The sequence below is a fragment of the Pseudomonas sp. O230 genome (genome assembly GCF_045447035.1).
Lineage (GTDB): Bacteria > Pseudomonadota > Gammaproteobacteria > Pseudomonadales > Pseudomonadaceae > Aquipseudomonas.
Genome location: NZ_JBJGXN010000014.1, coordinates 53901 through 111571, shown reverse-complemented (window position 1 = coordinate 111571; position 57671 = coordinate 53901). Strand labels below are relative to the sequence as shown.

The following is a 57671-nucleotide window of genomic DNA, read 5'->3' as shown; positions in this document are numbered from 1 at the left end:
CTTGAAAATCACCCATAAAAAAACGGCGCTCACGGGGCGCCGTTTTTCATGTCGCAGCGAACACCTTAGTAGTAGGCGTTTTCTTTCTGCGTGTGGTCAGTCACATCACGAACACCCTTGAGCTCGGGAACACGCTCGAGCAAGGTGCGCTCGATGCCTTCACGCAGGGTGACGTCTGCCTGGCCGCAGCCCTGGCAACCGCCGCCGAACTTCAACACGGCGATACCGTCATCGACCACATCGATCAGGCTGACCTGACCGCCGTGGCTGGCCAGCCCCGGATTGATCTCGGTTTGCAGGTAATAGTTGATGCGCTCGTTGATCGGGCTGTCGGCGTTGACCATCGGGACTTTGGCGTTTGGCGCCTTGATGGTCAGCTGGCCGCCCATGCGGTCGGTGGCGTAGTCGACAACCGCGTCGTCGAGGAAAGCTTCGCTGAACGAGTCGATGTACGCGGTAAAGCTTTTCAGCCCCAGCGCGGTGTCTTCGGATTTTTCTTCGCCCGGCTTGCAATAAGCAATGCAGGTTTCGGCGTACTGGGTGCCAGGCTGGGTGATGAAGACGCGGATGCCGATGCCCGGGGTGTTCTGCTTGGAGAGCAGATCAGCCAGGTAATCGTGGGCGGCGTCGGTAATGGTAATAGCGGTCATGGAAACTCCTCGCAGGCTTGGGCGCAGTTTACGCCAATCATCGCGCCGCACAAAGTCCTAGTATTTTTGTCGGGAAAGGGCCAGCGCTCCTGGATCCGATGATTCGCCGTCAATCCGCGCTTTAAGCCACCGATAGCTGCATTTTTCCACCCATTCGTAACTTGCCCACGACGCCAAACCAATGGTCGCGACGCACACCGTGAACATCACGTAAGCATTGATGCCATACCGTTGCGCGACAAAGCCTCCGGCCGACAGCACCAAAACGTGCATCAGGTACACCGAGTAGGAACAATCGCCGAGCACTTTGAACAATCGGCGGCCCTGGAAAAACCGCTCCAGCGCCATGCAAGCCATGACCAACACCGCGCTCGGCAGGCCCCAGGCGAAAAACCGCGGCTGCGGGGGCAACTGATAAATCGCCAGCAACGCGCCGCCAATCCCCAGCAATGGCAGCCATAGGCCGGGCTTGATCCAGCCGCGACGGTAGATCATGCCGATGGCGATCCCCAGCAGAAACTCATAAACAATGTCCGAACGGTAGAACGCGCTGATCCAGCCGTACCCCGTCCATGCCTGACACACCGCAAACAGCAACGCCGCGACGATCAGCAGCCGAACCTGCAGACGGAACAGCAGCGCCCATGCAAACAGCACGTAGAACAGCATTTCGTAATTCAGGGTCCAGCCGACGTTGAGCGTCGGATAAATCCCGTAACCGCCGGGATTTTCCGTAGGAATAAACAGCAAGGAAAGGAGGAAATGTGACCAGTTGACCGTCTGATCCGGCAACACTGGCTGTGCGAAGACCACCAGCAGCGCCATCAGCACCGTGTACAGCCAATAGGCCGGAACGATGCGGAACAGCCGATACAGCAGAAACCGCCCGGGAGGCAGCGACTTGCCCTCGGTGGACAGGAATATCACCAGCCCACTGATGACAAAGAAGATATCGACGCCCACCGCCCCCTTGTCGATGAACATCTGACCGATCGGCCCGCGAGCCTTGAAGTCGAAGAAAATCTGCATGAAATGGTGGCAAACCACCGTCCACGCCGCCAACGCGCGCAGTGCCTGTACTGAAATCAACATCGACGGCCCTCCGATCGCAATCCACACATCACCGCAGAACCCTGTAGGAGCTGGCTTGCCAGCGATGGCGGCGTCACGTTCAACATCGAGGTGACTGCGAAGACGCCATCGCCGGCAAGCCGGCTCCTCCAGGTGTGCGGTGGTGCCCATGGAGTTGGGACACCGGCGCGCCATCAAAAGTCGATCAAAGATTTTCGTAGCGGTTCATGTCCAACATGCCCTCTTCCACCGGGTCGGTTTCGTGGACGTACTGGCTCAGGTCATGGAAGTAAAACCAGAACTGCGGATGACTACGACGAATCCCCCAGCGTTCGACGATTTTCTCGAAACGATGGGCATCCTTGGCGTTTTCCATCGCCTCCACAAACGCGGGTACTTGCTCCGCGGGAATGTTGAACATGAAGTTCGGATAACTGCTGAGCACGCCGGGAAACAGGGTGAGCGTGTCGAGCCCCGGCTGATAACGCAGCGACTCGCCGAGCAGAAATGCCACGTTGCTGTGCGCGCGGTTGCGCAACAGGCTATAGACCTCACGCTTGCCGCTCGTCGTTTCAATACGCAGCATCGTTGCTTCCGGCAACTGATCGATAACTTTCAGACCGGCAGCGGGACGCGAGGTCAGACGGCTGAGCGCCTGTTCGGCACTCTGCAATGCAGGATCGATGTTTGGTCGCGAGCAATAGGCCCCGTCGCAGCGGTTGATCGGATCAGGCTGGGCGTTGAGCTCACCGTAGCGAGCCAGCAACTGCATGGCAAAGTCGCGCTTCGGGTCTTTCTCGTCGAGTTTCAGCGCCGTCGGTTTGTCGTTGTCGATAGCTTCATAGTCCAGCCACATCTTGAATTTGCCGCCGCTCTGATACCAGTCATCGAGATAGCCATCGCGTGAGTCGGCGGGCATCAGGCGCAGGAAGTTCTGCTCGGCGCCATTGCGGATCAAGTCAAAATACAGGCGCGTCTGCGCTTGATGAGAGACATTGCCGAACACATCGAAGTTGACCGCCAACTGATAATACGTGCGCTCCAGCAAGGGGAAATCGAACAGCCACATCGTTTGCGGCACGTCGCCGATCAGGCCTTTGTTCACCGAGGCGCTGTCGAAATGCCGGAAAATCGTCAGCAGCGCATTGTCGTTGCCGGCCCACAAGGTCGACCAGCTCGGCGCGGGCGCATCGGCGTAGTTGTCGCGGCGCAACGCCTCGTATTCGTTGCGCTTGTCACGGAAGTCATGCCACAGGCTCAGCACGCTGCCGACGTCGTCGTTCTGCCCCGGCATGGCCAGCAATGGCGTAGCCTGGCCGCGATAGTTCGGGTCGATGATGTAGAGGTCGTGTTCCGGCGCCTGAAACAATGCCCAGAAGTTATCGCGAATCACGTCGGTGGCAATCTGCCCGCGACACACGGGCCCGCGGATAAAGGTGCGCACGAAGTATTCGGCGTTATCGAGCATGAACTGATAGCGCGCCTGCGCCGGGATCGCCTCGAACGTGGTGAACGGATTGGCCCGGCGCTCCGGCCCGTAACCCGGCAAAGCGTTGACCTGCCAGTTGCCGTTGTAGAACAGGCTTTTGATCCGCGCCATCTTCGCCGCGCTCAGCGGGTAGGTGATGTGGGTTTTCTGCACGATCACGCCTTGCACCGGCCACAAGCGGTAGTACACCTGCGTGCCCGGATCGTCATTCGGGCGGCGCGTGTTGATCAGGTCAATCGGCTGGCCGGTGGGCGTGCGCGAGCGTACCCACTGGAAGAAATGCCCCGGCTCACCGTCCTTGAAGTAGAGATGCGCGAGAAACCAGTGCTCGAACAACCAGCGTCCTACCAGACTCTGGCGGGCGCCCGGCGAGTTGAGCAGGTTCTCCCACTGCACCACTTGCAAGGCTTCTTTCGCCGACGGCACCAGACCTTGTTCATCAATGGGCGCACCCGAGGCCAGCCAGCGTTGCAGCGTCTGGTACTGCTGATCGGTCAGGCCGGTAACCGCCAGCGGCATGCCTTCCTTCGGATGAGCGCTGGCGTAGCCGTCGAACTCGGCCGGCATCGCGCACCTGTTTTCTCGGTTCAGACCCAGGACGATGTCTTCCGGCAATTTGGCGTTGGGCGTCAGAGGCGTTTTGTGACCCAGCTCCAGCATCCTCGCCATCAACGCGGCCTGGCTGCCCTGGGCGCCGAGCACCGGATAGAAACCCTTTTGTTGCCAGGCGTGCTTGCCGAAGGCGTCATAAAACAACCGGGTCGGTGCGGCAGCCTGGCTGCGTTCACCGTCGTAGACCGGGACTTTCGACGCGCCGCGCGCTGCACCCTCGCCGCTGCCCAGGTTGAGCTGACAAGCGGCGTCATTACAGGCATGGCAGGCCACGCACTTTTCGGTGAAGATCGGTTGGATGTCGCGGCTGTAGGAAATGCCAGCAGAAATCGCCGGCTCCTGCGCTACGGCGCCCCAGCTTAAAATCAGCAATACGCTGCTGATGACGACGCGATACGACATGTCCCTGTTCCCGATCCTTGAAAAAACGCCGCGATTCTACCGGGGCAGCGCCCACACCAACATGAACGATATTCATGCAAAAACCGCACATGCTCTAAAAGCGCACAGGTTTGCTATGATCCCGCCCCTTCGTCATGGTCTTTCCGAGTAGTCCCAATGTCCGATCGCAGTGTTCGCCTTCAAGCCCTCAAGCACGCCCTCAAAGAGCGCATTCTGATTCTCGATGGCGGCATGGGCACGATGATCCAGAGCTACAAGCTCGAGGAACAGGATTACCGTGGCAAACGCTTTGCCGACTGGCCAAGCGATGTCAAAGGCAACAACGACCTGTTGGTGCTGACGCGCCCGGACGTGATTGGCGGCATCGAAAAAGCCTACCTGGATGCCGGCGCTGACATTCTGGAAACCAACACCTTCAACGCCACCCGGATTTCCATGGCCGATTACGGCATGGAAGAACTGGCCTACGAACTGAACGTAGAAGGCGCTCGCCTGGCCCGCAAGATCGCCGATGCGAAAACCCTCGAGAACCCGGACAAGCCACGCTTCGTTGCCGGCGTGCTCGGCCCGACCAGCCGCACCTGCTCGCTATCGCCGGACGTGAACAACCCCGGCTATCGCAACGTGACCTTCGATGAACTGGTGGTGAACTACACCGAGGCCACCAAAGGCCTGATCGAAGGCGGCGCCGACCTGATCCTGATCGAAACCATTTTCGACACCCTCAACGCCAAAGCCGCGATCTTCGCCGTGCAAGGGGTGTTCGAAGAGTTGGGCATCGAACTGCCGATCATGATCTCCGGGACCATCACCGACGCCTCCGGCCGCACCCTGTCAGGCCAGACCACCGAAGCGTTCTGGAACTCCGTAGCCCACGCCAAACCGATCTCGGTCGGCCTGAACTGCGCCCTCGGCGCCAGCGAGTTGCGTCCGTACCTGGAAGAACTGTCGAACAAGGCCGGTACCCACGTCTCGGCGCACCCGAACGCCGGCCTGCCGAACGAATTCGGCGAGTACGACGAACTGCCGTCGGAAACCGCCAAGGTCATCGAAGAATTCGCCCAAAGCGGTTTCCTCAACATCGTCGGCGGCTGCTGCGGCACCACGCCGGGCCACATCGAAGCCATCGCCAAAGCCGTGGCCGGTTACGCACCGCGTGAAATCCCGGACATTCCCAAGGCCTGCCGCCTCTCCGGCCTGGAACCGTTCACCATTGATCGCAGCTCGTTGTTCGTCAACGTCGGCGAGCGCACCAACATCACCGGCTCCGCGAAATTCGCCCGCCTGATCCGTGAAGACAACTACACCGAAGCCCTGGAAGTCGCCCTGCAGCAGGTCGAAGCCGGCGCCCAGGTGATCGACATCAACATGGACGAAGGGATGCTCGATTCGAAGAAGGCCATGGTGACCTTCCTCAATCTGATTGCCGGTGAACCGGACATCTCCCGCGTGCCGATCATGATCGACTCCTCGAAGTGGGAAGTGATCGAAGCCGGCCTCAAGTGCATCCAGGGCAAGGGCATCGTCAACTCGATCAGCATGAAAGAAGGCGTCGAGCAGTTCATCCATCACGCCAAACTGTGCAAGCGCTATGGCGCCGCAGTCGTCGTGATGGCGTTCGACGAAGCTGGCCAGGCCGACACTGAAGCGCGCAAGAAAGAAATCTGCAAACGCTCCTACGACATTCTGGTCAACGAAGTCGGTTTCCCGCCGGAAGACATCATCTTCGACCCGAACATCTTCGCCGTGGCCACCGGTATTGAAGAACACAACAACTACGCCGTGGACTTCATCAACGCCTGCGCCTACATCCGCGACGAACTACCGTATGCGCTGACCTCGGGCGGCGTGTCCAACGTGTCGTTCTCGTTCCGTGGCAACAACCCGGTGCGCGAAGCGATTCACTCGGTGTTCCTGCTGTACGCGATCCGCAACGGCCTGACCATGGGTATCGTCAACGCCGGGCAGCTGGAGATCTACGACCAGATCCCCGCCGAGCTGCGCGACGCCGTCGAAGACGTGGTGCTCAACCGCACCCCGGAAGGCACCGACGCCCTCCTCGCCATCGCCGACAAGTACAAGGGCGACGGCAGCGTCAAGGAAGCCGAGACCGAAGAGTGGCGTGGCTGGCCGGTTAACAAGCGCCTGGAGCATGCGCTGGTCAAGGGCATCACCACGCACATCGTCGAAGACACCGAAGAATCCCGCCAGTCCTTCGCCCGCCCGATCGAAGTGATCGAAGGCCCGCTGATGTCTGGCATGAACATCGTCGGCGACCTGTTCGGTGCCGGCAAAATGTTCCTTCCGCAGGTGGTGAAATCCGCCCGCGTGATGAAGCAGGCCGTCGCGCACTTGATCCCGTTCATCGAACTGGAAAAAGGCGACAAACCGGAAGCCAAGGGCAAGATCCTGATGGCCACGGTAAAAGGCGACGTGCACGACATCGGCAAGAACATCGTCGGTGTGGTGCTGGGCTGTAACGGCTATGACATCGTCGACCTCGGCGTGATGGTGCCGGCGGAGAAAATTTTGCAGGTGGCCAAGGAGCAGAAGTGCGACATCATTGGGCTGTCCGGCCTGATCACCCCGTCGCTGGATGAAATGGTCCACGTCGCCCGCGAAATGCAGCGTCAGGATTTCCACCTGCCGTTGATGATCGGTGGCGCGACCACCTCCAAGGCGCACACGGCGGTGAAGATCGAACCGAAGTACAGCAACGACGCGGTGATCTACGTCACCGACGCCTCCCGCGCCGTGGGCGTGGCGACGCAGTTGCTGTCCAAGGAACTGAAACCGGCGTTCGTCGAGAAAACCCGCCTGGAATACATCGAAGTCCGCGAGCGTACCGCCAACCGCAGCGCCCGCACCGAACGCCTGAGCTACCCGGCGGCCATCGCCAAGAAGCCGCAGTTCGACTGGAGCAGCTACGCGCCGGTCAAACCGACTTTCACCGGCGCCAAAGTGCTGGACAACATCGACCTGAAAGTCCTCGCCGAATACATCGACTGGACGCCGTTCTTCATCTCCTGGGACCTGGCCGGCAAGTTCCCGCGCATCCTCGAAGACGAAGTGGTTGGTGAAGCCGCCACCGCGCTGTACGCCGACGCCAAGGAAATGCTCGCCAAACTGATCGACGAGAAACTGATCAGCGCCCGCGCCGTGTTCGGTTTCTGGCCGGCCAACCAGGTACGTGACGACGACATCGAAGTCTACGGCGATGACGGCAAGCCATTGGCCAAGCTGCATCACCTGCGCCAACAGATCATCAAGACCGACGGCAAGCCGAATTTCTCGCTGGCCGACTTCGTGGCGCCGAAGGACAGTGAAGTCACCGATTACGTGGGAGGGTTCATCACCACCGCCGGCATCGGCGCCGAAGAAGTGGCCAAGGCGTATCAGGACGCCGGCGACGATTACAACTCGATCATGGTCAAGGCACTGGCTGACCGCCTGGCCGAGGCCTGCGCCGAATGGCTGCACCAGCAGGTCCGCAAGGATTACTGGGGTTACGCCAAGGACGAGACGCTGGATAACGAGGCGCTGATCAAAGAGCAATACACCGGCATCCGCCCTGCTCCCGGCTACCCGGCCTGCCCCGATCACACCGAGAAGAGCACCCTGTTCGCCTTGCTCGACCCTGAAGCGAGCGAAATGCAGGCGGGCCGCAGCGGCGTGTTCCTCACCGAGCACTACGCAATGTTCCCGGCGGCAGCGGTCAGCGGTTGGTACTTCGCTCACCCGCAGGCGCAGTATTTCGCGGTGGGCAAGGTCGACAAGGATCAGGTGCAGAGCTACACGTCACGCAAAGGTCAGGAATTGAGCGTGACCGAGCGCTGGCTGGCGCCGAACCTCGGCTACGACAACTAAGATCAATCGCCTGGCCACATTCGCGTGGCCAACTGAGATCCCTGTGGGAGCGGGCTTGCCCGCGATGGGGCCCTGCCAGTCAACATTATGGGTGACTGCCAGTCCGCCATCGCGGGCAAGCCCGCTCCCACAGGATTTGTACCCTCCCGGATTGGATTGTCTATGCTTACGCTTCACACATCCGTGACGAGGGGTTTATGGACGATCCAGTCGACAACAAGCCGCCTAGTTTCTGGCAGATGCTGCACAGTGTCCTGGCGGCGGCGTTCGGGGTACAGAGCGGGAAAAATCGGGCCCGGGACTTCACCCACGGCAAGCCCAGTCATTTCGTGATCCTGGGGATTTTGTTCACCGCGGTGTTTGCATTGACGCTGTTCGGCATCGTGCAACTGGTGGTGCATCTGGCAGGGGTTTAGCGCAACAGGGTTTGCAGGTTGAACGGATAGCGATAGGACGTCGGGCGGCCCTTGGCCGACAGGCGACGGAAGTTCACGCCGTAGTCCGGCGATTCACCCATGGCCAGCATTCGCTTGGCGGTTGCCCTGTCGACCAGTTGCATCAGCGGGATCTGGCGGTCGCGGCCGCCATACCGGCTGATGTCCACGCCCTGGTCGAGGTCATGCAATTCCACCAGAGCCCAGCCGCCCAGGGTGAAATGTCCGCCCAACAGGACGCTCAATCGTCCATCCACTTTCGCCTGCAACGCGGCGGTAGAGGTGTTGACCGCGCTGAACAACGCGTCCTTTCCGGGCACGCCGCCCGTCTCTGAATACGCTTGCATGGCGCCAAACGCCATTTCGTCATTGGCGGACCACACCAGCGAAACCTTCGGGTAGCGCCGGAACAGCAACGTTGCCTGTTCATACGCACGATCGCGGGTCCAACCGCTGTAAACCAGTTGCCGCAAACGCACTTGCGGGTGCTCGGCCAGCGCTCGCATCATCCCTTGCTCACGCAGTTGCGCCGAGGGCGTGATCTTCAGGCCGGAGAACGCCAGCAACTCGATCACCTGACCGGGCGCCACGGGCGGATGCTGACGAATCAACTCTTTTAGCATCAGGTAGCCGCCCTCCTCGTCGTTGGGCACCAGGCTGCCCAGACGATCGGGGCGTTCGCCCATCAGGCTCAACTGATTGGCCGTCAGCGACGCATTGACCATAAACAGCTTCACGCCACTGCCTTGAGCCAGACGCAACACTTGCGGGGCGATGTACTGTTCGTTGACGAAGAGCAGATAGTCGGGACGATCGGGGCCTTGCAGAGCACGGCGCGCTTGCGCCAGCGTGAGTTCGGGCATGCGCCGGGAATAGAGAATCCTCAGGTCGATGCCCAGGTCCGTGGCGGCCGCCTGCATGAATTGCGAATAGCTGATCCAGAAGGCTTCGTCAGTCTTCCCGGGATTCAGGAACAACACCGACTCCGCACGCGCAGCAGGGCCGTAAACCGTGCCAAGCAGCAACAGGAAGGTGTAGAAGAACTTCAACATTGATCGCCCGAGCCCCCGGAAATTCGCCGCGCATTATAGCCAGCGAACGCCCGTAAATCGGCGTTTATTGCAGTTTTTGTCCGACAAGTGTCGGAGCCGGGCCCGGACGGGGTCGGTTATTGATGGCTGACCCAAAATACCGCTGTGCCCACGACCAGAATGATCAGAAACAGAATGGCCCAAGCATCGACCGTACTGTCAGGTTTTGAAGCTTTGGTAGGGTTGCTCATTGCATCGCCTCTTGTCGGTTTTATCGGTGATTGCATAAAGACTCGACCACAGTTAAGACGATGATTGCCCACACCACAAATGCGGGTTTAGTAATAACGATTCTCGATAGTCGATTTGGTTCTTTACATATACTCAAACATCACTTTTGCGCATAACTCCAAACTGGTATCTTGCCCCGGCTCCGTAGGGAGTGCGCGGCCGTGCGCGCAGAATTGCCGAGGCAGTATCGGAGATTTCAGCAAGCGAAAATCGCAACTGGATCCGACCGGCCCAAGCCTGAGAACAGGACTTATATGTACGTATACGACGAGTACGATCAGCGGATCATCGAGGACCGCGTCAAGCAGTTCCGTGATCAGACCCGACGCTATCTGGCAGGCGAGCTGAGCGAAGAAGAATTCCGCCCTCTGCGCTTGCAAAACGGGCTTTATATCCAGCGTTTCGCGCCGATGTTGCGGGTGGCGGTGCCTTACGGCCAGCTGACTTCGCGCCAGACGCGAATGATGGCCAAGATTGCCCGTGACTATGACAAGGGCTATGCCCACATCAGTACCCGCCAGAACGTACAGTTCAACTGGCCGGCACTGGAAGACATCCCGGACATCCTCGCTGAACTGGCGACCGTGCAGATGCACGCGATCCAGACCAGCGGCAACTGCCTGCGCAACGTCACTACCGACCAGTTCGCCGGTGTCGCTGCCGATGAGCTGATCGACCCGCGCCCATGGTGCGAAATTGTCCGCCAGTGGACCACGTTCCACCCGGAATTCGCCTACCTGCCGCGTAAGTTCAAGATCGCGATCAACGGTTCGACCTCCGACCGCGCGGCCATCGAAGTGCACGACATCGGCCTTGAGCCGGTGCACAACGCTGCGGGCGAATTGGGTTTCCGCGTGTTGGTCGGCGGTGGCCTCGGTCGTACGCCGGTGGTTGGCGCGTTCATCAACGAATTCCTGCCGTGGCAAGACCTGTTGAGCTACCTCGACGCCATCCTGCGTGTGTACAACCGCTATGGCCGTCGCGACAACAAGTACAAGGCACGGATCAAGATTCTGGTTAAGGCCCTGACGCCTGAAGTCTTCGCGCAGAAAGTCGATGCGGAAATGGAACACCTTCGCGGTGGCCAGAGCACGCTGACCGACGCCGAAGTGCATCGCGTCGCCAAACACTTCGTCGACCCCGACTACAAGGCGCTGGACAACCAGACCGCCGAACTCGCCGAACTCGACAAGCAGCACCCGGGCTTCGCCCGCTGGCGTACCCGCAATACCCTGGCGCACAAGAAGCCGGGTTATGTCGCCGTGACCCTGTCCCTGAAGCCAACCGGCGTTGCGCCGGGCGACATCACCGACAAGCAGCTCGACGCCGTGGCCGACCTGGCCGATCGTTACAGCTTCGGTCAACTGCGCACCTCCCACGAGCAGAACATCATTCTGGCCGACGTTGAACAGTCCCAACTGTTTGCGATGTGGGGCGAATTGCGCGAGCAAGGCTTCGCCACGCCGAACATCGGGTTGCTGACCGACATCATCTGCTGCCCTGGCGGTGATTTCTGCTCGCTGGCCAACGCCAAGTCGATCCCGATCGCCGAATCGATCCAGCGCCGTTTCGACGACCTGGACTACCTGTTCGACATCGGTGAACTGGACCTGAACATCTCCGGCTGCATGAACGCCTGTGGTCACCACCACGTCGGCCATATCGGCATCCTCGGGGTGGACAAGAAAGGCGAAGAGTTCTATCAGGTGTCCCTCGGCGGCAGCGCCAGCCGCGATGCGAGCCTGGGCAAGATCCTCGGCCCGTCCTTTGCCCAGGACGCCATGCCAGACGTGATCGAAAAGCTGATCGACGTGTACATCGAACAACGTACCGAAGACGAGCGCTTCATCGACACCTATCAGCGTATTGGCATCGACCTCTTCAAGGAACGCGTCTATGCAGCGAATCATTAAGAACAACGAAGTCGTCGACGAAACCTGGCACCTGCTGCCCAAGGATTTCAACATCGACGAGATCAGCAACTGCGATGACCTGATCGTCCCGTTGCGACTGTGGCGCGAACACAGCCGTATGCTCAAAGCCCGCGATGGCGGCCTGGGCGTGTGGCTGGACGCCGATGAAGAAGCCGAAGAAATCGGTGAAGACGTGGCGAATTTCCAGGTCATCGCCTTGAACTTCCCGGCCTTCACCGATGGCCGCAACTACTCCAACGCCCGCCTCCTGCGTGACCGTTACGGTTTCAAAGGCGAACTGCGGGCGATTGGCGATGTGCTGCGTGACCAGTTGTTCTACATGCATCGCTGCGGTTTCGACGCCTTTGCGATTCGTGCAGATAAAGACCCGTACGAAGCCCTTGAAGGTCTCAAGGACTTCTCGGTGACCTATCAAGCCGCCACCGACGAACCGCTGCCACTGTTCCGTCGCCGCTGACCACATAAAGCCCTGACCCAATGGGATCGGGGCTTTATCGGCTCCACCAATCTGCTATCGCTCGATCGGAATCGGTTGCCCCAAAGCCACCCAGTCCCGGTAAAGCTGCGCACGGTGTTCCAATGCGGTGAACACCGCAAACGGGTTATCGAACACGCCCGCTGGCGTCAGTGGATTCAGGCTCAATCGACTCAACAATTCATCCGAAGCATCCGCTTCGCTTAACAGCCGCCACACCCGTGCCTGAAGATCCAGATAATTGATCTGGAAATCCGGGGTGAGGGTCAACGTGTTCATGGCCCCTAAAAACCGCCCGCCACCCGGCTTGAGTGCCAGTTGCTGCCAAATCTGCTGCCTCGCATCGCGCAGCCCTGGTTCAATCCCGTTCAACCAGGTCGCCGGATTCGCATAGTCAGGCCCCGGCGCACTCAACCACAAGTTGATACCCGTTTGTTCTCGATGCACGACCAACCGCTGCAAGGTGTCTTCATCGGTCAACGGGTTGTTCCACAACAGCACTCGATCCCTGGCGATGGCCTGGTTCAGCACCGCCTGGGGGATTCGCGTGATCTGGTTATCGCGCAAATCAAGAGACGTCAGGTACGGCTCATCCATGATCCCGACCGGGCAACGGCTTATCCGGGTATTCCTCAGGTTGAGCCGGCGCAGATTGCTCAAGCCCAGCACCATCGGCGGTACATCCAACGGGTTGTCGCTCAGGTCGAGGCTTTGCAAGCTTGTCAGGTCAGTCAGTTGTGAAGCGGCACGTTCACTGAATACCAGCTGGGTGCCGCGCAGATTGAGTGAGGACAGGTTTCTCAACTGGCACAGCGCAGGCGGCAAGGCACACCCTTCGTGGCCGTCCACGAAGAAAGGACGCAAGTCGACGTTTTCCAGATTCAAAACCTCGAGATTCGGGAAACTCTCGAGAAAGCCGTTCAAACTTTCCTCCTCGGTCAGATGGAATCCTTGCATCGACAATTCGACCACATCGTTAAGGCGGACGCTCAGGGTGGGCAGGCGGTGATAGTCCTCGAAGGCGAGATCAAGCCTGACACGACGGTTCGGCGCGCGTTTTTGCCAAATGGCGACAAGTTCAACGGCGAGCTCCGCCCTGACCGTCTGTTCCTCGTGCAAGGCCAATTGCAGGAAGTGGGCATTGTGCACGGCAATTTGCGCAGGATTCATACCCGCCGCCTCTTCATCGCCCATGGCCAGCATGGGGATGTCCATGTCGGCAATGTCTTGCACTGCTTGCTCGACCCAGCCATTCAACTCGGTGTGGAGTTGTTGTAACTGCAGATTCAGCCGATCGATATACGCCTGCACCGAGCCCCCCTCACGCTGTATGACCTGATCCGCCTCAGCATCGGTGAAGTCCGGATAAACATCCTTGATCTGTAACCGGGTGGCTTGCAATGTCATGGCTTCACCCTGATGCGTCGACGGGTAGCCTCCACCGCGCAGCCCCTGTGGTTCGAAGGTCAGCCCTGAGTCGAGCCTTTGCAAGCCGAGCAGGGTTTCGGCACGGGACAATGGCCGATCACTGAGACTGAGCCGCAACTCGCTGGCCGGATCCGGCGACGTGAGAGGCAACACCGAGCGTTCCTCGTCCGACAGCACGCCGAGGATCGCATCGAAGAAATCCGTTGGCCGGCCTTGGCGCAGGTAACGCTTCCCCACTTTGATCACGTTTCGGTAATGAGGGGAATCCAGGGGTCCGCAACGGTCAAGAACCCTGCCAGTGGACGAGCCGTCGAGGACTTCGACCCGCAGATCTTTTGGCCAGCCGGGCAGGTTTTTCAGGGAGTGCAAGGCCAGCGTGTCCGTCTCGGCGTTCACCACCGAGCGCAGGTAAAAGCCTTCATAGGCGCGATTGAGCCGCACATGCTGTTGGTATTGGCGGGCCTTGCTGTCCAGACGTGCGAACACCTGCCTGGCCTCGGCCGTCTCGGGCGCACGTTGGATGTCCACGCCATAGCGGTCGAGCATTTGCTCGATTGCACTTGTTGGCAGGTCCGGGTATTGCCGCTGGAACAGCCGGACCCATTCAAGCTCCGAGCGTTGAAGTGCCTGGTAACGCAGACTGAATTGCGCAGCATCCCCGGCCGGGCCGAGATCGTGATCGATCCTGAAGCGACTGATGGTGTCCGCCAGCAAAGGCGTGGGCGCGCGGCCAGTCTGGATCAACCGCAGCATGTCGTCGCCAATCGAACTGACCTTGCCGATCTGCGCCAGCACTTCATCGCTGAACGAGGCCACAGAGGGACCAATGGCGCGAATGAGTTCGACGCGGCTCGCCGGCGCCACGTTCACTGGATCGGGCGTTGGGTCAACGGCCACTTCCGACTCAGGCCTGAGCCCTTCCGCTGTCGAGTCGGTGATGGCCGTTTCACCTTTCAGCGCCACCTCCGCGACGATGGGCAACGCATTGAGCAAGCCAAAAACAGTGCGCGTCAAACCCTCTGACCGTACGCGTGGTGTCTTGCCGTTGACCACCTGATCAATCCCGTAGCCCGCGTCGATAAGCCCGGCCAGCGCCAGTATCCCCTCGCCTCCTGGAACGAACAACGCCAACGGCCCGAACCGGTTGATCCATTGCGCAAGCGGTTCAACGACTGCGCTTAGATTGTCACGATTGACCTGGGCATCGTCACGGATGCTTTGGATACTGGCCCGCGCCGCCTGCTTCATCGTCAGCACGCATTGGCCGAACGCATCAGTGGCGGATGCAGGATCGTCGTAGCCGATGTACTCGTCCGGATCCCAGTAGCCGTCGTTGTTGAAAAAACCGGCATTATTCGTCAGCCAGTGTTTTGCCGGATACAACGCCATGCCATCCAGCGCCGTCAGAACACCGGCATGAAACGTACCGTCCTCACGGTCATCTTCGACAAAGTGGGTGGCCAACGCCTGTTTCGTTTCATTCACCCTGCCTTGAGCGGCAATCCACTGATGCAGTTGAGTGGCGTCGGCGAATTCGTGCAGCGGGGAAGAATTGCCGGGAATGTACAACAGCACTCTGGCACTGGCGGTGTCACGAAAGGCCCAGATATCCGTCGAGGTGTAACGGTAGAGCTTCAACCGCCCGGCCCTGACGGATGAAGGAGCGCGAGCCGGTGCGTTCAGTTGCTCGATGGTCAGCGTTTCCCATGGCTGATCCGGCGGTAAACCTGCCGCTTGCATCGCAAGCCTCAGGCCTTTTGGCGACAGGCGTTGTTCATGAAGTTGCAACCAGGCCGCCATGACGAACGCCGCTTTGACCGAGGTTCTCAGCGCGTAAGGTTTGGCTGCGACAAGCACGTCATCGGCCGGCCAGGCCTGACCGATATACGCTTCGTACAAGTCCTTCAGTTCCAGCTCCCAGACCCACTTCTTGAAATCGGCGGGCCTCAGATTGATCTGTGTTGTTGGTCCGTAAACTTGCGGTGTGGTTTGGCGATAGATGCCTTCATACGTCTGGTGATTGCCGCTGCCGTGATCGGCAAACTCATCGGCATTTTGCACAATGCGTACGGCGGGTCCGATATCCGGCGGCGTGTACAAGCCGAACGCGGTTTCAGCGAAACGCCCGTCACCCACAGCCTGGTAATTGGACAGCAGCGTTTGCAGCAGCGAACGGGAACTCGCCACTTGCCCCTGCTCGATACCGTTTTCTGCAGGACGCCCCTTGTAGTTGTAATCGAGCGTGACCAGCAAGGCTGTCTGCGGATCAATCCCCTGCCCCCATTTTTCCTTGATCAGATGTTCGCCAAACTGGTCGGGGGTTTGGGGCAGCGCAATATCCAGCGCGGTTTTCAGTTCGTCGCGCATTCGCGCACAGGGCGTGGGATGAGGGCCGGCAACGTCGTTATGAAGCAACTCTTTCATGGTGCATTCCATTGCAATCATTTCAGGAACACCACCCTACCCAACCTGCACCGCCGAAAAAGCCGGACCGATTGACAGTGACGATAGGAAATTTCGCTGCATGCGCACGGAAAAGCACGACCTTGCGAAGGGCAAAAAAAACCGTGGAGGTTATCCACGGTTTTATTTTTTATGCGATGACGTTTTAAGAGTTACCAGAAACGTTGCTGGGTCAACCGGCTCCACCAGTTCAGCAATACGCGATCGACCGAACCGCTGGCCGCCATGCCGATACGTTCCTGCAGGCTTTTGCGTTCGGCGTAGTGCAGGTGATAAAGCTCCGACTTCTTCGCACGTTCGGCGAGGTATTCATCGCTGGTCTTGAGTTCGTCAACCAACTGTTTGTCCAGCGCGGCAACGCCGAGCCAGATTTCGCCGGTCGCCACTTCGTCGATGGCCAGTTGGGGGCGATAGCGGGCAACGAAGTTCTTGAACAGTTGGTGAGTGATGTCCAGGTCTTCCTGGAACTTCTCACGGCCCTTCTCGGTGTTTTCGCCAAACACGGTGAGGGTGCGCTTGTATTCGCCGGCGGTCAGGACTTCGAAGTCGATGTCGTGCTTTTTCAGCAAGCGGTTGACGTTGGGCAACTGCGCCACCACGCCGATCGAGCCAAGGATCGCGAACGGTGCGCTGATGATCTTCTCGCCGATGCACGCCATCATGTAGCCGCCGCTGGCGGCGACCTTGTCGATGCACACGGTCAACGGCACGCCGGCGTCACGGATGCGCGCCAGTTGCGAGGACGCCAGGCCGTAGCTGTGAACCATGCCGCCGCCGCTTTCCAGACGCAGCACCACTTCATCCTTGGGCGTTGCCAGCGTCAGCAGCGCGGTGATCTCGTGACGCAGGCTTTCGGTGGCCGAAGCCTTGATGTCACCGTCGAAATCCAGCACGAACACCCGTGGTTTGGCTTCGGTTTTTTTCTTTTGCTTTTTCTCGGACTTGGCCTCGACCTTGCGCAAGGCCTTGAGCTGGTCCTTGTCGAGCAAGGTCTGCTCCAGGCGTTCGCGCAGCCCTTTGTAGAAATCATTGAGTTTGCTGACTTGCAATTGGCCGGCCGACTTGCGTCGACCTTTGCTGCGCAATGCCGCGAAACTGGCCAGGACCACCAGAATGGCGATCACCAGTGTCACGGTTTTAGCCAGGAAACTGGCGTATTCGGTGAAAAACTCCACAGTGACTCCTTCAATCAATGCGCTGCATAAGCGCGCGCGGGATAGCACCAGCATACCCATGCACCGGTCCTGCGGCCAGCCGTGAAACCTCTGGCAACAGGCCTGTAACGGACATTTCAAACAAGCGTATGTTTTTTCATTGACAGCTCACCGTCATCCTCATAACCTCGCCGAACCTTCAACGTACCGGGATGACGCGGACGTGGGCAGTATCTATTTGATTCGACATGGCCAGGCCTCCTTTGGTGCAGACGACTATGACGTCCTGTCGCCGACCGGTATTCGCCAGGCAGAAGTCCTCGGACAGCACCTCGCCGGGCTGGGCGTCAGCTTCGATCGCTGCCTCTCGGGCGACTTGCGCCGTCAGCAGCACACGGCCAACAGTGCGCTCGAGCAGTTCGCAGCGTTGGGCCTGCCGGTACCGACCGTGGAAATCGATTCCGCGTTCAACGAATTCGACGCCGACGCGGTCATCCGCGCACTGTTGCCGGCCATGCTCGACGACGAACCGGAAGCGCTGGACATCCTGCGCAACGCTGCGCAAAACCGCGCCGAGTTCCAGCGTATTTTCGCCTTGATCATCGAGCGCTGGCTGGCCGGAACGTATGACACGCCGGGCCTGGAAAGCTGGCTGGGTTTTGTCGAGCGGGTGCAGGCCGGCCTGCACCGAATCCTCGAAAGCGCCGACAACACCCAGAAAATCGCCGTGTTCACCTCCGGCGGCACTATCACGGCCCTGCTCCATCTCATTACGCAAATGCCCGCCAGGCAGGCCTTTGAACTGAACTGGCAAATCGTCAACACCTCGCTCAACCAACTGAAATTCCGTGGTCGCGAGGTGGCACTGGCTTCTTTCAACAGCCATGCGCATCTGCAACTGTTGAAAGCACCGGAACTCATCACGTTTCGCTGAGTCCGGACTATTGTGACCCAGGCTGTAACCACCCAGCTCTAATTACCCAAGAAAGGATCGAACCATGACCTCCGTAGCTGATGCCGTACAAGCAATGAAAGCCAAGTTCAACCCAGCCGCTGCTGCCGGCCTGGACCTGGTCTTCGGTTTCCGCATCGACGATACCAAGAACTTCTCGCTGATCGTCAAAGACAGCACCTGCGAGCTGAAAGAAGGCGAAAACCCGGACGCCCAGGTCACTCTGGTGATGGACGGCGAAACCCTGGAAGGCATCGTTGACGGTTCGACCGACGGCATGCAGGCGTTCATGGGCGGCAAACTGCGCGCTGAAGGCGACATGATGCTGGCCATGAAACTGTCCGAGCTGTTCCCAAGCTAAGATGGCGGCTCCCGCACTCGGGAGCCTCTCTGGCTACACACGAATCCCGCCCCTTGTGGCGGGATTCGTCGTTTTTCACCTTTGGAAAACGGCTGCCTGCGGATTTGCCGTCTATATTCCTTCTGGCCGCATGTGTCAGACATCGGCTGTTCTATCCCCTTTTTCTTCTATGAAAGAACCAAGCGGAGAACACTGCCATGCCCCCACCTGACGACCACGACGGCTTCAACCGTCGACGTGTACTGCAAGGCCTTTCGGCAGGCGCCGTCGGTGCCTGGATCAGCCCTCTTTTCGCAGGGAGTAAAACCATGCCAGATACCCCGGCCGACCTCATTTTGTACAACGGACGCCTGCACACCGTCGATCGCAAGAAACCCCAGGCCAGTGCCGTGGCGATCAAGGACGGACGCTTCGTGGTGGTCGGCAGCGACGCACAGGCCATGGCGCTGCAAGGTCCCGGCACGCAAATCATTGACCTGCACGGTCGCACGGTGATTCCCGGCCTCAACGACTCGCATCTGCACCTGATCCGTGGCGGCTTGAATTACAACCTGGAATTGCGCTGGGAAGGCGTGCCGTCACTGGTCGATGCCTTGCGCATGCTCAAGGATCAGGCCGACCGCACACCCACGCCGCAATGGGTACGGGTGGTCGGCGGCTGGAACGAATTCCAGTTCGCCGAAAAACGCCTGCCAACGATTGATGAACTGAACAAAGCCGCGCCGGATACGCCGGTGTTCGTGCTGCACCTCTACGACCGTGCCCTGCTCAACCGCGCAGCGTTGAAAGTGGTCGGCTACACCCGCGACACGCCGAACCCGCCGGGCGGAGAAATCCAGCGCGATGCCAACGGCGACCCGACCGGCATGCTGATCGCCCGTCCCAATGCGATGATTCTGTATTCGACACTGGCCAAAGGGCCGAAACTGCCGCTGGAGTACCAAGTCAATTCGACCCGGCAGTTTATGCGTGAACTCAATCGCCTCGGTGTCACCAGCGCCATCGATGCCGGCGGCGGTTATCAGAATTACCCGGACGATTATCAGGTGATCCAGCAACTGGCCAAAGACCGACAGCTGACGGTGCGGATCGCCTACAACCTGTTCACGCAGAAACCCAAGGAAGAGCTGACCGACTTCAAAAACTGGACCGGCACGTCACATTACGGTCAGGGCGACGATTTTCTGCGGCACAACGGTGCCGGGGAAATGCTGGTGTTTTCGGCAGCGGATTTCGAAGACTTCCTTGAACCACGCCCGGACCTGCCACTGACCATGGAGCAGGAACTGGAACCGGTGGTCCGGCACCTGGTGGAACAGCGTTGGCCATTCCGCCTGCACGCCACGTACAACGAATCCATCAGCCGCATGCTCGATGTGTTCGAGAAGGTCAATCGCGACATCCCGTTCAACGGTTTGCCATGGTTTTTCGACCACGCCGAAACCATCACCCCGCAGAACATCGAGCGGGTCAAAGCCTTGGGCGGCGGCATTGCGATTCAGGACCGCATGGCATTTCAAGGCGAGTACTTCGTCGACCGCTACGGCGCCAAGGCTGCCGAACACACGCCACCGATCGCGCGCATGCTCGCCGAAGGCATTCCCGTCGGTGCCGGCACCGACGCCACGCGGGTGTCGAGCTACAACCCCTGGACCTCGATGTATTGGCTGGTCAGCGGCCGCACCGTCGGTGGTCTGGAGCTGTACCCGCAAGGCTTGAGCCGCGACACCGCGCTGGAGCTGTTCACCCACGGCAGTGCCTGGTTTTCCTCCGAGCAAGGCAAGAAAGGCCAGATCAAGGTCGGACAATTGGCGGACCTGATTGCGCTGTCGGCGGACTATTTCCACATCGAGGACGAAGCGGTCAAATGGATCGAGTCGGTGCTGACGATTGTCGACGGCAAGATCGTCTATGGCACCGCCGAGTTCGAAAAGCTCGGACCGCCGCCTGTGCCGGTGGTGCCGGAATGGTCTCCGGTGGTCCATGTACCAGGCCATTGGCGACCGCTGGCGCCAATGACGGCGCAGGTTCATCAGTGTGTCGGGGCTTGCGCCGTGCATGCGCATAGCCATGAGCGGGCGCGAATGTCTTCGGCGCCGGTGAGTGACTTTCAGGGATTCTGGGGGGCGTTTGGCTGTTCGTGTTTTGCGTTTTGAATTGAACGGCTAAACGCGCGCAGTCTGCGCAGAGGTCGACCTGATTTGGCGGATGAACCTGAAACCATTCATGTGGGAGCGGCTTGCTCCGGGCGGCGTTCCGACGAAGATCGCCTGGACACCGCGTTCATTCGAACAGCACGCGTTATCGTTGGCGTCCATCGCCGGCAAGCCAGCTCCTACAGGTACCGCGCACACCTGAAATCAGGCTCTCAGAAGGTTGGAGCGAGGGCCTGCCGAGCCACATGACCGAGTCCTACAGTATCCGTTTACAATGCCCGCACCTCCCGCACCGGCCACCCCATGGACATCGACCTCGCCCGTACCTTTCTGGAAATCGTCCGCCACGGCAGCCTCGCCGCAGCGGCGGAAAAACTCCACGTCACCCAGACCGCGATCACCGCGCGCGTGCAGAAACTCGAAAGCCAACTGGGTAGCACGCTGTTCGTGCGCAACCGCGCCGGCGCCCGCCTGACCGCGAACGGCGAGGCCTTTGTGGTGTACGCCAATCAACTGGTCGAAACCTGGGACGCCGCGCGTCGGGACTTGCCCTTGCCCGAGGGTTACCACGACGTATTGCACATCGGAGGCGAAGTCAGCCTGTGCAACCCACTGATGCTCAGATGGGCCGGCGAGCTGCGGGAGAGGATTCCCGGTCACGCACTGCGCATGGAGATCCGGGACGGCGAAAACCTGCTGCGCCAACTGGAGCTGGGGGTGTTGGACGCGGCGCTGGTCTATCAGCCGGAGTATTGGCCGCGCCTGCAAGTCGAGCAGGTGCTGGAGGAAAAACTGGTCCTCGTGCGGCTGCCCGGAACGCCTGATCCCTATGTGTACATCGACTGGGGCCCGGATTTCCGTCGCCAGCACGATGCGGCCTTGCCGGAAAAAGCCAAAGCCGCCCTGAGCTTCAACCTCGGCCCGCTGGGCTTGCAGTACATCCTTGAACACGGCGGCAGTGGCTATTTCCGTACCCGCGTGGTGCAGAGTTATCTGGAAAGCGGCGTATTGGAGCAGGTGCCCAAAGCTCCGGAATTCAGCTACCCAACCTATCTGGTCTACTCCCGCGACCGCGACTCGGCGACCCTGCAACGGGCCTTCGACCTGCTGCGCGAAGTCATCCAGTCCGATGAAGACTGGTCGCAGCGCTGGAACCCGCTGACCTGAGTCCGCTTTACACCGGATCATGGCGTTTGTGTCCTCAAGCTTCGGTCCGCCTTGCACGGCGGGATCGTCTAATCTGCTGGGACAACAATAACCACAGGTGACCGCAGTGAGGCAGACCACCGAGGCATTTCGCAGCCGCTATCGCGCGGACATTCATCCGCTCTACAACCCCTGGCTGCACGGCGTCTTTGTGCTGCTGTTCGGCTTGCTGGCCATCGGTGTGTTCTGGAGCACCGTGCACCAGGTGCAACCGCTGGAATGGCTGGCGGTGCCGCTGACGTTATTGTTCTTCAACTTTGGCGTGTACAGGGTGCATCGACACCTGGGGCATCACAAAAAGAGCTTCGCGCGGATGTTCTATGCCCGTCACGCCGGCGACCATCACAGCTTTTTTGCGCCCGGCCACATGACCTACGACAGCGCCCGTGACTGGCGGGTGATCCTGTTTCCGGCATGGCTGATCGTGGTGCACACGCTCGTCATCACCCTGCCCCTCTGGTGGCTGCTTGAACAGTTCGATGCCAACGTCGCCGGGCTATTCGGCGGCTGTCTGGTCCTCGGTTATCTGGCTTATGAAGTGTTTCATGCCTGCGAACACCTGCCACCAGAGAACCCGGTCACACGCTTGCCGTGGATCCGCCAGATGCGTCGTCTGCATGAGTTGCATCACCGTCGTGAGTTGATGCAGGAACGCAATTTCAACATCGTTTTTCCACTGATGGACTACCTGTTCGGCACGCTCTATTGGGAGCCCGAGCCGACTTACCTGACGAGAGCGCCCATGACCCGCATGCAGCATCAAATCAACATTGCCGGCAACCCGATTGACGTGCTCGCCTACGCCAGCACAGTGGCCCGCTGGCCCGAATGGCACCCCTCGTCGCTCAAGGTCGATGGGCCGAGCGGCGCGCTGCATGCAGGGGCGCGGTTCGAAGAAGACATCCGCGCCGGCGGGCGCGAGGGGCATCTGAGCTGGGCGGTCAACGAGTATCTGCCCGGTCGCCGCTGGAGCGCACGGGCTCAAGGTGACAACGGCCTGTCGCTGGTGGTGACTTACGAATGCACGGCCGAAGGCGATGGCACGCGGTTTGTCCGTACCCTGGAATATCAGTTCAGCGGCCTGGCGATGCGCATCGCCAATCGGCTGCTGCTCAAGCGGCGCATTGACCATGAGTCGGCCGCATCGATGCAGGCCTTGCGCGAGATGGCGCACAAACACCTGGCCGCCGCAGGAGTCAACGCGTGAGTCGAACCGTCAAGTTTCGCCATGTCGTGTTGCTGGTGATCGTGGCCATCGGCGCCTTTCTGTTGCTGATGCCGACCAACGTGCAACCGGTGGCCTGGACTCCGCCGCGGGCACCGTCCCTCACCAGCGGCCCCTATGCCGACAATCAACGCCTCAAGGGTGTGGAGCGTGTCGGCGCGGATGACATCGACGGGCCGGAAGCGTTGCTGTTGGAGGACAACGTACTCATTACGGGCCTGCATGACGGTCGGCTGATTCGCACCAGCCTCGACGGCAAAGTCACCAAGGTGCTGGCCGATACCGGCGGCCGACCGCTGGGCCTGGCGCGTCACCCCAATGGGTTGCTGGTGATCGCCGACGGGGTCAAGGGCTTGCTCTCGCTGGACGCCCAGGGGCGTTTGATTCCATTGACCACAGCGGCCAACGGCGTGCCTTTCGGTTTCACTGACGACGTGACCATCGACAAGTCCGGGCACTACGCCTATTTCAGCGATGCTTCCAGCCGCTTCGGCTACGGCCACGACGGCGAGGCGATCATCGAGCATGGCGGCGACGGTCGCTTGCTGCGTTATGACTTCCAGACCGGTAAAACCGACGTCTTGCTGGATAAACTGGAGTTCGCCAACGGCGTGACGCTGGGCCCGGAGGATGCCTTTGTGCTGGTGAACGAGACCGGTGCCTATCGCATCAGCCGTTACTGGCTGAGCGGCCCCAAGGCCGGCACTCACGATCTGTTTATCGACAACTTGCCGGGCTTGCCGGACAACCTGGCGTTCAATGGCCGAGACCGTTTCTGGGTGGCGTTGTATGCACCGCGCAACGCCCTGCTCGATGCCACGGCGCCGCACCCCTTCGTGCGCAAGATGATCGTGCGGGCGATGACTGTCCTGCCCAAACCGGTGGAGAAACGCGCGTTTGCCTTGGGGCTGGATCTGGAGGGCAAAGTGATTGCCAATCTGCAGGATGGCAGCAGTGGAAATTACTCGCCGATCACCACGGTGCGTGAATATGGGGAGTGGTTGTATTTCGGCTCGTTGAAAGCCAAACACATGGCGCGATTGCCGCTCACCACCGCGTTGTCGCAAACACCCAATTGAACTGTAGGAGCTGGCTTGCCAGCGATGGCGTCGTCACGGCCGCCATCGCTTCGCCAGCAAGCCGGCTCCTACAGGTTCCGTATCGTTCAAAGGTTACCGCGGATCCATCTGGCCATTGCGCACTGCGTTGTCGGTTTCTTCAAGCACGTGCTCCGGGTCCATGGCAGTGAGGTCATCATCGTCCAGGGGAATGGCGCCTTCGTTGTTCGGCAGTTCGTCGATGCCCGGTTCGTCTTCGGGGTTGATGGCGGTGCGGCCGGGGCTCAATGGTTCGGGATGGGTCGGGATCGGATCGTAGCCGCCCTGTTCTTCACTTGGAAATTTGGGGTCATTCATGGGGCACCTCGCATGGAGCCGTAGATTCGGACTCTGATCATTCGAGGTGCCGGGATTTATCGCCGTTCCAATTTTTCAGTCACCGGTCGTCGGTGGCTGGAGCGACACGTCAGGACGGGGCCTGGAGTTGTTTGACGATCTTGTCCTTGACCAGCAAGCGCGTCTCCTTGAGCTTCCTCACTGCGTCATCGCTGGACTTGGCTTGCTCTGCCTTGACCACTTCAGCATCCGCCTGCGAATACTTGTTGATCAGCGAATCCAGTAACGGATCCTTGGTGCGTTTTTGCTGGATCTCTTCCTTTGATATTTTCAGGTCCTGAAAAAGGTCGTGTGACACCGGCATGGAACACCTCCGTTTGTTGATCGGTAGCAAACGCGATCGATTGCGTTCACCAACCATCAGAATGGCCTCGGTTGGTGGGTTCTGTCGACCGCCTATCAGACCAGCGGTGTCCGTTCGTCGTCCTGTCGTAAACACGATAAAACCTTTGTCCACCCGTCGACCTCCACAGATTAACGATCAGCCGATCGCCGATAAAAAACCTGTGTGGAGAATGACCAATGGACGGATTCACCCTGCGCCACCTCGCCCTGGCCGTAGCCTTGAGCACCAGCATGGGCACGGCTTTCGCGGCCACTGACAATGACTTCGTAGACAACGCGGCGGCTGGCGGCATCGCCGAGATCGAAACCAGCAAACTGGCACTGGAAAAAAGTGCATCGGCCGACATCAAAAGCTTCGCCAACATGATGATCACCGATCATTCCAGGGCCAACGATGAACTCGCGGCCATTGCGAAGAAAAACGACATTGAGGTGCCGGACACCACGACGCTGGTGAAGCAGGCCAAGGAAAAGATTCTCGACATGCGCGACGAATCGTTCGACGCGGCCTATGCCAACAATCAGGTCAAGGCGCACGAACAAACCATCGCGCTGTTCAAGAAAGAAGCCAACACCGTGACCGACGACCAAGTCAAAGGCGCCACCGAACTGAAAGGTTTCGCGCAAAAAATGCTGCCAGCACTGGAGAAACATCTGGATATGGCGAAGAAACTGCAAGCTGCGCACCCGAGCAAGTAACGCGCACCACAACAAAAGACCGCCTCCACGGATGCGGTCTTTTTGTTTGCGCCCGTACTAGCCGCCGTCAGTATCGATGTCGGCGTCCGTTTCCTCGCCAGGTTTCGGGCGATCAGGATGCGGCTTGAAGCCCGGGCTGAACTCATTGTCGTTGTCGGTGTGGCGATTCTTCTGATCAACCGCTTGATCGGCACTTTCCGGTTCGGCGGTTTTAGCGTTTTCCTCAAGCTCACGTTGATCGTTCATATGTACCTCGTTCGTCGCTGCCATTACCCGGCTGAAAACATCGGCCTTGTGAATTCGAAGCTTTGCGACAGGCATCGTTCCATTGGACAGAGCACCGATTCTGCAGGCGTTATGGAGGCTGCGATCTTTTGATTCATTCTCACCCCAGCACCCGAGCCAAAAACGGCGCAGTTCGGCTCTTTTTGCTGTTGGCGACTTTCTGCGGTGTGCCTGCCACCACAATCTTGCCACCCTGATCCCCTGCCCCCGGCCCGATGTCGATCACCCAATCACTCTGCGCCACCACGCGCATTTCATGTTCGACGACGATCACCGTGTGCCCCGCCGTGACCAGCGTGTTCAACTGTTCGAGCAAGCGATCGACATCCCGTGGATGCAACCCCGTGGTGGGTTCGTCGAGCACGTAAAGCGTCGCACCGCGCTGGTTGCGTTGCAGCTCGGTGGCCAGTTTGATCCGTTGGGCTTCACCGCCCGACAACTCGGTCGCCGGTTGGCCGAGCCGCAGGTAGCCCAGGCCGATGTCGCGCAGCACTTCCAGAGAGCGACGGATCCCCGGTTGTTCGGCAAACACCTCGACCGCTTCATCCACCGTCAACTGCAACACTTGGGCAATGTTCAAACCCTGCCAGCAAATCGCCAACGTCTCAGGGTTGTAGCGGGCGCCGTGGCAGGTCGGGCATGGTGCGTAGACGCTGGGCATGAACAGCAATTCGACACTGACAAAACCCTCACCTTCGCAGGTCGGGCAGCGGCCCTTGGCGACGTTGAAAGAGAACTGACCGGCGTCGTATCCCTCGGCCTTCGCCTCGGGTGTCGCGGCATAGAGCTTGCGCACGTTGTCGAACAGCCCGGTGTAGGTTGCCAGGTTAGAACGCGGCGTGCGGCCAATGGGTTTCTGATCGACTTGCACCAACCGCTTGATCGACTCCAGCCCCGCACTGACGTGGCCGCCACTGACTTGCGGTACATCGTCCTCAAGGCTCAACTCTTGCGTTTCGCTGTCACCCGTCGCACGCCCCAGATGCGCGCCCACCAGTTCCAGCAACGCCTGACTGACCAGGCTCGATTTACCGGAGCCCGAGACGCCGGTCACCGAGGTGAAGCAGCCCAGCGGAAACTCGACGCAAAGGTTGTCCAGGTTGTTGCGGGTGATGCCTTCCAGCCGTAGCCAATCGCTCGGCTTGCGGCTGGCTCGCGGCAGCCTGACCTGATCGGCGAACAGGTAAGCGCGGGTCTGCGAGTTCGTCACGTCGGCCAGGCCCTGCGGCGGTCCGCTGTACAGAATCCGCCCGCCATGCTCGCCCGCCGCCGGCCCGACATCGATCAGCCAGTCGGCTCGGCGCATGGTTTCCAGGTCATGCTCGACCACGAACAGCGTGTTGCCCGCCGCTTTCAAACGTTGCAGGGCGTCGAACAGTGCTTCGCCATCCGCCGGGTGCAGACCGGCTGACGGTTCATCCAGTACGTAAATCACCCCGAATAACTGCGAACCCAATTGCGTCGCCAGACGCAGTCGCTGCAACTCACCGGACGACAACGTCGGCGTGCTGCGCTCCAGTGCCAGGTAACCGAGCCCCAGATCCGTCAACGTACTGACCCGCTCCAACAAATCCTGGGCGATGCGTTGCGCGGCCAGGCGTTTTTCCACCGACAGGTTGGGCGTGTGGCGCACATCCGGGGCATGGGCGTGACCGCTGGCACCGTGGGCCACTCGCTGCTCCCGGGCCTCGCGGGTCTGCTCATGGCTCATGACTTCGCCCGCCTCTTCGGCGTGCTCGAGGTAACTGTGCACCGCCACCGGTTTCAACACGTCGGCCACTTGCAACAACGGCATTTGTGACAACTCGCCAATGTCATAACCGGCGAATGTCACCGACAACGCCTCGCGTTTCAGGCGCTTGCCGTCGCACAGCGGGCACGGGCTGCCGAGCATGAATTGCGAGACGCGCTTTTTCATCAGCGCACTTTGCGAGTGGGTGAACGTATGCAGGATGTAGCGTCGGGCACCGGTGAAGGTGCCCTGGTAGCTCGGCTCCATGTTGCGCTTGAGCGCGACTTTGGTTTCTTCAGGTGTGAGCCCGGCATACACCGGAACCGTTGGGGTTTCTTCGGTGAAGAGAATCCAGTCGCGTTGCTTTTTCGGCAGGTCGCGCCAGGGTCTATCGACGTCGTAGCCCAGGGTCACGAGGATGTCCCGCAGGTTCTGCCCTTGCCACGCCATAGGCCAGGAAGCGACCGCGCGCTGGCGAATGGTCAGGCTCGGGTCCGGGACCATCAGCGCTTCGGTGACTTCATACACCCGGCCCAACCCATGACAGTCGGGGCAAGCGCCCTGGGGCGTGTTCGGTGAAAAGTCTTCGGCATAGAGCATCGGTTGCCCCGGCGGATAGCTGCCGGCGCGGGAATACAGCATGCGGATCAGGCTCGACAACGTGGTCACGCTGCCCACCGAAGAGCGCGTGCTCGGCGTGCCCCGTTGTTGTTGCAAAGCGACTGCCGGCGGCAGACCTTCGATGGAATCGACATCGGGCACGCCGACCTGGTCGATCAACCGGCGCGCATACGGCGCTACGGATTCGAAATAGCGGCGTTGCGCTTCGGCGTACAGGGTCGAGAACGCCAACGAAGACTTGCCCGAACCGGAGACGCCGGTGAACACCACCAACGCATCACGGGGAATATCGACATCGACATTCTTGAGATTGTGCTCACGGGCCCCACGCACTCTGACCATGCCGGAAGGAGGATTGGAGGTGCGCTTGGAAGTCATCAGGTGGCCTTGATTAGAGGGTTCTTAGAATTGACGCATCGCCAGGAATTTACGCGATCCAATTGTAGGAGCCGGCTTGCTGGCGATAGCGATCTCACGGACGCCATCGCCAGCAAGCCGGCGCCTACATTGGTTGTGTGTTCAGCCGTTGAGGACGCTGCGGACCATTCGGGTCAGCGCCTCGGGGCCATAGGGTTTGCTCAACAAAAATGTGTCGGGGCTGAGTTGGTGATTGCGCGAAATAATGTCACGGGTGTGACCCGAGGTGAACAGCACCGCCACGGGTGGATTCTGCACACGGGCCCAGGCGGCCAGGTCCGAACTTTTGATCAGGCCGGGCATGACCACGTCGGTGAAAATCAGCTCGACCTCCACGCCTTCCAGCAACATTTGCATGGCGGCGTCGGCGTTGGCCGCCGTCAGGACTTGATAACCCTCTTCCCGCAGCAACTCCACCGCCGAACTGCGCACGGCCTCGTTGTCCTCGACCACCAGAATGGTTTCGTGGCCGCCGCGATGCTGCGCGTGAGTGGTCACCGTTTCACTCAGCAACGGTCGCAGGCTGCGCGGGAAATACAACTGCACCCGTGTGCCCTGCCCCTCGACGCTGGCCATTTCGATATGCCCGCCGCTCTGTTTGACGAAACCGAACACCATGCTCAGCCCCAATCCGGTCCCCTGACCGTCGGCCTTGGTGGTGAAAAACGGTTCGAACGCTTGTGCGAGCACCTGGGCTGACATGCCGGCGCCGGTATCCGCCACGCCGACACGCACGTAATCGCCAGGCGAAATACCTTTGCCCGCGCAAAACTTGCGGTCGAGGCTCACGTTCTCGGCGCTCAGTTCTATGGTGCCTTCGCCCGCCATGGCGTCACGGGCATTGATCGCAAGATTGAGAATGGCGTTTTCCAGTTGGTTGCGATCAACATTGATGTGCCAGGACGCCTGAGACAGCCGCACATCGATCAGGATGGTTTCGCCCAACGCCCGTTGCAGCAACTCGCCCAAGCCTTCGAAGATCTGCCGAGGGTCGCAGACCGCTGGCGACAACGGCTGACGGCGGGCGAAGGCGAGCAGTTGCGAAGACAGTTTCGCGCCGCGCTCCACCGCCGCAATCGAGGCCGTAACCCGACGCTGCACGTTGGCATTGTCCGGTTCGTGCCGCGCCAGCAGGTGCAGGTTGCCGGCGATCACTTGCAGCAGGTTATTGAAGTCATGGGCCACGCCCCCCGTGAGACCGCCGATGGCTTCGAGCTTTTGCGACTGGCGCAGTTGCTCTTCCGCCGCCAGCCGCGCTTCGACTTCGTCGGCGACGCGCTGCTCCAGGTTTCGGGTGAACTTGAGCAGGGATTCTTCGGCGGTCTTGCGTTCGTGGATGTCGATCAACACACCGGGAAAACGGAACGGTTCGCCCTGTTCATCGAATTCGCAGCAACCGCTGGCCTGCACCCACAGGTAATTGCCATCGGGGCGCAGGACACGATATTCGGCGTTGAAGGGCTCACCGGTGGTGACGGACTGATCGACCTGCTCTTTGACCCAACTACGGTCGTCGGGATGAATCCGCGCTTCGGCGAAGTCCGTCGGCAAGTCGCCGAGGTTACGCCCGGTCGGGAAAGAAAAGGTCCGGGCGAAGCGTTCATCGCCGGAGAGCAGATTGCCCTTGATGTCCCAGACGAACGAGCCAAGCAAGGCCCCGGCGTTCAGCGCCAGGCGCACCCGTTCATTGTCGGCGCGGTAGGCGTCTTCGGCTTCCTGACGCCGGCGTTCGGAATTCACACGTTCCGTGGTTTCAACCACCATCGCCATGACCCCGGCCGGCCGCCCCTCGTCATTGGCCACCGGGCTGTAATAGAGGTCCAGCCAGACGTTTTCGGGGACGCCGTCGCGCAACAGCACCAGTTCTTTGTTGCGAAAGGACAAGGTGCCGCCAGCCAGGCAGGTGTCGACCACGTGCCGATTGAATTCGGCGACCTCTGGCCAACCCAGTTCCACCGGAGAGCCCAGCAGATAAGGATGTCGGCCACCGGCGAACGACGAATACGCATCGTTATAGATCATGTAACCGGGGCGGCCCCAGAGCATCACCATCGGCAGCGGCGACGCGAGCAGCAACTGCACCGCGCTGCACAGGCTGGCGGGCCAGGTTTGCAGGCTTCCCAGTTCGGTGCAGCTCCAGTCGAACGCACGGATGCGCCCGGCCATTTCGCCGTTCCATCCGTCACACCCGTGGCTATCGTCTAGAAACTGCATCGACTGGCTCTGAGTCCTGTGATTGGCGCCCGTTTGTTTCGAGCATCACGGATGCCAATGGTTTCATAGAGGTTAGCTGAATCTCTGGGCAATTTACGGCAGCTACAGAACCCTGTGGGAGCGAGCCGGTTCGCGATGAAGGCCTGACATTCGACAACTTCATCGAGTGTTGCACAGCTGTCGCCGACAGATACCCAGTCAGGTTTGGGGTTTGTGATCAAACCTCAATCAGATGCTTGAGCGGATGGTAGCCAGTTTTCAACGTGGCAGCGACGTCCAGGATCGCCTTCTCGATGCCATTCAAATGCATGCAGGTCAGTTCGATGGCGGCACTCTGATTGCCGGCCTCGATGTACTCGATCAAGCGCAGATGCTCATCGTCGCGACACGCTTCGTGGCTGTCGTCGTCCAGCGCGGCGGCGTACAGCGAGGCGCGGGAAATCAGTTTGCGGAACCAGTCCAGCAACACCGGATTGTTCAGGCTTTGGGCGAGTTTTATGTGGAACTCGCCGAGCAGATGAATCAGCCGTTCATGGTCGCCGCTGCGGTGCGCTTCATCCTCGAGCAACAGGTGATCGCGCAGGTCCTGGGTCACGGCGGTATCACGACGCCGACAGAGCTCGGTGACGATGCCGATCTCGATCAGGCGCCGCGTTTCAAACAGCGAGCGGATCTCTTCATCACTGGGCAACGACACCGATGCCCCCTTATTGGGCTCGGTCGTCACCAATCCATCGGCCTCCAATTGCTTGAGCGCGGCACGAACCGACGTTCGGCTGACATTGAAAAGTTCGGCCAACGAAGCCTCGCCCAGCTTCATGCCGGGACGCAACGAGCGCTTGCTGATGGCCTCGTAAACCCCTTGGTAGACGCGGTCGACCGTGGTTTCGAGTTTCTTCTCGGTCATTTCAACACTCCTTTAGCGCTAATCAACCGGCCCCAGGCGATGAGCAGCCTTTGAAAAAGGGGGTTGCACGAGCAGATTAATCCGGTTATTTGTAGATTGCATCCAGATATTGCATACAATAATTAGAGGAAATGCACCATTATGGGTCAAGAATATGCAATCCCGCCCTTCGCAATACAGGCGCGTAACGTTTCCAAGCGCTATTGCGACGATCCAGGGCAAGCTCCAGCCCTCGACAACGTGTCAGTCGACATTGCCGACAACGAGTTTTTCACCCTGCTCGGCCCGTCCGGCTGCGGCAAAACCACCTTGCTGCGAACCATTGCCGGTTTCGAGCACGTCAGCGACGGCGAGATCCGTCTCGCTGGCGAACCGGTCAACCACCTGCCGCCGTTCAAGCGCCGGGTCAATACCGTCTTTCAGAGCTATGCGCTGTTTCCGCACATGAGTGTCGCGCAGAATATCGCCTTCGGCCTCGAGATGCAGGGCCTTGATCACAAGGTTATTCCTCGGCGCGTCGATGAGATGCTGGCGCTGGTGCAAATGCAACACCTGGCCAAGCGCAAACCCGCCGAGTTGTCCGGTGGCCAGCAACAACGCGTGGCTCTGGCCCGGGCCCTGGCGCCGAAACCAAAAGTGCTGTTGCTGGACGAACCGCTGTCGGCGCTGGACCTCAAGCTGCGTAAAGAAATGCAGGTCGAACTCAAGCGCGTGCAGAAGGAAGCCGGGATCACCTTCATTTTCGTCACCCACGATCAGGAAGAAGCGCTGACGCTGTCCGATCGCATCGCGGTGATGTCTGCCGGCAAGATCCTGCAGATCGGCACGCCGAACGATATCTACGAACGGCCGCAGCACCAGTTCGTCGCCCAGTTCATCGGTGACATCAATTTCCTGCCCGGCCACCTCAAGCGCGGCCAGCACAACGAAAATCTCTTCGTGCCCAACGGCATGCCAGTGGAAATCCCCTGCCCGGCCCAGGGCTTCGACGGCAGCAAGGTGCAATTGGCGTTTCGCCCGGAGCGCTCGCAACTGGTCGACCTTGAGCAACCGCACCATCTGCGTGGTGTGATCGAAGCCGTGTTGTATGTCGGCACCGCGACCCTCTACCAATGCCGCTTGAACAACGACATCAAGGTCATGCTGCGCGAAAACAACGAAGGCTTGAATCGCGGCCGGGTGGTCGGTGATCGCGTGGCGGTCAATCTGCCGCCCCACGCCTGCCTGTTGATGGAGGCCTGAGATGAGCGTCAGCAGCACTTCCCCCGCTCTCAACCGCGCGCTGTTGCTCAGCCCGGTGGTCTTGACTTTGCTGGCACTGATCGCGATTCCGCTGGGCATCATGGGCTACATCAGCCTGTTGCCGCGCAACGTCTATGGCGGCGTCGACTGGCAGGCCGACTGGCAATTGCAAAGCTACGTGCAGCTGTTTTTCCAGGAAGGATTCGACGGTGAACTGGAGCTGAACTGGGTCTACGCCCAAGCCTTGTTGCGCTCGGTGTTCCAGGCGGGCGGCACGACGGTGTTGTGTTTCCTGTTCGGTTTCCCGGTGGCGTTGTGGATGTCGAGCCTCACGCCGCGCCGGCGCAACCTCATGGTCTTGCTGATCACCATTCCGTTCTGGACCAACCTGCTGATCCGCAACTACGCGTGGCTGATCATCCTGCGCGAACACGGTTGGGTCGCCCAGAGCCTCAACGCGCTGTTCCCCCAGGCCGGTGGCATCACCCTGCTCTACAACGACTTCGCCGTCAGCGTCGGGCTGGTCTACAGCTTTCTGCCGTTCATGATTCTGCCGATCTACTCGACCCTGGAAAAACTCGACTGGCGCCTGGTGGAAGCGGCCTACGACCTCGGTGCCAATCGCTGGCACGCGTTGAAACGGATCATCCTGCCGCTGTCGATGCCCGGCGTGATTGCCGGCGCGTTGCTGGTGTTTGTGCCGAGCCTCGGCGCCTTCATCACCCCGGCGATTCTCGGCGGTGGCAAGACGCTGATGATCGGCAACCTGATCCAGCAACAATTCGGCACCGCACGCAACTGGCCGCTGGGCAGTTCGCTGTCGTTCCTGTTGTTGGGGATTCTGCTGCTGTCGCTGGTGCTGTACGCCCTCTATAGCCGCAGCGCCGCCAAAACTCTACGTCGGGGAGCCACCGCATGATCGCCCTGCACCTGAAAAAACTGCCGCTAACCCGCGAAGTCAGCCTGCTGATCCTGGCCTATCTGTACGTGCCGATCCTGGTGTTGATTGCTTACAGCTTCAACGCCAACCGCTCGGCGACGGTGTGGACCGAGTTTTCGTTCGCCTGGTACGGACGGATTCTGGCCAACCCGTCGATCCAGACCGCAGCGCTGAACTCGATCATCGTCGCCAGCATCGCCACAGTCTGCGCCACGGCCATTGCGTTGCTTGCGGCACTGGCGACTTATCGGCCGTTCTATGGCCAGAAAATGGTCGAGGGCGGGATCAACCTGCCGCTGATCCTGCCGGAGATCGTCACCGCCGTGGCCACCTTGCTGCTGTTCATGGCGCTGGGGATCAAGCTCGGTTTGCTGACGGTGATCGTCGCGCACATCGGCTTCTGCATTCCCTTCGCGTACTTGCCGATCCGCGCACGGCTCAACGACCTCGACAAAAGCCTGCTGGAAGCGGCGAACGATTTGTACGCCAACCCGTGGCAGGTGTTTCGCCGGGTGACGTTGCCGTTGTTGTGGCCGGCGGTGTTGTCCGGTTCGGTGCTGGCGTTCGTGGTCAGCCTCGACGATTTCATCATGACCTTCTTTGTGGCCGGCCCCGGTTCGACGACCTTGCCGGTTTACATCTTCTCGGCGATCAAGGCCGGCGTGACGCCGGAGATCAATGCGATCTCGACCCTGATGCTGGTGATTTCCATCGTGCTGGTGGTGCTGGCCTTCTGGCTGGGACAGCGCGGCAAAAACCAATAATCCTGGAGCGTTCTTTTATGAAATTGAAAAGCATGCGTTACGGCGTCGCCGGTCTGGCCCTCAGTTGCTTCACCGTTTTCACCGCACAGGCCGCCGAGCCCAAGGAACTGTTCTTCTACAACTGGACCGATTACTACCCGGTGGACCTGCTGGCCAAGTTCGAAAAGGAGACCGGGATCAAGGTCACCATGGACGGCTACGACAGCAATGAAACCCTGCTCGCCAAGTTGCAGGCCGGCGGCGCGGCGTATGACGTGATCGTGCCGTCGCAATCGATCATGCGCACCCTGATCAACCAGGACCTGCTGCTGGAAATCGACACCCCGACCCTGCCCAACTTCCAGTACGTCAAAGCGGCGTTCCGCGACCCGAGCTTCGACCCTGGTCGCAAATTCTCCGCGCCGTACCTGTGGGGCACCACCGGGTTTTCCTATGACAGCGCGCGGGTGCCGGGCGGCAAACTGGACGATTCGTGGAAAGAATTCTTCGAACCGCGCAAGGAACTGCAAGGCCAACTCGCCGCGCTCGACACTTCCAGCAGCGTGATCAACGCCGCCAGTCATTACTTGAATGTCGACGAGTGCAGCGAAAACCCGCAGGACGCCAAGCGCATTCTGGAACTGCTGCAAAAGCAGAAACCGTTCCTGAAGATGTACAGCTCGGACAACACCGTCGACCGCATGGCTTCCGGTGAAGTGATCATGATGCAGAACTGGAACGGCTCCACCGCCCGGGCCACGTTGCAGAAGAGCACGATCAAATACGTGTATCCGAAGGAAGGCCTGGCAATGTTCCAGGACAACTTCGCGGTGCCCAAAAGTGCGCCGCATCCGGGTAACGCGAAGATCTTCATCGACTGGATGATGAAGCCGGAAAACGCCGCGGCGGTATCCAATGCGATCGCCTATGACAACGGCATTCAGAGCGACAAATTGATCGACGCCAAATGGCGGGTGATGGACGCGATCAACATGCCCGACGAGTTCGCCTCGCGTTTGCGCCCGGAAAAAGAGTGCAGCAACAAGGCGCGGGAGCTGCAAGACCGGATCTGGTCGAAGCTCAAGGGCTGACAGCAAGACCGCGTCGCGGCCATCGCCAGCAAGCTGGCTCCTACAGTGATTTGTGTTGATCACAACGTTTGTGAACACCCCTAACCCTGTAGGAGCTGGCTTGCCAGCGATGAGGCCCGCCCAAACACCACAAAATTCGAGGTTTGCAATGACCCACCCCCGCTGGCTGCGCAATGTGCGGCCCTACGGTTCCACTGCCGAAGACCTGCTGATCGAAAACGGCCTGTTCAAACAACGCCGCCCGGCATCGTCCGCGCCGCTGACCACCACCGACATCGACGGCCAGAACCAACTGCTCACCCCGGCCCTGGTGGAAAGCCACGTCCACCTCGACAAAACGCTCTGGGGCCAACCCTGGCACCCGAACAGCGCCGGGCCGACCCTCAAGGATTACATCGCCAATGAGCGCCGCGTACTGCGTGAAGTGCAGAGCCCCATCGCCGAACGCGCCGGCGCCCTGCTGGAAAACTGCATCGCCCGCGGCTCGCTGACCCTGCGCTGCCACGTCGACATTGACCCGGACTTCGGCCTGCGCCATATCGAAGCCATGCAACAGCTGCGCGAACGCTACCGCGATCTGATCGACCTGCAACTGGTGGTATTCCCGCAAACCGGCCTGATCAGCCGCCCCGGCACCGCCGAACTGATGCGCGAAGCCATGGCCCTGGGCGTGGAAAACGTCGGTGGCCTCGACCCGTGCGGCATCGACAACGACCCCGTCGCCCAACTCGATTTCGTGTTCAAGCTGGCCAGCGAATTCGACCGTGGTGTCGACATTCACCTGCACGACAAAGGCGAATTGGGCCTGTGGCAAATCGCGCTGATCGCCGATTACACCAAGCATTTCGGGCGTCAGGGTCGGGTGATGATCAGCCACGCCTATTGCCTAGGCATGTTGCCGTGGAGCCAGGTCAAGCCGGTGGCCGAACGCTTGGCGGCCTTGGGTATTTCGTTGATGAGTTCGGCGCCGGCCGATTGCGCGGTGCCGCCGTTTTTGGCGTTGCGCGAGGCCGGGGTGAACGTGTGCCTGGGTTCGGACGGCATCCGTGACGCCTGGTCGCCCATGGGCAACGGCGACATGCTGGAACGGGCGATGCTGCTGGCGTTGCGCTTCGATTTGAACAAGGACGAGGAACTGGCCGCAGCGTTTGCAGCGGCGACGGTGAATGGCGCCTTGGCGTTGGGCTGTGAAGATTACGGCGTGGAGCTCGGTCAACCGGCGGACTTCCTGTTGATGCCGGTACAGACGCTCGGTGAGGCCGTGGTCTCGCGGCCCCTGCGTCAGGTTTATCGACGCGGCGAGCTGATTGCCGCCGGCGGCCTACTGCTGGACAGCCGTTTGTGAAGCGCATGGGATTGCGGGCCAGCTGCGTGGTCGGGTTCGACGGCACGCAGCATGTGCTGTGGCGCGACGGCGAGGTGGTGTTCGAAGGCTCGCGCATTGTGTTTGTCGGGCGTGGCTATCCGGGGCCGGTGGATCAGTGGGTCGATTACGGTAACGCGCTGATCGGTCCCGGTTTCATCGATCTGGACGCGCTCGGCGACCTCGATTCCACGGTGCTGACCCTGGACAACGGCGATGAACGCCACATGGGGCGGATGTGGTCCGAAGACTATCTGGCAGCCGGTTCGCGGGAGAGTTACACCGCGCAGGAAGAAATCTTCAAGTACCGCTACGCCTTCACGCAGCTGATCCGCAATGGCATTACCACCGCCATGCCGATCACCTCGATGTACTACCGCGAGTGGGCCGAGACCTACGACGAGTTTGCTGCGGTGGCCGGCGTGGCGGCCGAGCTGGGGCTGCGGACTTACCTCGGCCCCTGCTACATGAGTGGCATGAGTTACTGGCGCACCGATGGCAGCCTCGGGCATCACTGGGATGAAGCGCGGGGCCTGGCCGGGCTCGACGCGGCGGTGCGTTTTTTCGAGGATTTCGACGGTTCACATGACGGGCTGATTCGCGGCGCGTTGCTGCCGGATCGCATCCAGACCTGCACCCCGGAGCTGTTGCAACGCACCGCCGCGCTGAGCCGTGAGCTGAACGCGCCGATGCGTTTGCATTGCTGTCAGGGCCTCGGCGAAGTGGCGATGGTCGAGCAGTTGCGCGGTGTTTCACCACTGGAATGGCTGGCGCAACTGGACTTGCTGACCCCGCGCAGCCTGCTGCCCCACGGCATTTACACCCGCGGTGATGCCGACCTGCAACGGGTGGTGGATGGCGGCGCGAGCCTGGTGCATTGCCCGGTGGTGTTCGCCCGGGACGGCGAGGCGTTGAACTCGTTCGGACGCTATCGGGCCAAGGGCATCAACGTTGCGCTGGGCACCGACACCTGGCCGGCGGACCTGTTGGAGAACATGCGTCAGGGGTTGAACATCGCTCGCTTGATGGAGGGCGGTGGTTCGATGACCCGTGCCCTGGACTTTTACAACGCCGCCACACTTGGTGGTGCCAAGGCGTTGGGGCGCGACGACATCGGTCGCCTGGCACCGGGAGCCAAGGCCGACATCACCGTGTTCAGCCTTCGCGGTCTGCATTTGGGGCCGCTGTTCGATCCCTTGAAAAACCTGGTGCTGGCCGGACGTGGTGACGACTGCATCGCCAGCTACATCGATGGCCGCTGCGTGATGCAGGACGGCCAGGTGCAGGGCGTCGACTACCCCGCCCTGCAACGCCAGGCCCAACGACAATTCGAAACACTGATGCGCAGCCACAGCGGTCGCGCGTTTGGCCAACCGGACTGGAAAACCCTGTTCAAACCGGCCATCCCGTTCGCCGATGACTACAGCGCACACGCGCCGCTGAGCGCGATGGATCCCCTTCTTTAGAGATTTCTGCCCATGCAAAGCTTCGACTTCAGCACCCTGAGTGCGCGGGACAAATACAAGATTCTGATCGGCAGCGTGGTGCCTCGGCCCATCGCGCTGGTCACCACGATTGATGGCGAAGGACGGATCAACGCCGCGCCGTTCAGCTTCTTCAACGCGCTGTCCGCCGACCCGCCGATCCTCGCGCTCGGGGTGGAAAACTACGGCGACCAAAGCCCCAAGGACACCACCCGCAATATCCAGCTCAATCAGGAATTCACCGTCAATATCGTCAGTGATGCGCTGGTGGAAGCGATGAACGTCTGCGCCGTGCCTTTCGCTCCCGGTTTCGACGAACTGACCGCCGCCGGGCTCACCGCGATTCCCGGCACCACGGTCAAATGCCCGCGAATCGGTGAAGCCCCGGTAGCCCTGGAATGCCGACGGATGATGGCGCTGTCCATCGGGCAGTCGCGGGAGATTATCTTTGGCGAAGTGCTGATGGCGCATGTGCGGGATGAGCTGATTGATCCGAAAACCTTGTACATCGATCAACTCGGGCTCGATGCGATCGGGCGAATGGGTGGGCATGGGTATGCGCGCACGCGGGATTATTTTGATCTGCCGACCCGGTCGCTGCAGGCGTGGACGGATGCGCCCGGCGGTGGCGAGCGGTTTTGGCCCGACGCTAAATAACAGATGACCACGACCTGTAGGAGCCAGCTTGCTGGCGAAGCGGTGGTGGCCGTGATGACGCCATCGCCGGCAAACGGAACGCCGCCCGGCCGCGCCTACAGGTGTGTGTTTACTTCAGTGGAAATCCCGGCTGCGTATGCTGATGCCGTCGAGCAGGTCGCTCAGGTCGCTCATGCGCCCGGCGATCAGGTGCCGGACCTCGCCCTCCTTCTCCCAGCGTCCGTCGACCTTGAGCAACTGCGAGCCGACCAGTACCTGGCGTTGCCGCTCGGCCAGGTCACGCCAGACCACCACGTTGACGTTGCCAAACTCGTCTTCAAGGGTGACGAAGGTCACGCCACTGGCGGTGCCCGGACGCTGCCGACCGGTCACCAGCCCGGCGACGCTGACCGGTCGACCATGCTCGACCTCCAGCAGCTCCTGCGAACTGCGACAGCGCCGGGCTTTCAATTCCCCCCGCAGCAGCGCCAGCGGATGCGGACCGAGGGTGGTGCCGAGACTGTTGTAATCGGCCAGCAGGTCTTCGCCTACCGTGGGTTTGGGCAATGCCACCGCGTCCTCTTCCTGACTTGGTAAACCGGCGAACAACCCCAACTGTTTCTGCACCCCCGCCACTTCCCAACGTGCTCGATGACGATCACCGGCCAGCCCACGCAACGCGCTGGCATCGGCCAGTTGCTCTTGCGCACGGGCATCGAGTCGCGCCCGCTCGCCAAGGTCGGCGATGTCGATAAACGCCCCCTTCGACCTCGCGGCTTCGATACGCCGCGCATCGTCCTCGCGAAAACCCTTGATCATCCGCAGCCCCATGCGAATCGCCGGTTGCGCGCCGATGACCGGTTCGAGGCTGCAATCCCAGTCGCTGGCGCGCACGTCCACCGGACGGATCTGCAAATGATGCCGGCGCGCGTCCTGCAGAATCTGATCCGGACTGTAGAAACCCATGGGCCAGCTGTTGATCAGCGCACAAGCGAAGGCCGCCGGCTCGTGGCATTTCAACCAGCAACTGGCATAGGTCAGCAAGGCAAAACTGGCGGCGTGGGATTCGGGAAAACCGTAGCTGCCGAAGCCTTTGATCTGCTCGAAAATCTGCGCGGCGAATTCGGGTGTGTAGCCTTTTTTCTTCATGCCCGCAGCGAGGCGATCCTTGTGCGGTTCAAGACCGCCGTGACGTTTCCAGGCGGCCATGGAACGGCGCAACTGATCCGCTTCGCCGGGACTGTAACTGGCGGCGACAATCGCAATCTGCATCACCTGCTCCTGAAACAGCGGCACCCCAAGCGTGCGTTTCAACACCTCCCTCAACTCTTCGGAGGGATAGCTTTCGAGTTCTTCCTTGTTTCGCCGTCGCAGGTACGGATGCACCATCCCACCCTGAATCGGCCCCGGACGAACGATGGCCACCTCAATCACCAAATCATAAAACTTGCGGGGCTTGAGCCTGGGCAGCATCGACATTTGTGCCCGGGATTCGATCTGGAACACGCCGATGGTGTCGGCACGGCTGATCATGTCGTAGGTTTGCGGGTCTTCGGCGGGTATCGTCGCCAGACTCAAGTCCAGGTGGCGATGACGGCGCAGCAAATCGAAACAACGCCGAATCGCGCTGAGCATGCCCAACGCCAGAATATCCACTTTGAGCAACCCGACCGCGTCGAGATCGTCCTTGTCCCACTGAATGATGGTGCGCTCGGCCATGGCGGCGTTTTCCACCGGCACCAGACTGTCCAGCGGCTGTTCGGAGATGACGAAGCCGCCGGGGTGCTGGGACAGGTGTCGGGGAAAACCGATCAACTGTTGCGTCAAACTCAACACCCTGAGCAGCACCGGGCTCTCGGGATCGAAACCGCCTTCACGCAGGCGCTCCACCGGTGGTGTTTCATCGCTCCAGTGGCCGCAGCAATCGGCCAGGGCATTGATCTGGTCCGGCGGCAAACCCAACGCCTTGGCCACATCGCGTACCGCGCCGGCCGCGTGATAGGTGCTGACCACCGCGGTCAGCGCCGCGCGGGTCCGGCCATAGCGCTGGAACACGTACTGCAAGACTTCTTCGCGGCGTTCATGTTCAAAGTCCACATCAATATCCGGCGGCTCGTTGCGTTCCTTGGAGAGAAAACGCTCGAACAGCATATTCATCCGGTCCGGGTCGATCTCGGTGATGCCCAGGGCGAAACACACCGCCGAGTTGGCCGCCGAGCCCCGACCCTGACAGAGAATTTTCTCGCGTCGGGCGTAAGCGACAATGTCCTGAACGGTCAGGAAATAGCTTTCATAACCCAGCTCGGCGATCAGCCCCAGTTCCTTGTCGATCAGCCCGCGCACTTTCTCGCTCGCACCTTCGGGCCAGCGCTCGCGAATGCCACGCTCGGTCAATTCGCGCAGCCAGGACGCGGCGCTGTGGCCTTGCGGCACCAGCTCTCGGGGATACTGATAACGCAACTGGCCAAGATCAAAGGTACAGCGCCGGGCAATGGTCACCGTTTCATCGAGCAACGCTTGCGGGTAGATCGATTGCAACACGTCGAGACTGCGCAGATGCCGCTCGCCATTGGGGTGCAGGCGCAACCCGGCCTCGGCCACTGGCAGGTGATGACGGATCGCGGTCATGGTGTCCTGCAAGGCGCGCCGCCCGCGTGCGTGCATGTGCACATCGCCGCTGGCCACTGGCGGGATTCGCAGCTCCCTTGCCAATGTCATCAATGCACTCAATCGCCGGGTATCGTCCTGACCGCGATGCAGTTGGACCGCCAGCCACAGGCGCTCGGCGAAGGTTTGCTTCAGCCAGTGACCGGTTTGAAAATCATCCAGCGCATCCGGCACCCACAACGCCAACAGCCCCGGCAAAGGCTCGCTGAAATCCTCCCGCAGCACCTGATACTGGCCTTTCTGCGAACGCCGCCGCGCTCGGGTAATCAGCCGACACAGGTTTTGGTAGCCCTCAAGGTTCTCGGCCAGCAGCAACAGTTTCGGACCGTTTTCGATGCGCATTTCGCTGCCGATAATCAGGGGCAGTTCTACGGATTTGGCCGCCTGCCAGGCGCGGACGATGCCCGCCAGCGTGCATTCGTCGGTGATCGCCAACGCCTGATAGCCCAGCTTTTTCGCCCGCTGAAAGAGCTCGAGGGCGCTGGAGGCGCCGCGCTGGAAACTGAAGTTCGACAGGCAATGCAGCTCGGCATAATCGATGCTCATGCGAACCAGCCCTGCAACCACAACGGGCCGCCCTCACCGACCGCACGATAGGCCCAGCCCTGTTGGCCGGAACGGGTTTCGATCAGGTAGTAATCGCGCCGCACGTCGGCGCCGTCCCACCAACCGGACTCGATGCGCTCCGGGCCCATGAGGATGCGCGTAGAACCTTCGTGTACCGCTTGCGGTTCCGTCAGCAACCAGCCCGGACGCTGCACGCCAGGCATCACCGCGCAGCGCTGGCTGTCGGCACTGGCCTGCCAGGCGCACTCTGGCCGGTGATCGGCCTGGAACCGCAAGCCCTGCACCGCGTCATCTCCCAGGCGCGCGCGCAAGCGTTCGCGCAGTTGCTCCCAAGGCAAGGACTGCTGCGGACGGTCGTCGAACAGCTCCTGATATTGCGGAACGAAGGCCGGCAAGTCTTCGGCGCGCAGACGAAAACCGCGCACCGGCGCCTCGACCTGAACCTGTTCCAGCCGCCCTCGGGCCAGTTCGAAGAGCATCGCCGGATCACGCTCGGCGCTGAGCAGGCCGACCTTGATCACGCTGTCCGGCAACCCGGCATGTTCCAGGTGCAGGTCGAAACGCTGCACACCGCTGTCGCGACCGCACAGGAACGCCGACAGATCGCCGGTCAGCCGGCGTAACGGAAACAGCAGCGCCTGATGGGATTGCACGTCGAAATTGAGCTCGATGCGCACATCGAAGCGGTCCGGCGGCAGGTAGAAGGCCAGCGCCAGCCGTCGTTCGCCAAACAGCGCGTCCAGATGCTTGAGCACCTGGGCCTCGAAACGCCGCGCCAGACTCTGTCGCGGTAACGCCTGCACCTGGCTCAAGGTGCGCAGCCCCATGCGCGACAACGCCGTGGCCACCGCCGGCTCCAGAGCGATCCGGTCGACAGGCAATTGCCCCAGATGATGCCGCAAGGCTTGATCGTCGGGCACCACCAGACCGTCATACGCATTGGCCAATACCCGCGCCGCCACCGGATTGGGCGCGGCAACAATCCGATGCCGAAAGCCCAGTTCGCCAAGTTCGGTGCGCAAGCGCGCTTCGAATTGCGGCCAGTCGCCAAACAACCCCAGGCTGGACTCGATTTCAAACACCACCGCACGCGGGTAATGCACGCTGACCTGGGAGCTGAAGCGGTAGGCCCAGGCAGCGAGAAACTGCTGCCAGTGCTCGATCTCGGCCGCGTCGTATTCCGCCGTGACAAAGCCTTTGCTCAAGGCCTGCGCGGCGGTCATCGACTGCCCCGGACGCAAGCCCAGGGCCCGAGCCGAAGCGTTGACCGCCTGCAACACCCGACGCTGCGCCGGGCCGGTCAGCAGCGCCAGCGGCTCATCGGGGTCGGGGCGCTGACGCAGTACCGCGTCCAGCGCCAATTGCGGAAAGAGAATGCACACCCAGCGCATGGCAACCTCAATGCCCCACAGGGAAGGCAATCGGTGCCGAGCGGGCCAACCCGCCCCGACACTTGAGCACGCGCAATTGCGCAGGCCTGGCATCGATGGCGATGCGCAGCGCGGCCGGCGACGGGTTGATTGCTTCATGGATCGAGCGGTAGGCGAATGCCAGGGTCGAGCCGGTTTCCGCCGCCACCTGCAAGCGCCGCAAGGCACGGTCATCAGCCTTGTGCGGCCAGCACAGCACCGCGCCGCAACTGCCCGAGCGCAGGCATTGTTCCGCCGCCCACAGCGCATCGCGCTCGCTGGCCTGGATGATCGACAACTGGCGCAGATCAACCCCGGCGTTCTGCCAGGCTTGCGGATACGGCACGTACGGCGGCGCCACCAGCACGATACGCTCGCCCGCTGCCGACAACCGTGCCAGCGCCGGCCACACCAGTTGCAACTCGCCGACGCCCTGCCCGGCCAGGAGGATTTCAGTCAGCGCCGCTTCCGGCCAGCCGCCGGTGGGCAACGCCGCATCCAGCGCAGCATGCCCGGTAGGTTGCGGGCTGACTGTCGGTGGCGCAGGCCGGCCCTTCCAGACCTGGCCGCCATTGAACAGCGTATCCAGCGCAACGACGGCGCCCATCACCCTTGCCTCACCAGACCGCAGAACACCCCTTCGATGGCCAGGTCCTGATCGGCGTCGACGATGATCGGCTTATAGGCCGGGTTGCGCGGCAACAGGCGAACAGCATCGCCGACCCGTTCGAAACGCTTGATGGTGACTTCGCCGTCAAGCCGCGCCACGACGATCTGGCCATTGAGCGCTTCGGGGTTGCGGTGCACGCCCACCAGATCGCCGTCGAGGATGCCGTCCTCGATCATCGAGTCGCCCTGGACCCGCAGCATGTAATCCGGCACCCGGGAGAAGATCGACGGGTCAAGCAGCAAGCGGCTGTGTACCTCGGCATCGGCACCGATCGGCGCCCCCGCCGCCACCCGACCGAGGACCGGAATGTCCAGCAACTCGGGGCGCGCCGGTTGCCCGAGCAAACGAATGCCTCGGGCCTGATGCGCATTGACCTCGATGAAACCGGCCTCGGTCAGCGCCAACACATGCTTGCGCGCCACGCTGCGGGAGGCAAAACCAAAGGCCTCGCTGATTTCAGCGAGGCTCGGGGACTGACCGTGTTCCGCGATTCGATCACGGATAAACGTCAGGATGGCAGTACGGCGGGGAGTTAAAGTCGTCATGGAGTACATTTGTACTCTTTTGGCTTTTTTCTGGCAAGGACCGCCAGTCAGCTCCCCTTGATCACGGGGCCCGGCGTACCGCACATCCAGAGTCAGGCCCTACAACGTCCGCTGCCGATTGCCGATCGCTTTGGCCTGCTCGATTCCCCACTCCATCGCGGCCTCCATGTCGAGAAAATGCAACGACGGGTGGTCATTCTCCTCAATGGCCGAGCCATCGGGTCGGTATACCCCGATGAACATTCCCAACGAGCCGTCTCGCAGGATCTCGGCCTTGACCTTGATACTGCAACTGTTCGACAGCGTTTCCGTGTGGACCAAATGACGTTCAGTCATTGCTGCATTCCTCTCGTCGTTGAAGGCCGAGTCGTGCCTGTACCCATTGGCCATGTTAGCTCAGCGCCAGGCACCAATAACGCCCATTCACGCGGGGAACGCTCAACCGGTCAGCGGCGCAATGCCACCTATACTACAAGCCACCGTCCCCTCGGGGTCTGCAATCCCAACAATAAAAAGCAGAGGTGGAACATGGTCTGGCAGCAAATCTACGATCCGTTCGGCAACCCGGTCATTTCAACCATCATGGCAGCAGTGCCCGTCGTGGTGATGCTTGCGGCCCTGGCATTTTTCCACATCAAGGCCCACCTGGCGGCCTTGCTCGCCCTCGCCTCGGCGCTGGTCATCGCGATTTTCGCCTTCGGCATGCCGGCGAACATGGCAGGCTCGGCCGCCCTTTACGGCGCCGCCAACGGCTTGCTGCCGATCGGCTGGATTGTGCTGAACATCATTTTCCTGCACCGACTGACCACCGAGAACGGCTCGTTCAAAGTGCTGCAGGACTCGCTGGCGCGCATTACCGACGATCGCCGCCTGCAACTGCTGCTGATTGCCTTCTGCTTCGGCGCCTTCTTCGAAGGGGCTGCCGGCTTCGGCACGCCGGTGGCGGTGACCGGCGCGATTCTGATTGGCCTGGGCTTCTCGCCACTGGCGGCGTCGGGCCTGGCGTTGATCGCCAACACTGCGCCTGTGGCATTCGGCGCCCTCGGTACGCCGATTATCACGCTGGCCAAAGTCACCGGCCTTGATGAAATGGAACTGTCGATGATGGTCGGTCGGCAATTGCCGTTTTTCTCGGTGATCGTGCCGTTCTGGTTGATCTGGGCCTTTGCCGGGTGGCGCAAGATGCTGGAAATCTGGCCGCCCATTCTGGTCGCCGGGGTCAGTTTCGCCGTGCCGCAGTTCCTGGTGTCCAACTACCACGGGCCGATGCTGGTGGACGTGATCGCCGCGCTGATTTCCATGGCCTGCCTGACCGGTTTCCTCAGGGTGTGGAAACCCGCGACCGTGCACACCTCCGCCGCGCTGTCGGGGCGCGTCGACAACTCCAAAATTGCCGACCAGCATGAAGAAAAACCCGTCGCCAACGCGACCTTCGCCAGCGACGCCAAGCCTGCGGTCATGCGCGCCTGGATGCCGTGGATCATCCTCACGGTGTTCGTGTTCGCCTGGGGCACCCAGGGCTTCAAAAACCTGTTCGATACCCGCCCGGCGATTGACCCCGTGACCCATTCGGCCAAGCTCGATCCCCAAGGCAAACCGCTGCGCGAAGCGAACCCGATCTTTGCCCCGGTCGTCACTTTCGGCACGATCCACCAGCAAATCGAAAAGGTCCCGCCAGTGGTGCCTGCGCCTAAAACCGAGGACGCGGTCTACAAATTCACCTGGCTCACCAGCACCGGCAGCGGCATCTTGCTGGCGGCGATCCTGGGCGGGCTGTTGATGGGCTACTCCATTCCGCAACTGATCAAGCAGTACCTGCGCACGATCTGGGTGGTGCGTTACTCGCTGATTACCATCGTCGCGATGCTCGCGCTCGGGTTCCTCACGCGCTACTCGGGGCTCGACGCCACCATGGGCCTGGCGTTCGCCGCGACGGGGATTTTTTACCCCATGTTCGGCACCTTGCTTGGCTGGCTCGGCGTGGCACTGACCGGTTCGGACACGGCGTCCAACGTGCTGTTCGGCGGGCTGCAACGGGTGACCGCCGAACAACTGGGGCTGAGTCCGGTGTTGATGGCCGCTGCCAACAGTTCCGGCGGGGTCATGGGCAAGATGGTCGACGCCCAGTCAATCGTGGTGGCGTCCACTGCCACGCGCTGGTATGGGCATGAAGGGGAAATTCTGCGTTATGTGTTCTTCCACTCGATCATTCTGGCGATTCTGGTGGGTGGGCTGGTGACGTTGCAGGCGTATGTGGCGCCGTTCAGTCATATGGTGGTGGGGGGGCATTGAGCGGAGCAGCCTGGGAGGATGGGATGGTGGGCATATCCGTTTCTTTGGTGATGGCGGCTGGCGGTTTCGCTTTTACAGCGAGCCACTTGGAACAGCCCCAAGTAACCCGCTGTAAGGGCGGAACCCAAAGTAGCCGTTACCGCAGAAATGGATATTCACCCAACACTTGAACAAACACCAAAACCAAGCTCACAGACCGCTGCCCCGGGCACACATGAACGGAGTATCGTAAAACGACTATGAACATTCTCTACGATGAACGCGTTGATGGTGTCCTGCCCGATGTCGACAAGGCCGCACTGCTGCGGGCCCTGCACACTCGCTTGCCGGCGTTGGAAGTCCTGCATCAACAGGAAGAACTCAAGCCGTACGAATGCGACGGACTCTCGGCGTATCGCACCACGCCCCTGCTGGTGGTATTGCCGCGCCATCTCGACGAAGTGCAAGGCGTGCTCAAGCTCTGTCATGAAATGCACGTGCCGGTGGTCGCCCGTGGCGCCGGCACCGGTTTGTCCGGCGGCGCGTTACCGCTGGAAAAAGGCGTGCTGCTGGTGATGGCACGCTTCAACAACATTTTGCACATCGACCCCGCTGCCCGCACGGCACGAGTCCAGCCGGGCGTGCGCAACCTCGCGATCTCCCAGGCAGCCGCGCCGTTCGGCTTGTACTACGCGCCGGACCCTTCCTCGCAGATCGCCTGCTCCATCGGCGGCAACGTCGCCGAAAACGCCGGGGGCGTGCATTGCCTGAAGTACGGTCTGACCGTGCACAACCTGCTCAAGGTCGACATCCTGACCGTCGACGGTGAGCACCTGACGCTGGGCTCCGATGCCCTCGATTCGCCCGGCTTCGACCTGTTGGCGCTGTTTACTGGCTCCGAAGGCATGCTCGGGGTGATCACCGAAGTTACCGTCAAACTGCTGCCCAAACCGCAGACCGCCAAGGTGCTGCTGGCGGCGTTCGATTCCGTCGAAAAAGCAGGGCGAGCGGTGGCTGACATCATCGCTGCCGGCATCATTCCGGGCGGTCTGGAAATGATGGACAACCTGGCGATTCGTGCCGCTGAAGACTTCATCCACGCCGGCTATCCGGTGGACGCCGAAGCCATCCTGCTGTGCGAACTCGATGGCGTCGAAGCCGACGTCCACGATGACTGCAACCGCGTACGCCAAGTGCTGGAACAGGCTGGCGCCACTGAAGTGCGCCAGGCCAGGGATGAAGCCGAGCGCGTGCGTTTCTGGGCCGGACGCAAGAATGCGTTCCCGGCGGTCGGTCGGCTCTCGCCGGATTATTACTGCATGGACGGCACGATCCCGCGCCGCGAATTGCCCGGTGTATTGCACGCGATTGCCGCGTTGTCCGCCGAGTATGACTTGCGCGTCGCCAATGTTTTCCACGCCGGTGACGGCAACATGCACCCGTTGATTCTGTTCGACGCCAATCAACCGGGGGAACTCGATCGCGCCGAGGCCCTGGGCGGCAAGATCCTCGAGTTGTGCGTAAAGGTCGGCGGCAGCATTACCGGCGAACATGGCGTGGGCCGCGAGAAGATCAATCAGATGTGCGCGCAGTTCAACGCCGATGAGCTGACCCTGTTCCATGCCGTCAAAGCCGCGTTCGATCCCGGCGGTTTGCTCAACCCCGGCAAGAACATTCCGACGCTGCACCGCTGCGCCGAATTTGGCGCCCTGCACGTGCACCTGGGTCAGTTGCCCTTCCCTGAGCTGGAGCGATTCTGATGCGCAGTGAATGGGATATCGATGACAGCGACATGCTGCTGGAGCAGGTCAATCGAGCGCTGGAAAACGCCACGCCGCTGCGCATTCAGGGTTCCAACAGCAAGGCGTTCCTGGGGCGCATCGTTGCCGGAGAGGTCCTCGACACACGCTCCCATCGGGGCATCGTCAGCTACGACCCGACCGAACTGGTGATCACCGCCCGCTGCGGCACGCCCTTGTCCGAACTGGCGCACGTGCTGGATGAGGCGCAGCAGATGCTGCCCTGCGAACCGCCGTCCTTCGGCGACGATGCCACGGTCGGCGGGATGATCGCCAGTGGCCTGTCGGGACCGCGCCGGCCGTGGTCAGGCTCGGTGCGCGATTACGTCCTCGGCACGCGGGTCATCACCGGGCACGGCAAGCATTTGCGTTTTGGCGGCGAAGTGATGAAGAACGTCGCGGGCTACGATTTGTCGCGCCTGATGGCCGGGAGTTTGGGTGCCCTTGGGGTGATCACCGAAGTCTCGCTCAAAGTCCTGCCCAAACCCCGGCAATGCTTGAGCATCAGCCTCGAGATGGACAGCGATCGTGCCTTGCTGCGCCTCGCGGAATGGGGTCAGCAGCCGTTGCCGATCAGTGCCGCGTGCCATGACGGACAACGCCTGCACTTGCGGCTTGAGGGTGGCGAAGGCTCGGTCGCGGCGGCCCACGACCGTTTGGGCGGCGAGCGGCTGGACGCCTCGTACTGGGCGGATCTCAACGAGCAGCGGCTGAGTTTTTTCGATGAGGACCAACCGCTTTGGCGCCTGTCCGTCCCGCACAACACACCTCGGTTGTCCCTGCCCGGTCGACAACTGCTCGACTGGGGCGGCGCCCAGCGCTGGCTCAAGTCAGACGCCGAGGCGGGGTTCATTCGCCAAGTCGTGGATGAGGTCGGCGGCCACGTCACTTGCTACAGCCATGGCTTGATCGACAGCCCGTTTCAGCCGTTGCCTGCCGCGTTGATGCGTTACCACCGCAGCCTGAAGCATCAACTCGACCCACGGGGCATCTTCAACCCCGCACGCCTGTACGCGGAGCTTTGAACCATGCAGACGACCCTGAGCGAAACCGCCCGGCACCTGCCCCGCGCCGAAGAAGCCGAAAGCATCTTGCGCACCTGCGTGCACTGCGGTTTCTGCAATGCCACTTGCCCGACTTATCAATTGCTCGGCGATGAACTCGATGGGCCACGAGGCCGCATCTACCTGATCAAACAGGTGCTGGAAGGCAACGAGGTCACGCAGAAAACCCAGCAGCATCTGGACCGCTGCCTGTCGTGCCGCAATTGCGAAACCACCTGTCCTTCCGGGGTCGATTATCACAACTTGCTCGATATTGGCCGGGCGGTGGTCGATGCGGCGGTGCCGCGTTCCATCGATCAACGCCTGTTGCGTGAAGGATTGCGCAGCGTCGTGCCCAACCCGGGACTGTTCAAAGCACTGGTCAGCAGCGGTCGGATTTTTCGGGCGCTGCTGCCCAACGCCTTGCAGGCAAAGTTGCCTCGCCAGGTTTATCTCTCACGGCCACGTCCCGTCACGCGCCATGCCCGCCAAGTGCTGATGCTCGAAGGCTGCGTGCAGCCGAGCCTGTCGCCCAACACCAATGCGGCGGCCGCGCGGGTCCTGGATCGACTGGGTATCAGTGTCACGCCGTCCAGCGAAGCCGGATGCTGCGGTGCCGTGGATTATCACCTCGACGCTCAGGCCGCCGGCCTCGACCGCGCTCGCCGCAACATCGATGCGTGGTGGCCAAGTATCGAGAACGGCGCCGAAGCCATTGTGCAAACGGCCAGTGGTTGCGGCGCTTTTATCAAAGACTATGGCCACTTGCTCGAACGCGATCCGGCCTACGCCGAGAAGGCGAAAAAGGTCAGTGCGCTGGCCCGTGACCTAGTGGAAGTGTTGCGCGACGAACCGCTGGATACACTCGGCGTCCACGGCGAGCAGCGTTTGGCGTTCCATTGCCCGTGCACCTTGCAGCACGCGCAAAAACTCGGTGGCGCGGTGGAAGCGCTCCTTGCTCGCCTCGGCTTCAATCTCACGACCGTTCCCGACAGCCACTTGTGTTGCGGTTCGGCGGGCACCTATTCGATCACTCAACCCGAACTGTCCCGGCAACTGCGCGATAACAAGCTGAACGCACTAGAAAGCGGCCATCCCGACGTCATTGTCACGGCCAATATCGGCTGCCAGTCGCACCTCGACGGTGCCGGCCGAACCCCGGTCCGGCACTGGATCGAACTGGTCGAAGCCGCGCTGCCCTCAACGATCCCCGGAGAAACCCCATGAAGAGCAAAGCCATCCTCAGCCAAGCCGAAGTCAGCCGGATCCTCGCGGCCGCCCGCACCGAGGCGCAGAACAACAAATGGGCCGTGACCATCGTGGTTGTCGACGACGGCGGCCATCCCCTCGCCCTCGAACGCCTCGACGGTTGCGCGCCGATCAGTGCCTACATCGCCACCGAAAAGGCCCGCACCTCGGCCCTCGGTCGGCGTGAGTCGGGGAGTTACGAAGAGATGATCAATGGAGGGCGCCAGGCGTTTTTGTCGGCGCCATTGCTGGTGTCCCTGGAAGGTGGCGTGCCGATCATCGTTGACGAACAGGTGATCGGCGCGGTCGGGGTGTCTGGCGTAAAGGCCGAGCATGATGCACAAGTGGCGAGGGTTGGGGCGCAGTGTTTGCATTGATGGATCGTTCCCACGCTCCGCGTCACTAATGCCCGGTAAAAGTCTACTGCGCAGGTCGGTTGAAAACGATGTAAAGCGGGTCAAGCCCTGACTCGACGGGGAAGACCAGGATGTAGTCGTCATGCGCCTGCTCTGCATTGGCTTCAATTGTCGGCACTCGCGCGGATTGCACAAACCCCACACGACGCTGTTGGGTCGGTGTTGCAACCGGAGCGGCTTCAAGGGAAATCGGCGCAGTCCAGTGGACAGCGACGGTTGAAGAACCCTCCGGAGAAAAACTGAAACTGTTCAGGTGCTGATCCTGCGTCACCGCTCTGACCCTGACGCCGGAGATCGAACGACAGGCGCTGCAAGCCGTGACGTAAATCTGCGACAACGTTTTGATCTCGCGCAAACCCTGGAACATTTTGCCGGGTGTGGCGGGTACTGCCGCAGTGCTCATGCGAAAAGGTGCATCGAGCTCAGCCCGGTTCGCGGCCAGGTGTTGCCAATCCTGGCCTTCGATGGGCAGAAGCTCGGACAACGGGACGCTGACACCGAAAAACCGAGTGTCTGCCCGACTGGAAAAGGCGAAGCTCAAAACGGCAGCCCGCTGGTTTCCAGTGTCCGGCTCGCCTGAGGCGTTCTGCCAGGAAAACTCGGCAACAACCGAGCGTATCGCTTTCAGCAAATCAACCTGCTGGGACGCCAGCAGCACGGGCGAACCGCCAGTCAGCAGAAGGTCGGGGCGTATATCGGCAAAAGCCTGCGAAGCGCTGATCACGTGCATCGTTGGTGTGGAGCTACGCGAATCAATCAAGTGTTGCTGCGCCGCCATCAGCAATGGTTCCGCTTCATCATGCAGAGTGCGATGCCGTTGAGTCATGCTTGCCAATCGGGTGATGTAGCGATCGTGGGTGGCGTTGATCTGCTGCACGATACTCTGCCATTGCGTTTGGTCGGATCGTGCATAGGTCAGGTTGCGCTGAGCGCCGCTTTGAAGGAATTCCATTCTCATTTTCCAGGACTCAAACTTTCTGACGGCTATCAGTGCTTCATGCTGGGCATGTTCCAGCGCACGCATGCCGGTTGCCTGATGGGAGATTTCCAGACGAGTGCTCTTTTGACTTTGAAAGTGCCTGATCTGTAGCTCGAAATGGCCGAAAGCCTCTTCAACGACCTGACCTGAGACAGCCACATCCGCCGCGATTTTTTCGACCTCGGCCAGGCTCCTGACCAAAGGGGTTAGCGGCGCAACGGGTGGTTTGGCAACAGGAATGTCCTCGCCTTTGAATACCGACATTCCTTGTTGGTGATGCCATGTTCTGACGTGGTGGACCACGGCTGCCGGGTTGTTGGTGTTGGACTTGTCTGTAGGGTAGAACAGCAAATCAGCCCCTTGGGGATGACCAACGATCCGGTCGAAATGGTTGATCAGTTGGTCGTGGTCCGGTTTCGGCAGATCAACGGCCCAGATTTTATTGACCAGCGCCTGGAATTCCGACGCGGTGTATTCCTTGAGTGTGTTTTTAAGTTCCATCTTGAATTCTTCCTTGTTGCTATCGAAGTGTGGAATGCGAAGACACCTGCTCGTTCCTTTAAACAGGTGCCCGTTGGAATTACTCGTGACCTTTGTCAATCAAGGTGAAGACCAACGTTTTCACTTCCATCGCAGCGGTATATTGAAATACAACTTTCTTGCCGGGATGAACCGCCGGATCAAGGGGATAGGATTCCCATCCTCCGGTTTGACCCATCGGCTGGGGCATTTTGATGGGGCCTCTTGATTCCATTGGTTGGCCAAAGAGTGCGTGGACATCGGATTGGGTCATTGCTGGCTTATATGGAACTGGAAGCTCGCCCTTGTACTCGATGGTTGAAGGTGTGGATTTTTTAAGAGTGACAAATAAGGTTTCAAGGCGCTTGGTTTCCGCCCAAAAAGTCAGGCTGAGGCCAATCTCTGGTGCCATATCCAATAGATCGCAATCGGGATACAACGCCTTCGGTGATTGATTGAAAGTAATACCTTGAGCAATCAATTCATCATGACTTGCCCCTAGCGCTTTTATCCACTGCTCAATCGTTGCCACACTCATAAGTACCATCCTTGTTCACCGTGGAGTTCATGTAATTTCAAGCGGGCGGCATCAACGTCTTTTTCGTCAAAACCTTGCTCAAGCAAACCTGCCTTGACAGCATCGAAATTTCTATCCACTGCAATCCGCAGATTAGCTGCATCCTCCAATTGTCTGGATGCATGATTTCGACCTCCGTAGGTTTCGCTAAATCTTCGATGAACTTCAGCAGGTATCGCGATGCTGGGAGCTCTTTTTAGAAAATCTTCGCGTTCGTACATATCAATATCTGGAAAATTCCTTTTTATGTACCTATCCAACGCTCTCCGCGAAGGAATATGGTCAATATCCAACCCATCTCCCCTGCTCCGGGCACCGAGTTCGTTATACGGCCCCACCTCCAGCGGCTCAACCGGCGGGCCAACAAAAACCAATCCCGGCGAAGGTAGTTCCATATCCCCCGGAAACCCGGGAATACTCGCACCAATCTCCCCTTCGTCAACCGCCGGAAACGTCTCGTTTTGCGGTAGGACCGGGATGGCCGGGCTGCCGGGATAAACCACTGGGACGGTGGGTGCGATTGGCGATGTCGTCGAACCCAGATGTTCGCTGCCCGGTGGCACCAACGGTGTCCAGGTGCCAACCGGCGGAATCGGCCAGGGCACAACCGCGGGTACGATGCCTAACCATCCTTCAGCACTTTGCGGCGTTTTGATGCTGACTTTGTCCAGGTTGAAGGGATCGGCCCAAAATTCCGGCCGCTCCTGATATCTCAGTTCGAACTCGCGGTTCTCGCCCACCCAAGTGTTTTTCGGCGCGTACGGGGCGAAGCCTTGTGCGACACGTTTTTTATTCACCTCATCGAGTGAATTGGTCAGTGCCGAGTGTTCGCCCAGGGTTCGCCACAGTGCCTCACCGAACGCCCCGAACGACTTGAATTCCCTGCCTCGGAACTGATCACCAATCTGACTCGGGATCGCTGCGCCGGCTGTTTGTCTGGCGCCTTTCCACCAATCAACCGTCGGCGGTTGACCGGTTCCGGTAACAATGCCGGTGCCCAAAGCCGGAACGTTGAAGGACAGGTAGGTCGGTGGCAGACCAGGCACGCAGACAACGCAATCCTGAATGCGCCAATCAACACCTGACGGGATGACCTGGATCTTTGGTTCCGTGACGGTCAAAGTCGGGCTGGCCAAGGTCGCTTGAGGCATGGCTTCTGGTGTGAACTGCACATGCCTGATCGGTGACCCGGGGACCTCGGCGGTGTAGACGCCTGTTTGCGGGTCGAGCACTGCATTCAAGACCGGGACGTGAGGATCGATATCACCACCCGTAGCGGCAACAACGATCGCGGTGCCTTCCGGTGTCGCTACAGGTTTAAGCCGGTATTCAACCTCCACCGAGCCGCCTGCGTCGGCAGCGGCCTGCAGCTCTCGAGGGTCATGAAGTTCCAGCGCGTGAGCCGGGACTGCGACGGCCTCAAACAATCGATGTCGTTGTTCGGGAGTCAACTCGCCGTTGGCCAATTCTCGAGTGGGATAAAACACCCCCGCCAAAAACATCGCGACTTGTGAAACCGCGGCCGTTCTGAGGACGGCGCGTACGAGGACGCCCCACGCATCACATCGGACACTAGCTTTTGGGCATCCAGCCATTCACCGCCTTGGCTGGGCAGTACCCCGACACTGAGTGCCGACGCTGTGGCAGACAAACGCAGGGTATTCGCTTGTCGCACCTGATCGAGGCGCGAGCGTTCATCAACCTGTTGCTTGAACCGAATGCGCGCCTCACGCTGTTCGGCATGCTGTCGATGACGCTCCCAACGTGCCTCCAGCTCACGCCAGACAAGGGTCTGCTCGGCATGATAGGTGGCCAACGCATTGGATTTATGGGTGAGCGCGTCGATTTGCGCCGGCAGTAATCGGGCTTCATGAGCCGCGTTATAAGCGGTCGCCCAGAGCTGATGGCCAGCCATCAGCGCATCGCCGAACTGCCCGAGTCGGGTCAGGTAGTCGGCGGCGCTACGCGTGAGGGGATCGTGCCCGTCGAATGACCGGGCAAGTGCATTTTTGTCGTTGAGCTCTGCGGTTTTTCGAGAGATCAACCCATTGATTTCGTTCTTGTCTTTGGTGATGAGATAGAGCTGCCAGCGCTCACTCGAGTTGCCAGCATGGTGCCGTTTTGCCGCCGATATTTCCTTTTCGAGCGACGAAGTGGGTTGCTCGGCTCTGGCAGCAAAACTTCGGTCGATTTCAGCTCTGGTTACGCTTTGAAGCTGGGTGAGTTGAGTGAGTAATTGGTCGCGCGCATAGATGCGTGCCTGCTCCCGGGCGTACTCAGCGGCGGCCAGTGCCTGCTCTGCCTGAATCCGCTTATGTTCTTCCTTGGCCCGCTTTCTGGCCTGTTTCGTTTTTTTACTGGGGCCGCTGATTGCGCCGGAGGCGCCTACACGATTACCTCCAAAACTTCCGCCACCGCCCCCACCGCCGCCAGAAGCAGGCGGGCCGGACCTGATGACGACGTCTCCTGACGTGCCATCGTTGAATCGTTGTGCCATACAGTCTCTCCTTGTCTGTAGGGCACAGCTTGTCGATAGGGAAATGGCGATATGCGGTACATATATATCGCGGGGGATTTATTTCGGAGGTTTGAACAACTGATTCACGCGCCGACAAAAGAGCTGTTCATGCGCTTAACTGACAGGGATTCGTCAACCTCAAAGAGGTAACACTCCGATGCCCCGTCTCACTGCAAAAGACTTCGCCCCGGAACTGCTCGAACTTTACGACTACTACGCCCACGGCAAGATCAACCGGCGCGAATTCCTGGACCGTGCGGCGTTGTTCGCTTTGGGAGGTATGACGGCCAGCGCGTTACTCGCTGCCCTGAGTCCGAATTACGCACTCGCCGAGCAGGTTGAGTTCACCGACCCGGAAATCATCGCCGAATACGTCACCTACCCCTCCCCCAAAGGCCACGGGCCGGTTCGCGGTTATCTGGTGCGCCCGGCCAAAGTCACCGGCAAGGTCGCGGCGGTTGTGGTCGTGCATGAAAACCGCGGGCTCAACCCGTACATCGAGGATGTCGCACGGCGGTTGGCCAAGGCCGGGTTCATCGCGCTCGCTCCCGATGGACTGACCTCGGTGGGCGGCTATCCCGGCAACGATGACAAAGGTCGGGAATTGCAGGCGACCGTGGACCCGGAAAAACTCATGAACGATTTTTTCGCCGCTATCGAGTGGTTGATGAAACACGACGCGAGCAGCGGAAAAGTCGGCATCACCGGTTTTTGCTACGGCGGTGGCGTGGTCAACGCTGCGGCGGTGGCCTATCCGGAGCTGGGCGCCGCCGTGTCCTTTTATGGCCGACAGCCAGAGGCCAAGGATGTCCCTCGAATCAAGGCACCGGTGATGCTTCATTACGGTGAACTGGACACGCGCATCAACGAAGGATGGCCCGCCTATGAGCAGGCTTTGAAAGCGGCGGGCAAAACCTATGAAGCCTATATCTATCCCGGCGCCAACCACGGTTTCCATAACGACTCCACGCCTCGATACGATGACACCGCCGCCAGACTGGCCTGGGACCGTACGCTGGGGTGGTTTCGGCGTTACCTGGTCTAGCGGAAAAACCAGCTACCCCACCAC

General features: G+C 60.5%; 46 protein-coding genes (1 of these 46 only partly in view). 24 read left to right on the top strand and 22 right to left on the bottom strand.

The features are described 5' to 3' along the window. Positions 1-65: 65 nt before the first annotated feature. From nfuA to ACI77H_RS27620, 3 genes are all read right to left on the bottom strand, one after another. Positions 66-650, bottom strand: a complete 585-nt coding sequence (gene nfuA / locus ACI77H_RS27630; protein WP_407014938.1) for a Fe-S biogenesis protein NfuA — start codon at positions 648-650, stop codon at positions 66-68. A gap of 57 nt (positions 651-707) precedes the next feature. After that, positions 708-1742: an acyltransferase family protein gene (locus tag ACI77H_RS27625; protein ID WP_407014936.1), complete on the bottom strand. Its 1035-nt coding sequence runs from the start codon at positions 1740-1742 to the stop codon at positions 708-710. A 184-nt stretch (positions 1743-1926) separates the two neighbouring features. Further along, positions 1927-4224 carry a fatty acid cis/trans isomerase gene (locus ACI77H_RS27620; protein WP_407014934.1) on the bottom strand — a complete coding sequence of 766 codons (2298 nt, stop codon included), beginning with the start codon at positions 4222-4224 and terminating at the stop codon, positions 1927-1929. A gap of 156 nt (positions 4225-4380) precedes the next feature. Between ACI77H_RS27620 and metH the strand changes: the two genes are divergently transcribed. After that, complete coding sequence (gene metH / locus ACI77H_RS27615) at positions 4381-8091, top strand: methionine synthase (RefSeq protein WP_407014933.1); 3711 nt, start codon at positions 4381-4383, stop codon at positions 8089-8091. 197 nt (positions 8092-8288) lie between these two features. Further along, a complete protein-coding gene (locus ACI77H_RS27610; RefSeq protein WP_407014931.1) occupies positions 8289-8507 on the top strand; it encodes a DUF2970 domain-containing protein in 219 nt (72 codons plus the stop codon). Here ACI77H_RS27610 and ACI77H_RS27605 read toward each other — a convergent pair. Beyond that, positions 8504-9577, bottom strand: coding sequence for an ABC transporter substrate-binding protein (locus ACI77H_RS27605; protein ID WP_407014930.1), 1074 nt, complete (start codon positions 9575-9577; stop codon positions 8504-8506). The genes ACI77H_RS27610 and ACI77H_RS27605 overlap by 4 nt on opposite strands. Before the next feature lie 524 nt (positions 9578-10101). On the opposite strand from ACI77H_RS27605, the gene ACI77H_RS27600 reads away from it, so the two are divergent. Then, entirely contained in the window at positions 10102-11760 is a 1659-nt protein-coding gene (locus tag ACI77H_RS27600; RefSeq protein ID WP_407014929.1) for a nitrite/sulfite reductase, read from the top strand. Then, on the top strand, positions 11744-12238 hold the full coding sequence (locus ACI77H_RS27595) for a DUF934 domain-containing protein (RefSeq protein ID WP_407014927.1): 495 nt from the start codon (positions 11744-11746) through the stop codon (positions 12236-12238). The genes ACI77H_RS27600 and ACI77H_RS27595 overlap by 17 nt, the downstream gene beginning before the upstream one ends. A gap of 54 nt (positions 12239-12292) precedes the next feature. Here the strand turns inward: ACI77H_RS27595 and ACI77H_RS27590 are convergent, their stop codons facing one another. Then, positions 12293-16108: a leucine-rich repeat domain-containing protein gene (locus tag ACI77H_RS27590; RefSeq protein ID WP_407014925.1), complete on the bottom strand. Its 3816-nt coding sequence runs from the start codon at positions 16106-16108 to the stop codon at positions 12293-12295. 191 nt (positions 16109-16299) lie between these two features. Continuing rightward, complete coding sequence (sohB, locus tag ACI77H_RS27585; RefSeq protein WP_407014923.1) at positions 16300-17322, bottom strand: protease SohB; 1023 nt, start codon at positions 17320-17322, stop codon at positions 16300-16302. Between the two features lie 202 nt (positions 17323-17524). Here sohB and ACI77H_RS27580 point away from each other — a divergent pair, with 202 nt between their 5' ends. The 6 genes from ACI77H_RS27580 (at position 17525) to ACI77H_RS27555 (ending at position 24280) form a co-directional block, all read left to right on the top strand. Then, positions 17525-18235, top strand: a complete 711-nt coding sequence (locus tag ACI77H_RS27580; protein ID WP_407014921.1) for a histidine phosphatase family protein — start codon at positions 17525-17527, stop codon at positions 18233-18235. Between the two features lie 64 nt (positions 18236-18299). After that, positions 18300-18614 (top strand): SCP2 sterol-binding domain-containing protein, encoded by a 315-nt coding sequence (locus ACI77H_RS27575; RefSeq protein WP_019690779.1) that lies wholly within the window; start codon positions 18300-18302, stop codon positions 18612-18614. 308 nt (positions 18615-18922) lie between these two features. Beyond that, positions 18923-20770: an amidohydrolase gene (locus tag ACI77H_RS27570; protein ID WP_407015005.1), complete on the top strand. Its 1848-nt coding sequence runs from the start codon at positions 18923-18925 to the stop codon at positions 20768-20770. 303 nt (positions 20771-21073) lie between these two features. Beyond that, complete coding sequence (locus ACI77H_RS27565) at positions 21074-21937, top strand: LysR family transcriptional regulator (protein WP_407014918.1); 864 nt, start codon at positions 21074-21076, stop codon at positions 21935-21937. A gap of 106 nt (positions 21938-22043) precedes the next feature. After that, positions 22044-23183 carry an SRPBCC family protein gene (locus tag ACI77H_RS27560; RefSeq protein ID WP_407014916.1) on the top strand — a complete coding sequence of 380 codons (1140 nt, stop codon included), beginning with the start codon at positions 22044-22046 and terminating at the stop codon, positions 23181-23183. Further along, on the top strand, positions 23180-24280 hold the full coding sequence (locus tag ACI77H_RS27555; protein WP_407014914.1) for an SMP-30/gluconolactonase/LRE family protein: 1101 nt from the start codon (positions 23180-23182) through the stop codon (positions 24278-24280). The genes ACI77H_RS27560 and ACI77H_RS27555 overlap by 4 nt, the downstream gene beginning before the upstream one ends. 93 nt (positions 24281-24373) lie before the next feature. Here ACI77H_RS27555 and ACI77H_RS27550 read toward each other — a convergent pair whose 3' ends face one another. Beyond that, positions 24374-24616 carry a hypothetical protein gene (locus ACI77H_RS27550; protein ID WP_407014913.1) on the bottom strand — a complete coding sequence of 81 codons (243 nt, stop codon included), beginning with the start codon at positions 24614-24616 and terminating at the stop codon, positions 24374-24376. A gap of 109 nt (positions 24617-24725) precedes the next feature. Further along, positions 24726-24959: a DUF465 domain-containing protein gene (locus tag ACI77H_RS27545; protein WP_407014912.1), complete on the bottom strand. Its 234-nt coding sequence runs from the start codon at positions 24957-24959 to the stop codon at positions 24726-24728. Positions 24960-25177: 218 nt separating this feature from the next. Here ACI77H_RS27545 and ACI77H_RS27540 point away from each other — a divergent pair, with 218 nt between their 5' ends. Further along, a complete protein-coding gene (locus ACI77H_RS27540) occupies positions 25178-25699 on the top strand; it encodes a DUF4142 domain-containing protein (RefSeq protein WP_407014910.1) in 522 nt (173 codons plus the stop codon). 57 nt (positions 25700-25756) lie between these two features. Here ACI77H_RS27540 and ACI77H_RS27535 read toward each other — a convergent pair whose 3' ends face one another. The 4 genes from ACI77H_RS27535 to ACI77H_RS27520 form a co-directional block, all read right to left on the bottom strand. Beyond that, positions 25757-25945: a hypothetical protein gene (locus tag ACI77H_RS27535; RefSeq protein WP_150639778.1), complete on the bottom strand. Its 189-nt coding sequence runs from the start codon at positions 25943-25945 to the stop codon at positions 25757-25759. A gap of 139 nt (positions 25946-26084) precedes the next feature. After that, on the bottom strand, positions 26085-28715 hold the full coding sequence (uvrA, locus tag ACI77H_RS27530) for an excinuclease ABC subunit UvrA (protein ID WP_407014908.1): 2631 nt from the start codon (positions 28713-28715) through the stop codon (positions 26085-26087). A 141-nt stretch (positions 28716-28856) separates the two neighbouring features. Further along, entirely contained in the window at positions 28857-30968 is a 2112-nt protein-coding gene (locus ACI77H_RS27525; RefSeq protein ID WP_407014906.1) for an ATP-binding protein, read from the bottom strand. 217 nt (positions 30969-31185) lie between these two features. Beyond that, the gene (locus ACI77H_RS27520; protein WP_008154995.1) at positions 31186-31875 is read right to left on the bottom strand and encodes a GntR family transcriptional regulator; all 690 of its coding nucleotides are present in this window, start codon (positions 31873-31875) and stop codon (positions 31186-31188) included. 141 nt (positions 31876-32016) lie between these two features. Between ACI77H_RS27520 and ACI77H_RS27515 the strand changes: the two genes are divergently transcribed. From ACI77H_RS27515 to ACI77H_RS27485, 7 genes are all read left to right on the top strand, one after another. After that, positions 32017-33117 (top strand): ABC transporter ATP-binding protein, encoded by a 1101-nt coding sequence (locus tag ACI77H_RS27515; protein ID WP_407014905.1) that lies wholly within the window; start codon positions 32017-32019, stop codon positions 33115-33117. A gap of 1 nt (position 33118) precedes the next feature. After that, positions 33119-34036: an ABC transporter permease gene (locus tag ACI77H_RS27510; RefSeq protein ID WP_407014903.1), complete on the top strand. Its 918-nt coding sequence runs from the start codon at positions 33119-33121 to the stop codon at positions 34034-34036. After that, positions 34033-34821 carry an ABC transporter permease gene (locus ACI77H_RS27505; protein ID WP_122840660.1) on the top strand — a complete coding sequence of 263 codons (789 nt, stop codon included), beginning with the start codon at positions 34033-34035 and terminating at the stop codon, positions 34819-34821. Before ACI77H_RS27510 ends, ACI77H_RS27505 begins: the two co-directional genes overlap by 4 nt. Positions 34822-34838: 17 nt before the next feature. Next, the gene (locus ACI77H_RS27500) at positions 34839-35891 is read left to right on the top strand and encodes an extracellular solute-binding protein (protein WP_407014901.1); all 1053 of its coding nucleotides are present in this window, start codon (positions 34839-34841) and stop codon (positions 35889-35891) included. Between the two features lie 148 nt (positions 35892-36039). Then, positions 36040-37236 carry an amidohydrolase family protein gene (locus ACI77H_RS27495; protein ID WP_407014899.1) on the top strand — a complete coding sequence of 399 codons (1197 nt, stop codon included), beginning with the start codon at positions 36040-36042 and terminating at the stop codon, positions 37234-37236. After that, positions 37233-38720 (top strand): amidohydrolase family protein, encoded by a 1488-nt coding sequence (locus ACI77H_RS27490; protein ID WP_407014898.1) that lies wholly within the window; start codon positions 37233-37235, stop codon positions 38718-38720. Before ACI77H_RS27495 ends, ACI77H_RS27490 begins: the two co-directional genes overlap by 4 nt. Positions 38721-38732: 12 nt before the next feature. After that, entirely contained in the window at positions 38733-39395 is a 663-nt protein-coding gene (locus tag ACI77H_RS27485; protein WP_407014896.1) for a flavin reductase family protein, read from the top strand. Between the two features lie 114 nt (positions 39396-39509). Here ACI77H_RS27485 and ACI77H_RS27480 read toward each other — a convergent pair whose 3' ends face one another. The 5 genes from ACI77H_RS27480 to ACI77H_RS27460 form a co-directional block, all read right to left on the bottom strand. Continuing rightward, the gene (locus ACI77H_RS27480; protein WP_407014895.1) at positions 39510-42608 is read right to left on the bottom strand and encodes an error-prone DNA polymerase; all 3099 of its coding nucleotides are present in this window, start codon (positions 42606-42608) and stop codon (positions 39510-39512) included. Next, entirely contained in the window at positions 42584-43999 is a 1416-nt protein-coding gene (locus tag ACI77H_RS27475; protein WP_407014893.1) for a Y-family DNA polymerase, read from the bottom strand. Before ACI77H_RS27475 ends, ACI77H_RS27480 begins: the two co-directional genes overlap by 25 nt. 7 nt (positions 44000-44006) lie before the next feature. After that, on the bottom strand, positions 44007-44624 hold the full coding sequence (imuA, locus tag ACI77H_RS27470) for a translesion DNA synthesis-associated protein ImuA (RefSeq protein ID WP_008034486.1): 618 nt from the start codon (positions 44622-44624) through the stop codon (positions 44007-44009). Then, positions 44624-45241, bottom strand: a complete 618-nt coding sequence (gene lexA, locus ACI77H_RS27465; protein ID WP_407014891.1) for a transcriptional repressor LexA — start codon at positions 45239-45241, stop codon at positions 44624-44626. Before lexA ends, imuA begins: the two co-directional genes overlap by 1 nt. A 90-nt stretch (positions 45242-45331) precedes the next feature. Continuing rightward, positions 45332-45568 (bottom strand): hypothetical protein, encoded by a 237-nt coding sequence (locus ACI77H_RS27460; RefSeq protein ID WP_407014889.1) that lies wholly within the window; start codon positions 45566-45568, stop codon positions 45332-45334. A gap of 192 nt (positions 45569-45760) precedes the next feature. On the opposite strand from ACI77H_RS27460, the gene ACI77H_RS27455 reads away from it, so the two are divergent. The 5 genes from ACI77H_RS27455 to ACI77H_RS27435 all read left to right on the top strand — a co-directional run bounded on the left by ACI77H_RS27455 (position 45761) and on the right by ACI77H_RS27435 (position 51970). Beyond that, a complete protein-coding gene (locus ACI77H_RS27455) occupies positions 45761-47524 on the top strand; it encodes an L-lactate permease (protein WP_407014887.1) in 1764 nt (587 codons plus the stop codon). Between the two features lie 239 nt (positions 47525-47763). After that, a complete protein-coding gene (gene glcD / locus ACI77H_RS27450) occupies positions 47764-49263 on the top strand; it encodes a glycolate oxidase subunit GlcD (RefSeq protein ID WP_407014885.1) in 1500 nt (499 codons plus the stop codon). Further along, positions 49263-50327: a glycolate oxidase subunit GlcE gene (gene glcE / locus ACI77H_RS27445; RefSeq protein WP_407014884.1), complete on the top strand. Its 1065-nt coding sequence runs from the start codon at positions 49263-49265 to the stop codon at positions 50325-50327. Before glcD ends, glcE begins: the two co-directional genes overlap by 1 nt. Positions 50328-50330: 3 nt before the next feature. Continuing rightward, a complete protein-coding gene (gene glcF, locus ACI77H_RS27440) occupies positions 50331-51572 on the top strand; it encodes a glycolate oxidase subunit GlcF (protein WP_407014883.1) in 1242 nt (413 codons plus the stop codon). After that, positions 51569-51970, top strand: a complete 402-nt coding sequence (locus tag ACI77H_RS27435; RefSeq protein WP_407014881.1) for a heme-binding protein — start codon at positions 51569-51571, stop codon at positions 51968-51970. The genes glcF and ACI77H_RS27435 overlap by 4 nt, the downstream gene beginning before the upstream one ends. Before the next feature lie 43 nt (positions 51971-52013). Here the strand turns inward: ACI77H_RS27435 and ACI77H_RS27430 are convergent, their stop codons facing one another. Genes ACI77H_RS27430 through ACI77H_RS27415 form a run of 4 tightly spaced genes read right to left on the bottom strand, consistent with a single transcriptional unit; the run spans position 52014 to position 56581 of the window. Beyond that, positions 52014-53588, bottom strand: coding sequence for a bacteriocin immunity protein (locus ACI77H_RS27430; protein ID WP_407014880.1), 1575 nt, complete (start codon positions 53586-53588; stop codon positions 52014-52016). Further along, positions 53569-54045: a DUF6392 family protein gene (locus tag ACI77H_RS27425; protein WP_407014879.1), complete on the bottom strand. Its 477-nt coding sequence runs from the start codon at positions 54043-54045 to the stop codon at positions 53569-53571. Before ACI77H_RS27425 ends, ACI77H_RS27430 begins: the two co-directional genes overlap by 20 nt. Next, positions 54042-55586 (bottom strand): S-type pyocin domain-containing protein, encoded by a 1545-nt coding sequence (locus tag ACI77H_RS27420; protein WP_407014877.1) that lies wholly within the window; start codon positions 55584-55586, stop codon positions 54042-54044. Before ACI77H_RS27420 ends, ACI77H_RS27425 begins: the two co-directional genes overlap by 4 nt. Beyond that, a complete protein-coding gene (locus ACI77H_RS27415; protein ID WP_407014875.1) occupies positions 55532-56581 on the bottom strand; it encodes a hypothetical protein in 1050 nt (349 codons plus the stop codon). The genes ACI77H_RS27420 and ACI77H_RS27415 overlap by 55 nt, the downstream gene beginning before the upstream one ends. 178 nt (positions 56582-56759) lie before the next feature. Between ACI77H_RS27415 and yghX the strand changes: the two genes are divergently transcribed. Further along, on the top strand, positions 56760-57647 hold the full coding sequence (gene yghX / locus ACI77H_RS27410; RefSeq protein ID WP_407014874.1) for a YghX family hydrolase: 888 nt from the start codon (positions 56760-56762) through the stop codon (positions 57645-57647). A gap of 12 nt (positions 57648-57659) precedes the next feature. Here the strand turns inward: yghX and ACI77H_RS27405 are convergent, their stop codons facing one another. Then, a protein-coding gene (locus ACI77H_RS27405; protein ID WP_407014872.1) for an aldo/keto reductase crosses the window boundary here: on the bottom strand, positions 57660-57671 show its 3' portion. The gene runs 933 nt beyond the window's last position; 12 of the gene's 945 nt are visible here — the last part of the coding sequence; its start codon lies beyond the right edge, outside the window; it ends in the stop codon at positions 57660-57662.

What these genes read in the sequence shown, in the direction of transcription:
- ACI77H_RS27505 (WP_122840660.1), top strand. Translation starts at nt 34,033, where the DNA reads ATGATCGCCCTGCACCTGAAAAAACTGCCGCTAACCCGCGAAGTCAGC.
- ACI77H_RS27520 (WP_008154995.1), bottom strand. Translation starts at nt 31,875, where the DNA reads ATGACCGAGAAGAAACTCGAAACCACGGTCGACCGCGTCTACCAAGGG.
- ACI77H_RS27600 (WP_407014929.1), top strand. Translation starts at nt 10,102, where the DNA reads ATGTACGTATACGACGAGTACGATCAGCGGATCATCGAGGACCGCGTC.
- lexA (WP_407014891.1), bottom strand. Translation starts at nt 45,241, where the DNA reads ATGTACTCCATGACGACTTTAACTCCCCGCCGTACTGCCATCCTGACG.
- glcF (WP_407014883.1), top strand. Translation starts at nt 50,331, where the DNA reads ATGCAGACGACCCTGAGCGAAACCGCCCGGCACCTGCCCCGCGCCGAA.
- ACI77H_RS27455 (WP_407014887.1), top strand. Translation starts at nt 45,761, where the DNA reads ATGGTCTGGCAGCAAATCTACGATCCGTTCGGCAACCCGGTCATTTCA.
- ACI77H_RS27415 (WP_407014875.1), bottom strand. Translation starts at nt 56,581, where the DNA reads ATGGCACAACGATTCAACGATGGCACGTCAGGAGACGTCGTCATCAGG.
- ACI77H_RS27565 (WP_407014918.1), top strand. Translation starts at nt 21,074, where the DNA reads ATGGACATCGACCTCGCCCGTACCTTTCTGGAAATCGTCCGCCACGGC.
- ACI77H_RS27515 (WP_407014905.1), top strand. Translation starts at nt 32,017, where the DNA reads ATGGGTCAAGAATATGCAATCCCGCCCTTCGCAATACAGGCGCGTAAC.
- ACI77H_RS27510 (WP_407014903.1), top strand. Translation starts at nt 33,119, where the DNA reads ATGAGCGTCAGCAGCACTTCCCCCGCTCTCAACCGCGCGCTGTTGCTC.
- ACI77H_RS27575 (WP_019690779.1), top strand. Translation starts at nt 18,300, where the DNA reads ATGACCTCCGTAGCTGATGCCGTACAAGCAATGAAAGCCAAGTTCAAC.
- ACI77H_RS27525 (WP_407014906.1), bottom strand. Translation starts at nt 30,968, where the DNA reads ATGCAGTTTCTAGACGATAGCCACGGGTGTGACGGATGGAACGGCGAA.
- ACI77H_RS27420 (WP_407014877.1), bottom strand. Translation starts at nt 55,586, where the DNA reads ATGTTTTTGGCGGGGGTGTTTTATCCCACTCGAGAATTGGCCAACGGC.
- glcE (WP_407014884.1), top strand. Translation starts at nt 49,263, where the DNA reads ATGCGCAGTGAATGGGATATCGATGACAGCGACATGCTGCTGGAGCAG.
- ACI77H_RS27595 (WP_407014927.1), top strand. Translation starts at nt 11,744, where the DNA reads ATGCAGCGAATCATTAAGAACAACGAAGTCGTCGACGAAACCTGGCAC.
- ACI77H_RS27435 (WP_407014881.1), top strand. Translation starts at nt 51,569, where the DNA reads ATGAAGAGCAAAGCCATCCTCAGCCAAGCCGAAGTCAGCCGGATCCTC.
- ACI77H_RS27495 (WP_407014899.1), top strand. Translation starts at nt 36,040, where the DNA reads ATGACCCACCCCCGCTGGCTGCGCAATGTGCGGCCCTACGGTTCCACT.
- ACI77H_RS27475 (WP_407014893.1), bottom strand. Translation starts at nt 43,999, where the DNA reads ATGCGCTGGGTGTGCATTCTCTTTCCGCAATTGGCGCTGGACGCGGTA.
- ACI77H_RS27500 (WP_407014901.1), top strand. Translation starts at nt 34,839, where the DNA reads ATGAAATTGAAAAGCATGCGTTACGGCGTCGCCGGTCTGGCCCTCAGT.
- ACI77H_RS27540 (WP_407014910.1), top strand. Translation starts at nt 25,178, where the DNA reads ATGGACGGATTCACCCTGCGCCACCTCGCCCTGGCCGTAGCCTTGAGC.
- imuA (WP_008034486.1), bottom strand. Translation starts at nt 44,624, where the DNA reads ATGGGCGCCGTCGTTGCGCTGGATACGCTGTTCAATGGCGGCCAGGTC.
- ACI77H_RS27425 (WP_407014879.1), bottom strand. Translation starts at nt 54,045, where the DNA reads ATGAGTGTGGCAACGATTGAGCAGTGGATAAAAGCGCTAGGGGCAAGT.
- glcD (WP_407014885.1), top strand. Translation starts at nt 47,764, where the DNA reads ATGAACATTCTCTACGATGAACGCGTTGATGGTGTCCTGCCCGATGTC.
- ACI77H_RS27605 (WP_407014930.1), bottom strand. Translation starts at nt 9,577, where the DNA reads ATGTTGAAGTTCTTCTACACCTTCCTGTTGCTGCTTGGCACGGTTTAC.
- ACI77H_RS27610 (WP_407014931.1), top strand. Translation starts at nt 8,289, where the DNA reads ATGGACGATCCAGTCGACAACAAGCCGCCTAGTTTCTGGCAGATGCTG.
- ACI77H_RS27625 (WP_407014936.1), bottom strand. Translation starts at nt 1,742, where the DNA reads ATGTTGATTTCAGTACAGGCACTGCGCGCGTTGGCGGCGTGGACGGTG.
- ACI77H_RS27590 (WP_407014925.1), bottom strand. Translation starts at nt 16,108, where the DNA reads ATGAAAGAGTTGCTTCATAACGACGTTGCCGGCCCTCATCCCACGCCC.
- ACI77H_RS27485 (WP_407014896.1), top strand. Translation starts at nt 38,733, where the DNA reads ATGCAAAGCTTCGACTTCAGCACCCTGAGTGCGCGGGACAAATACAAG.
- uvrA (WP_407014908.1), bottom strand. Translation starts at nt 28,715, where the DNA reads ATGACTTCCAAGCGCACCTCCAATCCTCCTTCCGGCATGGTCAGAGTG.
- ACI77H_RS27620 (WP_407014934.1), bottom strand. Translation starts at nt 4,224, where the DNA reads ATGTCGTATCGCGTCGTCATCAGCAGCGTATTGCTGATTTTAAGCTGG.
- ACI77H_RS27570 (WP_407015005.1), top strand. Translation starts at nt 18,923, where the DNA reads ATGCCAGATACCCCGGCCGACCTCATTTTGTACAACGGACGCCTGCAC.
- metH (WP_407014933.1), top strand. Translation starts at nt 4,381, where the DNA reads ATGTCCGATCGCAGTGTTCGCCTTCAAGCCCTCAAGCACGCCCTCAAA.
- yghX (WP_407014874.1), top strand. Translation starts at nt 56,760, where the DNA reads ATGCCCCGTCTCACTGCAAAAGACTTCGCCCCGGAACTGCTCGAACTT.
- ACI77H_RS27545 (WP_407014912.1), bottom strand. Translation starts at nt 24,959, where the DNA reads ATGCCGGTGTCACACGACCTTTTTCAGGACCTGAAAATATCAAAGGAA.
- ACI77H_RS27460 (WP_407014889.1), bottom strand. Translation starts at nt 45,568, where the DNA reads ATGACTGAACGTCATTTGGTCCACACGGAAACGCTGTCGAACAGTTGC.
- ACI77H_RS27550 (WP_407014913.1), bottom strand. Translation starts at nt 24,616, where the DNA reads ATGAATGACCCCAAATTTCCAAGTGAAGAACAGGGCGGCTACGATCCG.
- nfuA (WP_407014938.1), bottom strand. Translation starts at nt 650, where the DNA reads ATGACCGCTATTACCATTACCGACGCCGCCCACGATTACCTGGCTGAT.
- ACI77H_RS27535 (WP_150639778.1), bottom strand. Translation starts at nt 25,945, where the DNA reads ATGAACGATCAACGTGAGCTTGAGGAAAACGCTAAAACCGCCGAACCG.